At 35.9% G+C, this 57671-nt stretch carries 58 protein-coding genes, 1 other RNA gene and 1 riboswitch (1 of these 60 running past the window's edge); of the genes, 34 read left to right on the top strand and 25 right to left on the bottom strand.

From position 1 onward, the window contains the following. From RCJ95_RS20590 to RCJ95_RS20580, 3 genes are all read right to left on the bottom strand, one after another. A protein-coding gene (locus tag RCJ95_RS20590; RefSeq protein WP_232735603.1) for a hypothetical protein crosses the window boundary here: on the bottom strand, window positions 1-223 show its 5' portion. 242 nt of this gene lie to the left of the window's left edge; only the first 223 of its 465 coding nucleotides appear in the window; it begins with the start codon at window positions 221-223; its stop codon lies off the left edge, out of view. Between the two features lie 381 nt (window positions 224-604). Further along, window positions 605-1801, bottom strand: a complete 1197-nt coding sequence (locus tag RCJ95_RS20585) for a tyrosine-type recombinase/integrase (RefSeq protein ID WP_446722707.1) — start codon at window positions 1799-1801, stop codon at window positions 605-607. A 6-nt stretch (window positions 1802-1807) separates the two neighbouring features. Further along, complete coding sequence (locus RCJ95_RS20580) at window positions 1808-2287, bottom strand: helix-turn-helix domain-containing protein (RefSeq protein ID WP_271912168.1); 480 nt, start codon at window positions 2285-2287, stop codon at window positions 1808-1810. Window positions 2288-2462: 175 nt separating this feature from the next. Between RCJ95_RS20580 and RCJ95_RS20575 the strand changes: the two genes are divergently transcribed. From RCJ95_RS20575 to RCJ95_RS20505, 15 genes are all read left to right on the top strand, one after another. Further along, window positions 2463-2648: a helix-turn-helix domain-containing protein gene (locus RCJ95_RS20575; RefSeq protein WP_271912169.1), complete on the top strand. Its 186-nt coding sequence runs from the start codon at window positions 2463-2465 to the stop codon at window positions 2646-2648. A 43-nt stretch (window positions 2649-2691) separates the two neighbouring features. Then, window positions 2692-2973: a hypothetical protein gene (locus RCJ95_RS20570; RefSeq protein WP_446722706.1), complete on the top strand. Its 282-nt coding sequence runs from the start codon at window positions 2692-2694 to the stop codon at window positions 2971-2973. Window positions 2974-2994: 21 nt separating this feature from the next. Further along, a complete protein-coding gene (locus RCJ95_RS20565) occupies window positions 2995-3327 on the top strand; it encodes a hypothetical protein (protein ID WP_446722705.1) in 333 nt (110 codons plus the stop codon). A 183-nt stretch (window positions 3328-3510) separates the two neighbouring features. After that, window positions 3511-5964 (top strand): DNA primase family protein, encoded by a 2454-nt coding sequence (locus tag RCJ95_RS20560; protein WP_446722704.1) that lies wholly within the window; start codon window positions 3511-3513, stop codon window positions 5962-5964. A 422-nt stretch (window positions 5965-6386) separates the two neighbouring features. Continuing rightward, the gene (locus RCJ95_RS20555; protein ID WP_446722703.1) at window positions 6387-6731 is read left to right on the top strand and encodes a hypothetical protein; all 345 of its coding nucleotides are present in this window, start codon (window positions 6387-6389) and stop codon (window positions 6729-6731) included. A gap of 16 nt (window positions 6732-6747) precedes the next feature. Continuing rightward, the gene (locus RCJ95_RS20550; RefSeq protein ID WP_446722702.1) at window positions 6748-6921 is read left to right on the top strand and encodes a hypothetical protein; all 174 of its coding nucleotides are present in this window, start codon (window positions 6748-6750) and stop codon (window positions 6919-6921) included. Between the two features lie 85 nt (window positions 6922-7006). After that, the gene (locus RCJ95_RS20545; protein WP_446722701.1) at window positions 7007-7726 is read left to right on the top strand and encodes a hypothetical protein; all 720 of its coding nucleotides are present in this window, start codon (window positions 7007-7009) and stop codon (window positions 7724-7726) included. 106 nt (window positions 7727-7832) lie between these two features. Continuing rightward, window positions 7833-8030, top strand: a complete 198-nt coding sequence (locus RCJ95_RS20540; RefSeq protein ID WP_446722700.1) for a hypothetical protein — start codon at window positions 7833-7835, stop codon at window positions 8028-8030. 5 nt (window positions 8031-8035) lie between these two features. Then, the gene (locus tag RCJ95_RS20535) at window positions 8036-8302 is read left to right on the top strand and encodes a hypothetical protein (protein ID WP_446722699.1); all 267 of its coding nucleotides are present in this window, start codon (window positions 8036-8038) and stop codon (window positions 8300-8302) included. A gap of 171 nt (window positions 8303-8473) precedes the next feature. Beyond that, the gene (locus RCJ95_RS20530) at window positions 8474-8620 is read left to right on the top strand and encodes a hypothetical protein (RefSeq protein ID WP_446722698.1); all 147 of its coding nucleotides are present in this window, start codon (window positions 8474-8476) and stop codon (window positions 8618-8620) included. A 230-nt stretch (window positions 8621-8850) separates the two neighbouring features. Beyond that, window positions 8851-9291, top strand: a complete 441-nt coding sequence (locus RCJ95_RS20525) for a hypothetical protein (protein WP_446722697.1) — start codon at window positions 8851-8853, stop codon at window positions 9289-9291. 129 nt (window positions 9292-9420) lie between these two features. Further along, window positions 9421-9630 (top strand): hypothetical protein, encoded by a 210-nt coding sequence (locus RCJ95_RS20520; RefSeq protein ID WP_446722696.1) that lies wholly within the window; start codon window positions 9421-9423, stop codon window positions 9628-9630. Then, complete coding sequence (locus tag RCJ95_RS20515) at window positions 9623-9853, top strand: hypothetical protein (RefSeq protein WP_446722695.1); 231 nt, start codon at window positions 9623-9625, stop codon at window positions 9851-9853. The genes RCJ95_RS20520 and RCJ95_RS20515 overlap by 8 nt, the downstream gene beginning before the upstream one ends. A gap of 734 nt (window positions 9854-10587) precedes the next feature. Next, window positions 10588-11433 (top strand): hypothetical protein, encoded by an 846-nt coding sequence (locus RCJ95_RS20510; RefSeq protein ID WP_446722694.1) that lies wholly within the window; start codon window positions 10588-10590, stop codon window positions 11431-11433. Then, window positions 11423-11914 (top strand): hypothetical protein, encoded by a 492-nt coding sequence (locus RCJ95_RS20505; RefSeq protein WP_446722693.1) that lies wholly within the window; start codon window positions 11423-11425, stop codon window positions 11912-11914. The genes RCJ95_RS20510 and RCJ95_RS20505 overlap by 11 nt, the downstream gene beginning before the upstream one ends. Window positions 11915-12016: 102 nt before the next feature. On the opposite strand, the gene RCJ95_RS20500 is transcribed toward RCJ95_RS20505, so the two are convergent. The 3 genes from RCJ95_RS20500 to ssrS form a co-directional block, all read right to left on the bottom strand. Beyond that, a complete protein-coding gene (locus RCJ95_RS20500) occupies window positions 12017-14479 on the bottom strand; it encodes a S8 family peptidase (protein ID WP_446722692.1) in 2463 nt (820 codons plus the stop codon). Between the two features lie 2 nt (window positions 14480-14481). Beyond that, window positions 14482-15441: an AAA family ATPase gene (locus tag RCJ95_RS20495; protein WP_446722691.1), complete on the bottom strand. Its 960-nt coding sequence runs from the start codon at window positions 15439-15441 to the stop codon at window positions 14482-14484. Window positions 15442-15764: 323 nt separating this feature from the next. After that, a non-coding RNA gene (gene ssrS / locus RCJ95_RS20490) (6S RNA) lies at window positions 15765-15957 on the bottom strand. 247 nt (window positions 15958-16204) lie between these two features. Here ssrS and RCJ95_RS20485 point away from each other — a divergent pair. Beyond that, on the top strand, window positions 16205-16543 hold the full coding sequence (locus tag RCJ95_RS20485) for a zinc ribbon domain-containing protein YjdM (protein WP_048393229.1): 339 nt from the start codon (window positions 16205-16207) through the stop codon (window positions 16541-16543). Between the two features lie 51 nt (window positions 16544-16594). Here the strand turns inward: RCJ95_RS20485 and RCJ95_RS20480 are convergent, their stop codons facing one another. Both RCJ95_RS20480 and RCJ95_RS20475 read right to left on the bottom strand, forming a co-directional pair. After that, window positions 16595-17107 (bottom strand): zf-HC2 domain-containing protein, encoded by a 513-nt coding sequence (locus RCJ95_RS20480; RefSeq protein WP_257521027.1) that lies wholly within the window; start codon window positions 17105-17107, stop codon window positions 16595-16597. Between the two features lie 103 nt (window positions 17108-17210). Continuing rightward, window positions 17211-17849, bottom strand: a complete 639-nt coding sequence (locus RCJ95_RS20475) for a YfbR-like 5'-deoxynucleotidase (protein WP_004229813.1) — start codon at window positions 17847-17849, stop codon at window positions 17211-17213. A gap of 172 nt (window positions 17850-18021) precedes the next feature. Between RCJ95_RS20475 and RCJ95_RS20470 the strand changes: the two genes are divergently transcribed. Then, entirely contained in the window at window positions 18022-18462 is a 441-nt protein-coding gene (locus RCJ95_RS20470) for a hypothetical protein (RefSeq protein WP_004229811.1), read from the top strand. Between the two features lie 393 nt (window positions 18463-18855). On the opposite strand, the gene RCJ95_RS20465 is transcribed toward RCJ95_RS20470, so the two are convergent. From RCJ95_RS20465 to RCJ95_RS20445, 5 genes are all read right to left on the bottom strand, one after another. Further along, the gene (locus tag RCJ95_RS20465) at window positions 18856-20697 is read right to left on the bottom strand and encodes an FtsX-like permease family protein (protein WP_221679029.1); all 1842 of its coding nucleotides are present in this window, start codon (window positions 20695-20697) and stop codon (window positions 18856-18858) included. Further along, complete coding sequence (locus RCJ95_RS20460; protein ID WP_221679030.1) at window positions 20687-21448, bottom strand: ABC transporter ATP-binding protein; 762 nt, start codon at window positions 21446-21448, stop codon at window positions 20687-20689. Before RCJ95_RS20460 ends, RCJ95_RS20465 begins: the two co-directional genes overlap by 11 nt. A gap of 103 nt (window positions 21449-21551) precedes the next feature. After that, window positions 21552-22538 (bottom strand): sensor histidine kinase, encoded by a 987-nt coding sequence (locus RCJ95_RS20455; protein ID WP_221679032.1) that lies wholly within the window; start codon window positions 22536-22538, stop codon window positions 21552-21554. Next, complete coding sequence (locus tag RCJ95_RS20450) at window positions 22535-23224, bottom strand: response regulator transcription factor (protein ID WP_257521030.1); 690 nt, start codon at window positions 23222-23224, stop codon at window positions 22535-22537. The genes RCJ95_RS20455 and RCJ95_RS20450 overlap by 4 nt, the downstream gene beginning before the upstream one ends. Window positions 23225-23356: 132 nt before the next feature. Beyond that, window positions 23357-26398 (bottom strand): ATP-binding protein, encoded by a 3042-nt coding sequence (locus RCJ95_RS20445; RefSeq protein ID WP_446722690.1) that lies wholly within the window; start codon window positions 26396-26398, stop codon window positions 23357-23359. Between the two features lie 279 nt (window positions 26399-26677). Between RCJ95_RS20445 and RCJ95_RS20440 the strand changes: the two genes are divergently transcribed. Next, the gene (locus tag RCJ95_RS20440; protein WP_221679039.1) at window positions 26678-27694 is read left to right on the top strand and encodes a GGDEF domain-containing protein; all 1017 of its coding nucleotides are present in this window, start codon (window positions 26678-26680) and stop codon (window positions 27692-27694) included. A 56-nt stretch (window positions 27695-27750) separates the two neighbouring features. On the opposite strand, the gene RCJ95_RS20435 is transcribed toward RCJ95_RS20440, so the two are convergent. After that, window positions 27751-28911 carry a response regulator gene (locus tag RCJ95_RS20435; protein WP_221679041.1) on the bottom strand — a complete coding sequence of 387 codons (1161 nt, stop codon included), beginning with the start codon at window positions 28909-28911 and terminating at the stop codon, window positions 27751-27753. 36 nt (window positions 28912-28947) lie between these two features. Next, window positions 28948-29133: a putative motility protein gene (locus tag RCJ95_RS20430; RefSeq protein ID WP_004229797.1), complete on the bottom strand. Its 186-nt coding sequence runs from the start codon at window positions 29131-29133 to the stop codon at window positions 28948-28950. A 298-nt stretch (window positions 29134-29431) separates the two neighbouring features. Between RCJ95_RS20430 and RCJ95_RS20425 the strand changes: the two genes are divergently transcribed. From RCJ95_RS20425 to nhaC, 8 genes are all read left to right on the top strand, one after another. Then, entirely contained in the window at window positions 29432-30196 is a 765-nt protein-coding gene (locus RCJ95_RS20425; protein WP_446722689.1) for a 3D domain-containing protein, read from the top strand. 161 nt (window positions 30197-30357) lie between these two features. Next, a complete protein-coding gene (locus tag RCJ95_RS20420) occupies window positions 30358-30909 on the top strand; it encodes a superoxide dismutase family protein (protein WP_004229793.1) in 552 nt (183 codons plus the stop codon). Between the two features lie 290 nt (window positions 30910-31199). Next, complete coding sequence (locus tag RCJ95_RS20415) at window positions 31200-32189, top strand: TAXI family TRAP transporter solute-binding subunit (RefSeq protein ID WP_446722688.1); 990 nt, start codon at window positions 31200-31202, stop codon at window positions 32187-32189. A gap of 125 nt (window positions 32190-32314) precedes the next feature. Next, window positions 32315-32830 (top strand): DUF1850 domain-containing protein, encoded by a 516-nt coding sequence (locus RCJ95_RS20410; RefSeq protein WP_312128648.1) that lies wholly within the window; start codon window positions 32315-32317, stop codon window positions 32828-32830. After that, on the top strand, window positions 32827-34869 hold the full coding sequence (locus RCJ95_RS20405) for a TRAP transporter permease (protein ID WP_221679047.1): 2043 nt from the start codon (window positions 32827-32829) through the stop codon (window positions 34867-34869). The genes RCJ95_RS20410 and RCJ95_RS20405 overlap by 4 nt, the downstream gene beginning before the upstream one ends. 229 nt (window positions 34870-35098) lie before the next feature. After that, window positions 35099-35242, top strand: a complete 144-nt coding sequence (locus RCJ95_RS20400) for a hypothetical protein (protein ID WP_221679049.1) — start codon at window positions 35099-35101, stop codon at window positions 35240-35242. Between the two features lie 204 nt (window positions 35243-35446). Then, complete coding sequence (locus RCJ95_RS20395; RefSeq protein ID WP_221679051.1) at window positions 35447-36556, top strand: amidohydrolase; 1110 nt, start codon at window positions 35447-35449, stop codon at window positions 36554-36556. 279 nt (window positions 36557-36835) lie between these two features. Continuing rightward, window positions 36836-38284 (top strand): Na+/H+ antiporter NhaC, encoded by a 1449-nt coding sequence (gene nhaC, locus RCJ95_RS20390; RefSeq protein ID WP_112118021.1) that lies wholly within the window; start codon window positions 36836-36838, stop codon window positions 38282-38284. 56 nt (window positions 38285-38340) lie between these two features. Here the strand turns inward: nhaC and RCJ95_RS20385 are convergent, their stop codons facing one another. Continuing rightward, entirely contained in the window at window positions 38341-39582 is a 1242-nt protein-coding gene (locus tag RCJ95_RS20385) for a PadR family transcriptional regulator (protein WP_257521035.1), read from the bottom strand. 80 nt (window positions 39583-39662) lie between these two features. Here RCJ95_RS20385 and RCJ95_RS20380 point away from each other — a divergent pair, with 80 nt between their 5' ends. Then, the gene (locus RCJ95_RS20380; protein ID WP_369578745.1) at window positions 39663-40775 is read left to right on the top strand and encodes a mandelate racemase/muconate lactonizing enzyme family protein; all 1113 of its coding nucleotides are present in this window, start codon (window positions 39663-39665) and stop codon (window positions 40773-40775) included. 11 nt (window positions 40776-40786) lie between these two features. After that, on the top strand, window positions 40787-41470 hold the full coding sequence (locus RCJ95_RS20375) for a GNAT family N-acetyltransferase (RefSeq protein ID WP_446722687.1): 684 nt from the start codon (window positions 40787-40789) through the stop codon (window positions 41468-41470). A 57-nt stretch (window positions 41471-41527) separates the two neighbouring features. Here the strand turns inward: RCJ95_RS20375 and RCJ95_RS20370 are convergent, their stop codons facing one another. Beyond that, window positions 41528-42238 carry a Fe-S oxidoreductase gene (locus RCJ95_RS20370; RefSeq protein WP_446722686.1) on the bottom strand — a complete coding sequence of 237 codons (711 nt, stop codon included), beginning with the start codon at window positions 42236-42238 and terminating at the stop codon, window positions 41528-41530. 119 nt (window positions 42239-42357) lie between these two features. Here RCJ95_RS20370 and RCJ95_RS20365 point away from each other — a divergent pair, with 119 nt between their 5' ends. Then, window positions 42358-42789 carry a DUF4395 domain-containing protein gene (locus RCJ95_RS20365; protein ID WP_446722685.1) on the top strand — a complete coding sequence of 144 codons (432 nt, stop codon included), beginning with the start codon at window positions 42358-42360 and terminating at the stop codon, window positions 42787-42789. 259 nt (window positions 42790-43048) lie between these two features. On the opposite strand, the gene RCJ95_RS20360 is transcribed toward RCJ95_RS20365, so the two are convergent. The 3 genes from RCJ95_RS20360 to RCJ95_RS20350 all read right to left on the bottom strand — a co-directional run bounded on the left by RCJ95_RS20360 (window position 43049) and on the right by RCJ95_RS20350 (window position 46157). Beyond that, a complete protein-coding gene (locus tag RCJ95_RS20360) occupies window positions 43049-44011 on the bottom strand; it encodes a DMT family transporter (protein ID WP_446722684.1) in 963 nt (320 codons plus the stop codon). Window positions 44012-44186: 175 nt separating this feature from the next. Next, window positions 44187-45416, bottom strand: coding sequence for a peptidase T (gene pepT / locus RCJ95_RS20355; RefSeq protein ID WP_312128651.1), 1230 nt, complete (start codon window positions 45414-45416; stop codon window positions 44187-44189). Window positions 45417-45506: 90 nt separating this feature from the next. Further along, window positions 45507-46157 (bottom strand): lysoplasmalogenase, encoded by a 651-nt coding sequence (locus RCJ95_RS20350; protein ID WP_004229764.1) that lies wholly within the window; start codon window positions 46155-46157, stop codon window positions 45507-45509. Window positions 46158-46289: 132 nt separating this feature from the next. Between RCJ95_RS20350 and RCJ95_RS20345 the strand changes: the two genes are divergently transcribed. Then, a complete protein-coding gene (locus RCJ95_RS20345) occupies window positions 46290-47969 on the top strand; it encodes a hypothetical protein (RefSeq protein ID WP_009371800.1) in 1680 nt (559 codons plus the stop codon). 42 nt (window positions 47970-48011) lie between these two features. On the opposite strand, the gene RCJ95_RS20340 is transcribed toward RCJ95_RS20345, so the two are convergent. Continuing rightward, window positions 48012-48437 (bottom strand): hypothetical protein, encoded by a 426-nt coding sequence (locus tag RCJ95_RS20340; protein WP_320939646.1) that lies wholly within the window; start codon window positions 48435-48437, stop codon window positions 48012-48014. Between the two features lie 204 nt (window positions 48438-48641). After that, on the bottom strand, window positions 48642-49373 hold the full coding sequence (gene chrR / locus RCJ95_RS20335) for a class II chromate reductase ChrR (RefSeq protein ID WP_221679062.1): 732 nt from the start codon (window positions 49371-49373) through the stop codon (window positions 48642-48644). Window positions 49374-49741: 368 nt separating this feature from the next. Here chrR and RCJ95_RS20330 point away from each other — a divergent pair, with 368 nt between their 5' ends. Further along, window positions 49742-51265, top strand: a complete 1524-nt coding sequence (locus RCJ95_RS20330) for a succinate CoA transferase (protein ID WP_257521037.1) — start codon at window positions 49742-49744, stop codon at window positions 51263-51265. 74 nt (window positions 51266-51339) lie between these two features. Here RCJ95_RS20330 and RCJ95_RS20325 read toward each other — a convergent pair whose 3' ends face one another. Next, the gene (locus RCJ95_RS20325; RefSeq protein ID WP_221679066.1) at window positions 51340-52821 is read right to left on the bottom strand and encodes an SLC13 family permease; all 1482 of its coding nucleotides are present in this window, start codon (window positions 52819-52821) and stop codon (window positions 51340-51342) included. A gap of 195 nt (window positions 52822-53016) precedes the next feature. Continuing rightward, window positions 53017-53649: a glycerol-3-phosphate acyltransferase gene (locus tag RCJ95_RS20320; RefSeq protein ID WP_257521038.1), complete on the bottom strand. Its 633-nt coding sequence runs from the start codon at window positions 53647-53649 to the stop codon at window positions 53017-53019. Window positions 53650-53804: 155 nt separating this feature from the next. After that, a riboswitch (SAM riboswitch) is annotated at window positions 53805-53918 on the top strand. 116 nt (window positions 53919-54034) lie between these two features. Here RCJ95_RS20320 and RCJ95_RS20315 point away from each other — a divergent pair. From RCJ95_RS20315 to RCJ95_RS20305, 3 genes are all read left to right on the top strand, one after another. Then, entirely contained in the window at window positions 54035-55336 is a 1302-nt protein-coding gene (locus RCJ95_RS20315; RefSeq protein ID WP_312128653.1) for an O-acetylhomoserine aminocarboxypropyltransferase/cysteine synthase family protein, read from the top strand. Window positions 55337-55668: 332 nt separating this feature from the next. Next, window positions 55669-56052 (top strand): hypothetical protein, encoded by a 384-nt coding sequence (locus RCJ95_RS20310; RefSeq protein WP_446722683.1) that lies wholly within the window; start codon window positions 55669-55671, stop codon window positions 56050-56052. Window positions 56053-56515: 463 nt separating this feature from the next. Next, window positions 56516-57502: a homoserine dehydrogenase gene (locus tag RCJ95_RS20305; protein WP_221679072.1), complete on the top strand. Its 987-nt coding sequence runs from the start codon at window positions 56516-56518 to the stop codon at window positions 57500-57502. Window positions 57503-57581: 79 nt separating this feature from the next. Here RCJ95_RS20305 and RCJ95_RS20300 read toward each other — a convergent pair. Continuing rightward, on the bottom strand, window positions 57582-57671 hold a 90-nt coding region (locus tag RCJ95_RS20300), incomplete at its 5' end, for an IS3 family transposase (protein WP_446722715.1).

Here is a 57671-nt window from a genome sequence, read left to right as displayed (position 1 = left end):
GGCTTTTCGATCCTTCTGTTACATCTGTATCTTGAATGGAAATTGTGACAACACCGTCTTTCGATTCATCCACAGAGAATTCGTTTTTCACAATCGCGCCTACAATATCTTCAACATTCGTATTTTGATCGACTGCTACTTCCTTTGGTTCAGCACTCTTTCCACAAGCTACTAACAGTAGTGAAGTAAAAACCAATAGATAAATTATTTTCTTCAATGTCATAACCTCCCTTGTTACTCCATCTATGTGCAAAATGGGAGGGAATTATACAAAATACAAGAAGGTTATCCTTACTTTTTATGAATGGTTAGGAAGTGATTGAATAGAGAAGCGGAGAATAGCCTGAATATAAAAAAGCACCTTAACCAAAATAGCTAAGGTGCTGTATCAATCATGTATAAAAAGCCGCGTATGCCGTAGTTATTATAGAAAGTTTTAAACCACCACTCCTCAAATGTGGTGATAGCGTTAAAGTATAATTGAATGGATTGTGATGAATGTTGATGTATCAGTGTTTTTGCTGTTCTGTTTTTGTTCGTATATAATATTTTTAAATAGGTTTGAATGAATTTTTGCACACGATTTGCACACGTTTAGCACATGTTAGTTTGAATTGCTTTTCGAAAACAGCATTTCAAACTTATCAGCAGCTGCACGATCTGCTGATTTTAAAGCATGTCCATAAGTATTCATTGTAATTGAAATGTCTGAATGTCCTAAACGCTCAGATATAATTTTTGCGTGTACTCCTTGGGCAATTAAAAGACTTGCAGATGTATGGCGTAGATCATGCAGTCGGATATATCGAAATTCATGCTTCTTCACAAACTTACTCCACCAATTGGAAGGACTAGAAGGGTAGAGGTGCTGTCCATGTTCATTACAGAAAATCCATTCTCTTTCTTTCTCTGTCCATTTATCAGCCAGTCGCAATTTATCTTTTCTCCATTGAAGGTGATACTCTTTCAATTCCTTCATCATGCTCCCAGGTAAGGAAACAACACGTTCTGATGAATCTGATTTCGTACCTTTTATTAGAGGACCACTTCCTGTTAATACAATCGTTTGCTCAATTAGTATTTGTTGATTGTCAAAGTCCACATGTTTCCACTCAAGGCCAAGTAATTCTCCTCTACGTAAGCCGGCAGTTACCGCTAATGTGAATAGAAGTCTCCAGTGTGAAGGCTCACTTTGCACTAGTTGTAATAGTTGAGCTATTTCATCCTCATTATAAACCTGTAACTTCTCCTTTACCGCATCTTTAGGTGGTTTCGGCTTTTTAATGCCGTCCATGGGATTCTTTTCAATTACTTTCCATTCAGTTGCATACTTAAAAACACTTTGAAGCGTGCGGTATATATCTTGCTTCGAATGATAGGTAAGTTCACCTTCTTGACCATCTTTCCGTGTAAGGTTTTGCATTAGATTCAGCAGCATGAGCTGGTTTATTTTATCCATGTGCATGTGACCGATCACTGGCAATATATGATTTTTCAGTTTTAATCGATGGTTACTTATTGCTGTTTGTGACAGTTCAGTAAGAGCAAATTTATTCTCCCATTCTTTTGCGAAGTCGGAAAATATCATATTGGATGGCGCAATGTACTCTCCAGATAGTACCTCTTTTTTAAACTTCATGTACTCATTAAGGACATACTCTTCTTTTTGTTTAGGTGTGTATTTACCTTCTACATAAAAAACCTTTGTTGCTCGTTTGTAATTGCCTTGTGCATCTTTTCCTAGACTAACAGTGAATCTGTACTTATTATCATCGTTTTCGTACTTCTTTATATTAGCCATTTTGGTTTATTCCTCCTCATTTTGGTAATCAGGAAATAACACTTCCAGCATCGTTAATATCCGTTTGCGATCTTGTTCATTAAGTAAATGGCCTTTGTAGATGGGTTGTACAGATTCGGATAAAAGAAGATTGTTAATATCCGTTATTTCATCTATAACTCGAACTTTCTCATGTAAAACATTAATATCTATTTCAAAATCATCCAGTTCATCTTTGAAATCTTCATAAGCACTTCTGATCTTTTCGTTTTTAGCAAGCTCGTGATACCCCGCTATTTCTAATAACCCCCCGTATGATACGTCAGGTAAAGCGTCTGCAATTTTTCTAATCAACTCAGGTGCTGGTGGGTTACTTCGTTTGCCTGATTCTATTTGTGAAAGGTAAGGGTTTGAGTAACCTACTATCTTACCTAATTCTGAAAGCGTTAGTCCTGCTCGCTCCCTTGCTGCTTTTAAGTGAATACCAAAATTCTTTACATAATCCATAAGTTTAAATATCCCCCTGTGTGCGTAGTATATTTTATTATATTTTACTACCTGTAAAAATATTTTGCATCATTTTTGTTTACAGTTAGTAAGAAAGGTGTTATTGTTTACTCATAGTAAATATTCTATTCGAGAATACTTACTATGAGTAAATTTTATAGAGAGGTGAATTATTATGATAAAAATCACTTTGACGGTTAATGAAGTGGCGGAGATGCTAGGCACTTCTACAGCTACAATCTATTCAGCAGTAAGGAAGTCTGAAATCCCCCACTTTAAAGTACGTGGGAAAATCCTTTTCAATCGTGAAGTTGTTGAAGCCTGGACTAAAGGTGAAGTTAAGCAAATGCAACATATTTAGCTAAATCCCAAGCTTTGGTGGCATGCAGAGGGAGGTGAGTAAGATGAATATTGAAAATGTACAGTCATTAGCTGCGATCGTAAATTTGATTGACGCACAAGCAAAGTCAGGTGAGGAAGCTCAGTTTTTAACAGTAAGTATCAGTAGGTTTGATTCACCTTCAATCCTGTTAACACACAAGGTCTTTATAGAGCTTTTCGATGAGTATGAAATTCAAGAGACACACGATTCTTCGAAAGTTCTTGTTAGCACATTTGTGAATAGTGTTGAGTTTTGTGCTCTTATACCTAAGTCTGTGTGTAATGAATCAACACAGAAAAAATAATATTTGTAGGAGGAATTAGAAATGGTCAATTACGCGGAACGTATCGATTCAATGTCAACGGAGCAGTTGGTATATGAAGTAGAAAATACTGCAGTGGAATTGCAAGCAGTAACGAAAGATTTAAAAGGTTTGCTTGAAACTATTACGAATTTCGATACAGCTTATGAAGGTATTGAGAGCGATGAGGAAATTTCTCCAGAATCAGTTCTTGCTTTTATACGAATGGTTAGATCTGTTAAACAAGCACCAGTCTTAATATCTGAGTTAGAACGTATTAGCTCTGAAGCGAATGCAATAGTTAAAGTGATTGACAATCGGCAACTTAGAATATATCAGGCCGCTATCTCGCAGTGAGGGTATCTTATGGACTTAAATAGAATTTATAAATTTGGACTAAAAAAATCACTGTTACCAACTAAGGTAACAGCTTTACAAGTAAACATTATTTAAGCATTTATTACACGAAAATAAATGCAGGAATATTATAGCGAATATTTACTTAAAGTACAATATTTGAAAGTGAAGAGAAGTGAGTAGATGCAGGAAATTAAAACATCAAATGACTTCTATTTTTCCATAGCGATAGCTAAGCATCGTACTTCAATAAGATGGAAAAATGAACAAATGAGTTGGTCAGAGCTACTACAGCGTATCAGTAAGACGACTCGAACAAACGAAACATTTAACGAATATCTAAACATGTCTACTGATGAACAAGCATCTATAAAGGACGTAGGTGGATACCTCATAGGCGAACTTAAAGATGGTATTCGTCAAAATGACAATGTGTTAAATAGGCGGATAGTAACACTTGATGCTGATCATATTGGCAAACATGAGTTTTGGGAAGAATTACAACTTTTTCATGGCTTTGAGTGTGCGATATATAGCACACATAAGCATACTAGTGAAGCTAAACGTCTACGCTTACTTATTCCATTAGACAGAGTAATAAATGCTGAAGAATATGAACCCATAGCGAGAGCTTTAGCTAGTGATCTTGGAATAGATTACTTCGATGATACGACTTATCAAAAGTCTCGTATGATGTTTTGGCCGTCAACGAGTTCAGATGGTGAGTATGTATTCGAATATCAGGATGGCGATTTAGTGAGTGCTGACCTGATCCTTTCAAGATATAAAGACTTTAAGGATCCGAATGAATGGCCTTATAGCAGTCGGGTGAAAGAGCGAAGACAAATCGAACGAGACATTAAAAAAGCAGGAAATCCACTAGAAAAGCCAAATGTTATAGGGTTATTTTGTAGAACATATAGCATTCACGAAGCGATTGAAACCTTTCTATCCGATATATATGAGCAGACTACTGAAATAAATCGATACACATACATTAAAGGTACCACTTGGGGTGGCATGAGAACCTATGAAGATGTATTCTCATATTCCCATCACGGTACCGATCCAGTTTCTCAACAGCTGGTGAACGCTTTTGATTTAGTGCGTATTCATTTATTTGGTGATATTGATGACGAAGAGGATATGGCGAAAGACGTTACTAAAAGGCCCTCATACGTTCGTATGGTTGAATTAGTTCAAAAGGATATTAAGGCGCAGCAGCAGTTAATTGAGGATACTAAACAAAGTGCTATAGATGATTTTAGCGACTTAGAGGATGATGAAGAACAGACTAATAAAAACCTTGATATTGCTGATCACTTTTTCTCGAAGCATGGTTTTAATCCTACTAAGTTAGCTGACTGCTTAGTTCAGGCAAATCCCATTATTACAGTCGATGGCATTGTTTATGTATACGAGAATGGGGTTTATGTAGCTGATAACGAGCGCAAGGTTCGTAGGATGACTGCTAGGGTGCTAGGTGATAGATATCGTAGTACACATGGTAATGAGGTAGTGGAGATAATTAAAGACTTGCATACCGTGAAATCCATACATCTGGAGAAGCCAAGCACCAAAATAGTTAACCTCAAAAATGGGATACTTGATTGGCGAACAGGCGAGTTGATGGAGCACCGTAGTGACTTCATTTCCTTTAGTCAAATACCTGTTAGATACGATGAGACAGCTACATGCCCCCATATTGAAAAATTCATTAGCGAAGTAGTACCGGCAGATTCAATAAATATGGTGTACGAGCTGTTCGGTTTATGCCTCATTCCTAAGAATTTAGGAGTAGCATTTTTCCTCTTAGGTTCAGGATCAAACGGGAAGTCTGTATTTATCGATTTATTGAACGCATTTATTGGTGAGGAAAATATATCAAATGTGAGTCTACAAGATTTATCTTCTAATAGGTTTAAACTTGCTCAGCTGCAGAACAAGCTACTCAATACCCAAGCAGATTTACCTGGCAGTGCTTTAAGTGACACTGATATTTTTAAGGCAGTTGTAACATCAGACAAGCTAAATGCAGAACGAAAAAATGTAGATGCATTTAATTTTAGACCTTATGCACGGCTAGTATACGGAATGAACCGAGTGCCGACAGCGAGGGATTTCTCAAAAGGATTTATTCGCCGCCTTAAAATTATCACGTTTCCTAATAGTTTTGGAGGCAACAGCGCGAAAGGTAAGACAGCAGATGTGAATCTTCTTGAAAAATTAACCACAGAACAAGAGCTTTCTGGCTTGCTTAATAAGGCTATAGCTGGGTTGAGAACATTAATGGAGCGCGGTCGTTTTGAGGATACGGCTTCCTCGCGCGAAGCACTTAAAGACTATATAGCAGTTAGTGACCCTCTTCAAACATTTATTGACGACCTGTGTGATCTGGACGAAGAAAATAAAATAGTAGCAGAAGATTTGCATAATGCTTACATCGAATACTTACGAGAAAGTAACGTGTACAGCACACCTACTCGCAGTCAATTTGTAGGGGACATGCAATCTAAAGGCTTCGAATATAAGCGAACATTCGGCAGTACCAAAATGCAATTCTTAGGCATCGCTCTATTAAGTGGTAATAATTCAGTTGAGGGTGATTTCAAAGGGAAGGACGATTTACTAGCATAGTGCATACGCTTTTTGAACAAGATATAAGCCTTTTACCCATCCTATACGCCCTCTATACGCTTTTTAAAGAGTTAGGGCGTATGCCTTAAAGCTTAGAGCCATAAGGGTTTTTGGGGTCTTATCGATGCTTCATACGTCTTTTTTTTAACTCTTATAGAAAAATAGAAAGTAATAGTATAGCTAGAGTAACAGAACCGTTATGCACCGTGACTATGCACATTGCTATTAAAGATTAGCATAGGAGTTGATAGAAAAGCGTATAAGACGTATGAAGAATTTTCAAAAGAACCAAGAGCCTTACAGCCATAAGTGATGGGGCGATTTTTAGAATGTGAAAAGTAGACGTATGCAGTGCGTATATGACACGTATATGAGCAGTAAAAACCGTATGCGAATAAAAATATAGGATTGGAGTGAGTATCATGCGAATAAGAAACAACCGATTTGCACGAGGTTTAGATATTACAAAAGTACAAGTCGAAAAAGTAGAAACGAATCCAAAAGCCAAGGTGTTCCGATATGAGTTTTTTAATGTGTTCAATTGCCCTTATTGTGGAACTGAAATTAAAGAACGATGGGGGTTTGAATATCGGCCTAGATGTGCGCGTAAAACGCCTTGTTGTAAAAAGAACTATGCAATGTTCCCTAGAGCGGAAAATTACACACAAGAATCATATGAAAATGATCAATTACATCTTCAGATGAGGGAATTTATATCCTTATACGATCAAGCTGTAAAAAGCTTAAAAGCTTGGCGTAGGAAGTGATAGGAAGTGATAGCTGATGAAACGTAGGTCAGAGGCCATTAAACCCTTTGAAAGGCAGCTTCATGTACTAGAACGTGAGTTTAAGAAGCTGAGATCTGGTAGTCCATTCTATGAAGCTAAACTCTATGAAATCCAAGACTTAACTGCATTTATAAATAGAATCAAAAAACGAAATAACGTTGAATATTAAGGAGAGATTATAGATGAATTGGGTAGAAGAAGCGAAGAAAATCAGAAAATAATATGATGATGCAAAAGGCATTTATAACGAGAGCATGTTAAAGATAAAGCGTAAGGAGTACCAAAAGAAAGCGAGGAGTCTATTAGATCAATATAACAACAAAGCGAGTAAACGACAAGCAGAAGTGCAAGCGCGATTAAAGGAACTGGATGAATTAATCTCAGCAGCTAAACCATTACCGATTTTTAATTTTGAACACTACTTCAAAAATGAAGATATTAAAAGTGAATACGGTACAAAACTAGGAACGAAAAAGGTGATAGATGTTGAATACATCACAGGGATTAAGTATCTAAGTGAATATGTAGAAAATACCCTGTCACGTCTCAATAATTATGACGATTATTTACGTGCTATTACCGAAATTACTGAAAGCGATAATAAACAGGCTATTGAGGTCTTATACAGTATTACTGCAAATGGCTTCCAACCTTCATTCATAAAATCTGAAGCTTGGGACAGAGGCCAACTTAGCCTAGGTGCCCATATTTCTGATAACCATGGAGGAGATTCACCTGATTACACAGTACGAAATGTACGAGCGCTACACGATGTTGTCCATGAGCGATATAAAGATGTGACATATCCAGAAGGGCTACGCGATCTGGAAAAGGAGCAAAAAGCACTTATTAATGAAAACTTAATGTTGGCAGGTTCTACGCCAGATTCTGATCGAGAATTCTTATACGAAACAGTCACATATATAGACGGCAGTCAAATATTTAACGGACCTGCATCAAAATGGTGGCCTTAATAAACCACGTAAAGTGATGAAACGACACGTTGAGCGCTACAAAATGTAATCGTAAAATAGCGCTCAACCTATGGTATATAGCTATTTTTATACAGGGGGTAGGGGTATGAGTAATCTCGAAAAACGTATAGCCTGTATTGAACAAATGATGAAGGAGAAGCGAGAGCCTTCTACAGAAACAAAATTAAGAAAGTATTTTACGCATTTAACAGCTTATTTTCAAAATAACGCTTCAACAACAGACAAAGCGCTTCATATAGGTGAAATCTTTAAATGGAAAAAACGATTAGATGACAGGAAGTGATTTAGATGACGGAATTAGTAGAAGTGAAAAACAAAAGGCTAACTACACAATCCCATGTGCGTCAGCTTCTAACTGAAACGATTAATAATCTACGAAGAGTAGAAACAAGGGCGCCGAAAGATGAAATTGAAAAGGCACGTGTCCTTGGATATCTTGCCAGTCTTATGCAGATGAACCTACGCGACTGTGAGCTGGAGAAGCGTATTGAGAAAGCTGAAAAGTTCATGAAGTATTTGAGCGACAAGGGAATTGAGGTATTCGGAGATGACTAACATTGAAAAACGCCTCAATCGCCTGGAGGAGCTAATAGAAGCCGTAAGTGGAGTGAATACATTTCAAGTGGCTGTTTACCGCGGAAATACAGCGTATAACAATCGAAGCGATCGCATGAAACGAAATAAGCAATTACACGCCATCATCATAGTGCCGAAGGGGGCATAACCTTGAGCCGTAAAGTAAAGTCAATTGATATTGAAGTGGTTGAGCGTAAAGGCGAACAGGTGAATGTTATTGTGATAGCTAATGATGATCCAGCACCTACTAACTTGGACAAGGGCAGTAACCATGTGATTATACGAATTAAAGGGTGAACCACTGACAAGCCATACAGTAGTTGAATATCTAAAAGGTAATGATATCTACCTATACCCTCAAGGTGAGGGGATGTCAACTTGGTACCCACTCAACGTAGGGTACCGTCCTGCTACTTGTAAACTGCAAGTGCCAGAGTATTTACCGTTTTTGAAGAAGTAAATTGGTGGCCGATTAATCAGCCATGAGATTTAAATTATAAACTATACATGAAAAGAGGAAATTAACAATGACAGAAACTATGAATATCCACGAATATAGCGAAATTAGATTAGAGGCAGTTGATGTACAATTTACAGAATGGAAAGCTTTACAAACACATCCGTGTACTTATGATAAAGTAGCACAATACCTGGACAAAATCTTTTATGCAGAAGTGCAAGATGTTATGAAACGCTCTGAGCTAGAAGTGAAACAATTTGTAGAATACTTCAATCTTTATCGTAATGACTGTTTAGCTGATGTAGCTATAGAGATGGAGAAAATAGCTGTATGCTTCATTATCCGGGTAAGTGGTGAAATTCTATTCGATAATGATAGCGAGGAAATGATAATGTTTAAGACTGCAGCAGAAGCTTATGAGCACATCGAGGTTTTAAAGCGTAATGGGGCTTTAAAGGATTACTTCTTAACTGATGTTGAAGTCGATTATATGGTTTACGCTAATTAATAAATTTAGGGGACTCTCCAAATTCGGAGAGTCTTTTTGTTTGCCGTATTAGTCTACTCCAAATATGTCTGCCGTATAAATGTGCAATTAAAGAGCAAAATAAACAGAATAAAAAGAGGTGAGCCCATCATGTTACCTATTGATATGGAGATTGTAATGATAGTCTCAAATTTACCTAGTAAACTTAGTGAGCTGTCCAAAGTAGATCCTGATAAAGCAATTGAGTTAATGCAAGCTTGGGGGGATGGGAAAAAAGGTGTTAAGACAATATGGAATGACGCAAACAATCATTTAAACATATCTAACAATAATAGTAAGGGAGAAAATGGTCATGTTTAGTAAAGACTTAGCAAGAATGTATGCGTATCTACCAGTAGTATTGAGTCAACTTGCTAAGGTAAATCCAGATGCAGCGCTTGAGATAATTCAAGATTGGGGAGATGGAAGAAAAGACATCCGAAAACTATGGGATACGACAATTAATGCTTTGGAGGATGCTGGTACTGATTCTGATAGAGTGAGTGACTTAGATGTGAGAGTAAGGGGTCTGAAGGATGAATAGTGGCATAAACAATAGTAAAGGAGTAGGGCTATGCATAATAAAGAATTAATTCAAATGTATGCTTTTCTACCGGTAAAGTTAAGTGAGCTTTCTAAAGTAATTCCCGAAGCTGCAATAGAAATATTATAAGATTGGGGCGCAGGGAGAAAGAGTATACGTAAACTATGGGGTGCTACAATCGACGCTTTAGTTGAGTCTGATACAAAATCAAATAGTGGTCATGAATAAGGTAGAAATTAAAAGGAAGTATTTTAGTTAATCGAGGAAATTGAATAGAGGATGTGAGGAAGTTGCAATTTAAAGAATTAGTTAGAATATATGCTTACCTTCCTGTAAAGTTGAGTGAACTTTCCAAAGTAGATCCTGAAGCAGCAATTAAATTGTTACAGGATTGGGGGTGAAGGGAAAAAGACTATTCGTAAGCTTTGGAAGGAAACTAATAATACATTAAAGGAAAATGATAAAGAGAATAGCTAAAAAAATAAAGGACACCGATGACTATTCGGTCAAAGAAACTGTGGTGGATTATAGAAAGACATAAAGGGGGAGTTGAATAAACATCTTTCAAATAAAGATTAATATGATGGCTATAAGCTGTAAGGGGTTGCTCAACGAGACAACTTTTTTTGCATGGCATTGTTATCTATAAGTGTTCAAATTTTAGGTGAAGTTAATGCTTGAGAAAAAATATATTAATGGTTATATTTACTATTATGAAATATTGAAAATTGGGGATGATTAACATTTATAGAGCCTATCAATACGTTGATGATTTGAAAGCAAGTTTTGGGGATACAATAGATGATTATTTTGCAATTGGAGAGAAGCTTTATAATAATCAGAGGCAACAAATTGAAGATTCGCTAAAGGATTTTTATATGAGCGAGAATACGCTTAATGGCAGAGATATAAAGGAAAAGTGGTTTCCAAAGATAGATGCAGATGTGTTTCTCTCACATTCACATAAAGATGAGAAAACAATTATTGCTCTGGCTGGATACTTATATAAAGAATTTCATATAACAAGTTTTATAGATTCTACTGTATGGGGGTATGCAAATGATTTGTTGAAAATGATTGACAATGCCCACTGTAAACTAGAAGGTACAACTAGCTATGATTACGACAAGAGAAATTATTCGACTAGTCATGTACACTTAATGTTAAATACAGCCCTTTTGGAAGTGCTAGATGAAACTGAATGTGTAATATTTGTAGAAACACCAAATTCGATTCAATCCGTAAAGGAAACGGTTAATAAGGGTACTTATTCTCCTTGGATTTATTCAGAACTTAACCTAATTAACTTTTTACGCGTAAGAACACCTAAAAGAGTACTGGAGAATTTCCAAAAGCATGCTAATAGCAGAGAAGAAAGAGAAATATTAGCAGAAAGCTGGCAAATTTGGCATGATGTTTCAACACCGCTAGAAGCTTTAATTCCTTTACATGTCAACCATTTAAATGCACTGGCAGCTTGTCGCATGCATAATAGACAGCGAGAAAAGAAATTGATAGCACAAGAAAACTTAGATCGATTATATAAAATGGTAAAGCGGGAGAACGAAATTGCAAAATAATACTCAAGAAATAAGTTCAGAAGTAATTCATAAAGAATTAGATTTGATTCAAGCGTGCATTACAAGAATGGCACAAAACTCTTTTATTATAAAAGGTTGGTTTGTTTCACTTGTTGCAGTTTCGATAGCTTTGAAGATTAATAATACGTGGGTTTATGGCGGGTTATTATTGGCTTTAGGTTTTTGTTTTTATTTTGTGAATTTACAATTTTATGTTTACGAACGGCAATATAGAGATCTATATAGTGAAAGAATTAAATTAAGAGTAGAAGATCGGGTATTAACTGATTTATACAAACTCGCTATAGATGGTTTTAAATTAGAAAGTATACCGATGTATGCTCCTAGAAATAAAATGCTTATGCTATTTTACCTTACAGTACCATTAATTTTTTCTGTGATTAATTTTTTCATGAACCAAAGTGCAGATGGTGATAAATTGATTATAGAAATCCAAGGTTTAAAAGAGATACTAAAGTAAAAAGATTCCAACCACAAAAGCTACTCAATTTGAGGGCTTTTTTTTAAAATTCTAGTAAAAAAAACCGTTATGAATTTCATAACGGTTATCAATGATTGGGTGCTAAATAGTGATTTCACTTTGTATTTTAGTATAGATAGGTGTGTATAAGTCAACATCTGCTTCAGTGGATAACGATACAATTAAACTATATCGCATAGTGTTTTCAACTTTTCCTAACCACTTTCTTTCTCTCCACCAACCAACGGCAGGAAATATTCCTATTAGATTACTTGTAGCTAATTCAGCGGCAGTTCCTTCCCAGGTATCAGAGTGAATAGAACCCACATTTCTTTGTTGGCCTAATAACCAATTGACATTGCTGCTTGTTGATGTTTCTTCTTCATCTTCTGAAACTGCGGCTTTATTAATACTTTTTAAAAATTCTTCTCTATTTCTAGAACCATTTAACTCGAAACGTAAGAGACTAGAAGGATATCTATACTGATTCTTCCAACCCTTTTCACCAGGACCAGGTTCAATGAAATAAGATAAAGTCACCTTAAGCTTAACATTAGTTTCACCTAAATCTAATAGTTGCTGTTTTGGCCAAGGTAATTCATGAACATGCATTTCATTTGTTTTAGGTTGTTTCCCTTTAACAGTTTTATATGGTTGTAATTCAGATTCAATTATCAAATTCACACTATTGTCAACAGAATTTAAAGCTCGATTTAGATTCGGGACCCCATAACCGCAGCTTCTTAAAAGGTTTCTATAGTCTGTTTTATTACCTGTAGTTAAAAACTGACTCTTCATCGTGTTAGTCCACTCTGCAGAATGTACCATTAAAGCTCGTACAGTTTCTGGCCATAATTGAGGGTACTTATTGTATATTTTTGCAGCCATCCAAGAGGCGTGAGCTGTAGCTTCACTAGTCGCGTTTATATAATGAAATTGTCTAGTGAAAATATCATGATACGTTGTTAATGATGAAAAGTTTTCTTCTTCATAGAATTCAGTTGAATTAGTAATACCATTTCCACCTTCGAAAAGGATTTCAGGTTTAATAGGCCATTTTTTATCCCACATTAAAGAAGTTTTAGAAGTGGGGGAAATTCCACCGTAAGGTGCGATGGCATTCATACCTGATATACTTACTAATGCAGGGTCTGATTTAAGTGTATATGCTCCAATAGTGAGTGCATTCCAAGATTGCCCTGGATTTTCGACTGAAGAAGTTTTGTTCGAATCAATATAACCCTCCCAATCACTAGTAGGAATATTTCCAGCCGATATTAACATTAATTTTTTTATCCCATCTACAGCTCCAGATGTTATCTCATCTACAGCAGCAGACCAAGAAGATGGACTGCCATCATAAGTATCTATTTCTGGAGAAGTAACAGCCATACAATTCACTCTAATTCTATTAGGGTGGTTAATTATTTGTTCGCTGATAACTTTACTAGTAATAGCCCCATAAAGTTGTGGCTCATTTTCTCCTTCATCCGGAAGTATTTTAGAAGATTCTAAGGAATGTGTAACAGAGTGAACGTCTGAACTTTCTAATAACATTTTTACATCGTCATATAGTGCTATCCCAGCCATTAAAGTTCCATGACCCATTTGATTATTATCGAACTTATCCCATTCAGGATTGTAAGATATCATATCAGCTTCTTCGATAAAGTCAGAGAGTAGATTATGTGTTCTACGTATTCCTGTATCTAGAACGTTAATTACAACTTGAGATTCAGTATCTTTTTGGATACGCTCTTTAGCATCATCTACCCAATTTATTTGATCTGTATTTTCTAAATCGAGGAAGAATGTATTAGCTTCAGCTGCCCTTCTCATTTCAGCAATAGAAGGACTAAATGAAATTAAATTACTTAAATCGTTTTTATTAGCGTATACCAAGAGTATTGTTCGTTCAGGAAAACGCAAAATTTCTGGAGATACTTCAAGTTCTAATAAAGCAACAGTTTTTCTAAATTGCTTTTCGGTTTCTACACTATCGTCACTCAGCCATATTTCATACCATCTTTTTTCTGATTCACTTAGCCATTGGATATGATTCGCAGGAAAAAATGCTTCAACTAGTGCGACCTGTACATTTTCAATACTGTCAATTAAGTTTTGATTCACAGGATTATTAGATCTTGTTGAATTTTTTTCTAAGTAGTCGGTTGCTTTTTTTATAAAATAATGCTCTTTACCTTTTGGAACAAAAACCGTAGCATATTCTACTTCTTTTTCTGCTACAATTCGATTACGAACATTCAGTAATTTGACTCCTTGTTTTCTGTGTTCAAGACTTTTAATAGTTAGAGCAAAGTCTGGAGTGCTTTGAAATTCTAAATAGGTACCAGTATGTATTGAAAGTGATGCAGCTGTTCTATTACTTTCTCTTGAACTCTCCACCACTTTCCATATTTCATTTAATTTATTTGTGATATATTGGCCGTGGGCGATACGATCCCTAGAAGGCAGCTTCGGCTTCTTACCTCCGGAACTTTTAGAAGTGAAATTTAAATTGCTTTGAGTATTAAATAAAAATAAATTGTCGTGAGTTTGAACCATTCTTATTTCTCCCAAGAATATGTTTTAATTTTTTTCTCTATATTTTTGATTAATATATTTTCATTAACTATGTCTAAATCGTTTAAAATAGTTTCTTTAATTGAATCTTTACATACATTTACTAGTTCTGCATGATTTAAACTTTCAGATAGTTTTCCAACTCTAACTAAATCTATTTCTGGATTGAAAAATTGACCAAGCGTATTCTTAATCAGCTTTTTTCGTTGCGTTGCATCAGGTAGTTTATATACTATTACGTCATCAAACCTTCTAAAAATAGCTGAGTCGAGTAGTTGAGGGTTATTTGTCGCCCCGATAATAAATCCATTGTCATTAGATTCTATATACTGTAAAAAAGAGTTGATGATCCTTCTGATTTCCCCAACGTCATTTTCGAAGTTTCGTTCACTAGCTATTGAATCGAACTCATCGAATAAGTAAACCGCTTCGAAATTAGCCATATAATCAAAAATTTTACTTAATTTCTGACTTGTTTCCCCTAGATACTTTGTCATTATTTTATCTGTGTGAATAATGCACAAGGGGAGTTGTAACTCTGTAGCTAAAACTGATGCGGTCAAAGTTTTACCAGTACCTGGTTTCCCTGCTAAAAGAATTTTTCTTCGATTCATTAGTCCAAATTGAGCTAATTTAGATCTATTCTCGTATTCCTTGATAACATTTATTAAATTATCCTTAACTTCTTTAGATACAACTAAATCAGCCAATCTATAGGTACTATTACGAACTGTAATTAACCCTTCAAGTTCAGGATCTATATATTGAATTTTAGAGGAATTTTTCTTCCCTTTATCAATTAGACTTTTTAAATCACGTGCTAATGCTACATGTCCTTTTTGTGCCTCAGAAGCAGCTACTTGGATGAGTAGAGTGTCGAACCTTGCGTCATCATTTTCGTAATGTGCCTTTACTAGTAATTTAAGTTGTTCAGCAGTTGCCATACTTTTCACCTCCTAATCAAAGTTTGTTAGTTATATTTTACCATTTTAATAAGGGATTTACACCATGGGAGAATAAGATTTTTTGAAAAGATATTGGTTCCTTTTATTAACAATATGCTATCCTGATAACAATTGCCACTAGTATGCTACAAAAACATATCTTTATACTTAAAGTAGCATCACTACATTAAAAATAAACTTTACAACATTTAATTTTAAATTTTTGCACACGATTTGCACACGATGGGAAACTACATAAAAAAATCACCCTTCAATAATCGAAGGGTGACTTGCTTCAAAGCCTTGTGGCTGTAAGATCATATTAAAAAGCCGCGTATGCCGTAGTTATTATAGAAAGTTTTAAACCACCACTCCTCAAAGTGGGTGTTCGCAGAAGTTTTCCTGCTTATCCTCATGCACCGTAGTGTGAGGCCCGTCATTCCAACTCCAATAATAAAACTCCCTTTTACAGCTTAAAGGTTAAAACTTAATATTATACGAACAATGCAGCCTTTATGGATATAATAAAGCATGATCGATAAACATGCAAGTAAGATGATAATGGAAAATTAGTCAATGGGCAAGTGTTCCAAATCGCGTTATAAACATCTTGCACTACCTTCAAAAAGGTGCTGATGTTTCATATTTTTTTCACAAATGCGAACGTAAAATACGAACAACCTTTGCTAAATAAGGTCGACTATGTAAAGATAGGAGCATAAAGAGGATTTTCCTAGTAAAAATGTAAAAGGAGGAAGCAAAAATGGCAGCTTATCCGAATTGTCCAAAATGTCATTCTGAATATACATATGAGGATGGAGCAAACTATGTATGTCCAGAATGTGCGCATGAATGGAGTATGGACGCAACTGAACAAGAATCAGATGCACTTATTGTAAAAGATGCAAATGGTAATCTGTTAGCTGACGGCGATTCAGTTACTGTTATTAAGGATTTAAAGGTGAAGGGTAGTTCTTCCACTTTAAAAATTGGGACAAAGGTAAAAAGTATCCGTTTAGTGGAAGGCGATCATAACATTGACTGTAAAATTGATGGCTTTGGTGCCATGAAATTAAAATCAGAATTTGTGAAAAAGGCCTAACAAACAAAATGCACCTCAACTTTGGTAAAAAAGTTCGAGGTGCTTTTTTGTTTATTGAAAAACCCTACGTAATAGAATGGCAAAAGCTGCGCCAATTAAGGCGAAAATGGTATGTAAAAGTGCAATGTAGCCAGCTCCAATCACTAGCGTTCCTATTTCTGTTAAAGAAAAGGTTGTAATATAGAGCTCATTATTAAGATTATTAATGATAGCCCAAACGAATACAGGCACAGAGCTTATGATAAAAACAATCCAGATGTTTTTATAGAAAAGGTAAGAAAGACAGCCGAAAAGAGCATATGAGAGGACAAAGCCCTTTTGATTGCCGAGTAAGGACGAATTAATGGCAAACATAAAGGATAATACAATAAATATGATATGAAAAAAGGATACTGTTCTTTTCATGGGCAAGTATGCGTTCTGAGTTGATGAATTGACTACTAGCTGCTGACATTGCTGACAAGTTGTTAGATGCCGTTCGACAAATTCTATTGTTGATGCTTGAAGCAGTTGTTTTTTATAAAGAGGTATTAAATCTTCTATAATTGAGCATTCCTGTGACAATACTTTCCCTCCATTCAATCTCTCCTCATTATACGACTTTTTGCGGAAAATAAAAAAAGCCTTCCGTGAATTTTTCAATCGGAAAACTTGTACATGCACCCTATTAGTTTGATGTTAATACTTCATTTGTTAATGCTTGAATATCGATATGTGTTTTTTCCTTTACTGCGTCCTTTAAAATTTCTGTGCGGAAATAATGAACTGTCGCTTCAAGTGGAATGGCCAAAAGTTTTGAAAGGGCTGATTGGTACATATAGACAAATTCTTTGTCAGTATTACCACGCTTTAATTCTGCGAAAGCCTCGTAAAACTGGTCGAGTTTATCCGCAAATTCAAGTAGCCGACCCTCTAAAGTATGATCCTTTCCTTCTTTCATCCGTTCAAAGAAAACAGCCTGAAATTCTTGTGGGATTTCATTGATAATAAATTTTTCCATCATTTTTTCTTCCACGTGTGCGAGCATTTGCTTTAACTCTGGGCTAGCATGTTTTACTGGTGTCTTAATGTCACCAATAAACACTTCCGCAAAGTCATGATTGATTGTCTTTTCATATAAAGATTTCCAATCAACTGTTGCACCGTGCATTTCTTCTAACGTTGCGAAAAACATCGCATATTGTGACACTTTCCAAGAATGGGCTGCCACATTGTGCTCTTCAAATTTGAAGCGACCAGGGCAACGAATGATACGCTCTAAATCATTAAGACTTGTAAAAAATTGGTGAATTCCTATAAAAATCACTCCTTTTTGTTCTATAAGTGCATGTTACTATAAACAATACCCTCTTTATACGGTTTTCAAACAATTTAACAATGATTCAGGCTATGTTTACAAAGGATTCACAATTGCTGATAAAGTAAATTCAGCTTGAATGCTATAATGAAAGGGGCTGATGAAAAGGGGAGTACACAGCATGTTTTCCATTTATACACTTCTTCTTTATATACATATTTTAAGTGCTATTCTTTCGATTGGGCCTTTGTTCGTTGTGCTCACCATTGTAAAAAAAATGCGTACAGCTTCCATGGATGACATGCCACCATATATAGAAGCCTTTAAGGGGGCCATTACGCTCGTCAAACATTCGGGGCATGTACTAGTAGCCTCGGGTATTTTGTTAATGTGGCATGCGGGCTATTATTGGAATACCTCGTGGATTGTATTAACCTTCCTCGTGATGTTTGCATCCATCGTATTTCTAGCAAGAGCGTTTAAACCGACGTTGCGTACTTTTAACACACCAGCATTTAATCATCTACAATTTGTTTCACTGTTGCATCGTAAAACATGGATGTATATAGTATTATTGCTTATTATGCTATGGCTGATGGTAGCAAAGCCCGTTCTTTGGTAAAAAAGATAATGTCATCTGCAGAAAAAGCCCTTTTCACAAGGTGAGAGGCTGATTTCCGTTCCGCCAGCGTCGTCCTTTCCAGGGGGCGTCCGATGAGCCGCTAGATCCCTTAGGAGTGACGCTGGCTCCTCTTCAATCAACCATGCTGCAGAAGTGTCTTTTCCTTATCAGCAGTAGCAATCAAATAACCCATTATTTGAATTAGGGCTTTTATTTTCAATGGGGAGAAGTGATGAGTGACGATACTCCTCACTAAAATGAGTAGTTAATACCTTCACTTTATTTGAAAAACCTTGCTAAAAGGAAACATTTTCACCTTTCATAAAGATTCTATTAATTGGTTTGTTTTTCAACACTATGAAAAAATCGCACCCTTAAGGAGTGCGGTTTTTTTTAGCTTACTAAGCGTTTAAAATAACTTTTTCGAATGAATACATAGCTAATGAGGAAAAGTACAAAGAAACAACAAGAGCTAGCTATGGAAACTTGTAAAAATGCTGTAGAAACCATTGTTCGCATAGCCAAAAGGGTAATTAGCAAGAGTGTAATAGCTATAGTGAATGGTACAAAAATAAGAATCGCCAATTCTTTAGTGATAATGGTAGCTAATTCATTTCTAGAAAGTCCTAACTTACGGATACCAATATACTTTTCCTTCTCTTGTTGTAATGTTGTTTGTAAATAGAAATACAATATACTCATGGCTGCACTTAAGAAAATTAGACTTAACATGGAGCCGATAAAGAACATGACGCTTTTGACAAACATCTCTGTGTTATATAAATCAATTTTGGATGTTACATAACGTTCTCCAGGTAAAGAGGGTAAGTCACTGGTAATAGTTCTTGCCAAATCTGTATGGGCTGTCCAATCTTCCAGTTCATAGATATACGTTTTATAAACAGGGTAGTCAATGGTTTTGTAAATGTCATCAGGTACAATGAAATAACTTTGTTGGAAGCCAGTAGATAGCAGATTTTGCTCATGGGTGCTGGCTAGTTTGAAAGACTTTATAAACAGGTCGCTGGCAGTGTTTATTATTGGTGCTTCACCACGATTACCAGCGGCGGCAATAAACTCATCTTTACTTAGTTTGATTTCCTGATGCTGTATCAGATTAAAATTTGATAAAGGCATATAGCCAATACGTTGATCTTCGTTTGATTTAAATTCAATAAAATACTTGTGAGCTTCAACCGTTGATAAAGTATTTTCAAGATAATCAAGATCAGCCTTTACCATGTTGTCATCAGCTTTTGGATCAGCAATATATTGAAAGCTATATGGATAATTTTCTTCACTAGTCTTTTTTACATTGTAATAAGAGCTAAATAAAATACTTGTACATAGAAAGACACCGCTTAATAGGATAGTAATGAGAAACAGCATATTTGCATGTGATTTCATTTTTGCATTTAAATTGGACGCCAAAAGCATATTTGTTTTTTGAAGATAGGCAGGAGACTTTTCATATATTTTCAATAACAAACGAAATCCTTGTGTAATAACTAAATAAATCGTACTAAGAATGCTAATAAAAAATAACAGATAATAAAGGACACTTAACGTGTCTACAATGGAATGCTCGATTTTTAGCAAGCAAGCTAAAGTGGCAGACATCAAAATACTTAGTATTAATAACCCATAATGAGGCTTAATAGATTTCTCGATAACTGTATCACTTTTTAAGAGTTGGATAGACGCTTCTTTATTAATGAACCTCGTAACAACTGTCGATATCACAACAAATAAAATCAGAAATAATCCTATGGTTATACTAATTGCTTGAAGAGGCATGTACATACCAAATGTTTCTGCCTTTAAAATAACTTTTGCACCCATTAAGAAAAGAGGTGTAATGACAAGGCCGAGAACGATAGCTGCCAGAATAGCTAAAATGCCAATTAACAGATTTTCACGGAAGACCAGCTTACGAATCTGCTTCATGGAAGCCCCAGTAATCATAAATATTCCTAAGGTCTTGGTCTTCTTACGTAAAAATGCTGTGATTGAATAGGTAATGTAGATAAAAGAGAATAAATAAACGAGCATACTAGCTAGCATTAAAGAAATTCCAAGTGTAGAGTCTGGATCTAGGCTTTTCAGATTTGGATGAAAGACGATAACAGAAAATAGAAAGAAAATAATAATAGAAAACATACTACTCAAGAAGTAAGAAACATACGTCCATTTGTCACGTAAAATATTTTGAAGCACAATATGATTAAAGCTCATGCTGTCCACCACCCAGAAAAGCAAGCGTGTCCATAATTTCCTGATAAAATTGCTTACGGTTGTTGCCTCGATGTATTTCGTTATATAATTTCCCATCTTTAATAAAAATAATGCGATTGGCAAAGCTTGCTACATAAGGATCATGTGTCACCATGAGAATAGCCGTATCAAGCTCTTGATTAATTGAGGAAAATAAGTTCATGACATCATTGACAGCCTTTGAATCCAAGTTTCCTGTAGGCTCGTCTGCTAACAATAAACTTGGTCCATGTATAACGGCACGAGCGATGGCTACTCGTTGTTTTTGTCCACCTGAAATTTCATAAATACGTTTAGGCAATAGTTCCTCGATACCGAGAAATTGAGCGACATCCTTTAAACGTTGAAGCATTTTTGAAGCAGGTAGGCTATCTAATGTTAATGGCAATAAAATATTTTCTTTCACTGTTAATGTATGCACAAGATTAAAATCCTGAAATACAAAACCTAGTTCAGTGCGTCTAAATTTGGCGAGGTCCTCATCATTTAATGTGTAAGGATTATGATTGTTTATGAAGATATCGCCAGCGGTAGGACGATCAATAGTGGATACACTATTTAAAAATGTTGTTTTCCCACTACCTGAAGGTCCCATGACAGCTACAAATTCCTGTTGCTGTAGCTGAAAATCGATACCGTTTAACGCTTTATAGGTGATCTCACCGATATATTCCTTGTGCAAATTGGTTACTTGTAGTATGGCGTTACCCAAATTAAAACAACTCCTTTATGGTCATTAGATACCTTTAGTATAGAAAAGGAGCGGCACATAACCTATTTCTCTTGATGACGTGAAGATGACAAAGTTGTCATCTTCATTTTTTAAGACTGTTTGAAAAATTAATCGAAAAAATAGTGACATGCTCAGAAGATTGTAAAGTGAAGGGGTGCTCTAGTGTAGTTAATATTTTTTTCACTAGATATAAGCCTATACCTGTTGCTTCACCACTTGATCGCCCCTTCATACCTGTATAAAATAAATCAAAGACTCGTGCTATTTCGCTAGAAGGAATGGTCTCACCACGATTGGTTATGTGTAAAGCCTCATTTTCATAGTCGATATGAATGGTGCTTGCCATTTCACTATATTTAATGGCGTTATTTAATACTTGATAAAGTACAATTTTTAACCACTTTCGATCTGAATAAATGATTTGGTCTTCAGCAAACGTCAGCTTTGGAAAAACTTCTCTTATGATAAAAAAATCCTTCAAATCATTAATCACTTCTTGCACGAGCCCTTTTAAAACAATAGGTTCAATTTTTAAATCAGCTACTAAATGAGATGTGCGCTCATACGTTAATAACTGATTGAGGGTAAATGTCAATTTATTGCACTCTTTATTGATGGTATGCCATTGCTGCAATTCATCAGTGGTCTTGTTGGGTGTAGCTTGAACGATTAATTGAATAACAGATAAAGGTGTCTTCATTTGATGTGCAAAATGTGATAGAACAAGTTGCTTCTCATGTGCTTGTTCTTCCAATCTTTGCTGTTGGGTTAAAAATAAATACTGTATTTGCCTTAGTTTTTCACTATAGTATTGCTCAATAGCTGCACGTGGTTCAAATAAATGAAGATCATCCTGTGTGTTGATATTTTTTTGTAAATGATGATAAAACTTTCTTCTTCGATAATAACGACCGAGTAGCCACAGAATAAATAGAAAGCTGACAAGAAAAATAAAGTAGGCATAGTGTGCGGATAGGTCATCTAATACATGAATTATCCAAGGTAATAGGAGGAAGCTTATGCTATAGAGAATAATGAAACTAAGATGATCTCGAAAGAATAGTTTCATTTACTTTCCTCCACCAATTGATATCCAAGACCACGAATTGTTTTAATCTCAAGATGAGAGTGTACGGCTTCCAATTTTCTACGTAATCGACCAATATTCACAGACAAAGTATTTTCCTCAACAAAGGTTTCATCATCCCAAATAGCACTTAAAAGCTTTTGACGCGGCACTACATTAGGGTAAGCTTCGAATAATAACTTACTAAGCTGCATTTCTTTTAGCGTTAACAGGCTATCTTTGCCTTTTGTTTGTAGACGAACTGTATCTGGATTTAATGTAGTATTGGCTATAGTTATGGTTGTTGTCTCGGTTAAAGCATATTCACCATAGGTACGTCGAAGTAGTCCATTTACTTTTGCCATGAGGACATCCAATGAAAAGGGCTTTGTAATAAAGTCATCGGCACCATTTTCAATTCCATATACTTGATCAATATCATTTACTCTGGCAGAGACAATGACGATGGGACAGGTTGAGAGTTGACGGATTTTCCGTGACCAAAAATAGCCATCGTAAGTCGGGAGATTGATATCCATAATGACTAGGTGTGGTTGTATCGTATTAAATTCTTCAATAATGTGTGGAAATTGTTGTACAGTAAAGCATTCAAACTGATATTTAGCTAAATGCTCGACAATCAGTGAAGCTATATTTGCATCATCTTCTATTATGTATATTTTGTACATACCTATCGATCCTTCCTTTATTCTATATGTATAATGTACCCTCAATTCAAAAAATCTATAGAAAAATTGTTATTATAAACTTGAGAAAAGAGTCACTACAGATTCAAATTGGCACTGTAATGACTCCTGTTTTTAATCTTTAGGTATATGGAAAGTAACATTTGTACCTTGATTTATAGTACTTTGAATTTGTAATTGTTGGCCATAAATTCTTTTAAGTCGTAGATTTGTATTTCTTATTCCTATACCAGAGCTTGTCCCTTTGTAATCTTCTTGCAATTCCTCTAATAGAGTGGGGCTAATTCCCACACCATCATCAATTACACTAATGGATACATAAGTTGTGAAATCTTTAATACGAATACAAACAGTACCACCTTCTTCCTTCTTTAATATACCGTGTCGAATGGCATTTTCAACTAACGTTTGTAAAGAAATTGGAGGAATGTCAATTTGTATTGTTTCATCAATATCCCATTCAATCTGAATTAATTCTCCAAATCGCTGCTGTTTAATGTAAAGATACGAACGAACTAAATCGAGCTCATGCTGTAGTGGTACTACTCTTTGAAGATTTCGGACATCGAAGCTGGCATGTAAATATTCACCAAAGTGATGCATTAAATCAATCATTCTATCTGTATCAATAGTACTAAGTGAGGCAATGGTATTAAGTGTATTAAATAAGAAGTGTGGTTGGATTTGAGATTGCAGCCAAGCACTTTCTAGATGTAGACGTTGTTGAATACTATATTTTAAATCAATTAAAGCTCGACTTCTTACTTTTAGCTCTAATGCATTAATAGGTTTTGTTACATAATCATTAGCACCATAGGCAAAGCCTGTATAAACATCTTCAGGGTGCTTTCTTATCGTCAATAATAAGATGGGTAATTCCAGCAATGAGTATTGTTTTCGTATTTTTTGAATCACAGCATAGCCTGAAATATACGGAAGCATTGCATCAACAATTACTAAATCCCATGCTTCTTGCTGAATGAGGGCTAGAGCTTTCTCACTGCTTGTAACAGTAGTAATTTCGTATTCAGAGATCGAAAATATACTTTTCATCGTTGCTAAATTCATAGGGTCATCATCAATCATTAAAATCCTGAAATGCTTATCTGACACCATGGATAACTCTTGTTCATTTGTTGTGGATAGCTGAGTTTTAGCTTGTGCATTAAAGGTTGCGTATTCCTGATTTTGTGTGCTTTCATCTGCAAGAGGTAATGTAAAATAAATATTCGTTCCTTTGTTAGGAATAGATTGTATATTTAACGTACCACCATGCAATTCAATCAGTTTTTTTGAAATAAGTAGGCCAATACCAATGCCTTCATCATATTCCTGACCCTGTTCATAGGGAGAATACAAAAGACTTTGTACAAAATTGTCCATTCCTTGTCCAGTATCACGAATGTGGATAATAGCCATATGCTGTTTTTCACGAGCAATAATTTCTATAGAGCCTTCACCTGTATACTTTAGGGCATTATGCAAAATGTTAAATAGGATTTGAATAAGGCGATTTTCGTCGGCTAATACATTTGGGAAATTTGGTGGTACTAAAGACACCATATGTATTTGCTTACCATTTGCAATAAAGCGGAGGATATCAAAAACTCCATAAACAGCACCTTGAAGATTTACACTTTGTGTATGAAGATGTAAATCTCCTTCTTTTAAACGAGTAAAATCCTGTATGTTGTTTAACGTAAAGGACATACTTCTACCTATATCGATTAGGTGTTTAAGGTTTTTTTCATCTTCAGTAACAAGTTTGTTCTGTGGGTTGTCATAAATGGATTGACCTAGGGTAATCATCCTATTCATTGGACTCCAAAGTTTTTCTGCATTGCTTGTAAGGAATTCATCTTTTAAAGCATCCTCGTGTTGTAGCTTTGTCACTAAGTTTTGAATTTGCTGAGAGTTCTCATGAAAACGTTTGAACCAATAGCTAGAAAAACCAAGCATGATAAATAAATAATCGAATGGATAAACGGGAATATCGAATACGTATACAGATTTAATGAAGCCCCATATAATACCATTTGTTGTGCCGATAGCTGTTAGTGCAATAAAAGCAGAGCTTCTTTTTTGGTTTTCTAGATACTCTCTAAGAGCCAGTACCACTACGTAAAGAAAGGATACTAGATAAAGTACGAAGAAAATATTCTTCGTAGGTATCAGCCATGGCATTGGTAAAACAATCGTGAGTATTGCATTTAAAATATAACAAGCAAAAATCCATTGAAATGTTTTAGTGTTGTGATATTTGACTAAGAGGACTCTCATAAACTGAACAAAGAAAAAGGAGGCTCCTAGGAAAATAATGGAAGAAAGCTTATAGGACCATACATAATTCATGTGCAACCAATCCAGTAGGGAGCGATCAAACGTAATTAATTCATCTGCTAAGGGCAAAAGAAAGCCAAATGTGAAAAGTAAAACGATAGATTTTCGATAGATGAACAAATATACAAGTATGCTAAAAAGAGAGAATATGATTAGCATAACTACAATAGTTGAAAGAGATAGCCCTACAATTAATTGATGATGTGTCATTGCCAAAGCAGTGCCAAATAAAATCCTTTTATTAATAATAGGACTTGTAGGTGTATCAAAATTAGATACATGAAGTATGAGATTAATTTCAGATTGCGTATTAGTAAAATAAACAGTATAAGGTGCAGCCTGACCTTCATGGTCTTCCGCATTATCTGCTACTTTGCCTGATTTCCCTACTAGCTTTCCATTTATATATAAGTTTGAAGCAGTTGAGATAGCAGGGATACGAATGGCATATCGATCATTATCTGAAGTGTTAGGTAGCAGAATTCTTAACTGATAAGTGCCATAGGGTTGAGTTGTTCGCTCTTTTTTTAATGCAGGAATATTTTGTATATTATAGGTATTGCTATGACTCTCTTTGTTACCCCCCTTATTTTCAGCATTCACAAATTGTCCAGGATAATAGATCCATCCTCCATCCAAGGAAATAACTTCTTCTTCCGAAGTAGTCAAATTGTTTATGTTGACCACACCATCTTTGGCACTAGGCTGATGTGTAGAGGGGAGGAAATAGTTTAACCATAATAACCTTAGAAAAGTAAGGACTATAAAAATGGCAATTATAATAAGTAGATGTTGGGTAGAAGCTTTTCTCAACACAGCAATTTTCCCTCCTAATGAATCTCTATCTACCATGCCACGAAATTGGAAAAAAGAAAATATAATGGATAATAAAAGAATGCTTTAAGCCTATATAAATAGAACAATTTGGAGTTAGTAGTACTATCGATTTTTTCCTTTTAAATTGAAGAAGGAAAAAATCATTAGTGTTTAAGTTTTCTTTAAGAGGTTTGACGTATGATGATTGAATAAGTATATCGAAATTTAAACATAGATAAGATTAACGACAAAACATCTCAATGGGAGAAATGATCTATTGTGGGTAAATTCAAGTTAAAGTTATCGTTTCTTATTATTAGTGTGACAACTATTGTTGTCCTCGTGACATCTAGTATTAGTATTTGGATTAGCTATCGTAATTTCAATGAAATTTTGAAGGAACATAAAGCAAATGTACAAGAAACTTATGTAATGGAAGTCTCGACAATTACAGAAAGCTATTTACAAGATGCTAAGACAGATGACCATTCATTAGAGCCGTATACGCAACAAATAGTTGATACTTTACTTGGTGAAGGAATAGTGTCCTTCAATTTGTTTTTTAAAAAAGTCCTAGGCCCAATCATAATAGTTATAGCAACTATTATGGGGTTTGCTATTTGGTTTGCTATCAAAATTACACAGCCTCTTAAAGAGCTATCGAAAAGGATTGAAGTAGATGAAGGAGCACAAGGGATTGAGGAAATCGCTGATTGGTATGATGAGGTAAATTTATTGAAAAAGAATGTTCAAAATATGATGATCTGTTCGGAAAGTAAAATCAATGACTTAACAGAGCAGTTGAACTTAGATTCACTAACAGGGATTCTTAATCGCAGAAGAATGGATCAAATTTTACACAAATTAATTATTGATAAGGTTCCCCATGCCATTATCTTAATAGATTTAGATGATTTTAAAAGTATAAATGATACATATGGTCATACTGTAGGGGATGAAGTTTTAAAAGCCTTTGCGATGACTATGCAGAGCAGTGTCGGGGAAAAGGGTTTTTGCTTTAGATTTGGCGGCGAAGAATTTATGGTCATCTTACCTTCTATGAATATAGAGGATGCAGTTCAACTAGCGGAAAGTCTCCGAATTAAACAAGGTTTACAAGAAACTGTGTGTGGGAGACCTGTGACAATGTCTGCTGGAATTACGGCTTTTACCCCTAATGTCCAGAGTCCCAATCAATTGATAGAAATTGCAGATCATGCTTTATATAAGGCTAAACAATCTGGAAGAAACTGTTTATGTGTTGTAAGTAATATGAGACAAATGATTGTTAAATAATATTAAACTATACAAGCATGCTAGCACTTGACGCTAGCATGTTTTTTCATGTGTCCTTAGGGGTAAACGCTTGTTTCGTACTCTTTTTCATGTGCCTGTAAGACATTTTGAAAAAGTTCTGTGGTTTCCTGAGATGGTGACACATTTAATTCTGTTAATAGAAGGCTATTAAACGAATGATATATTTTTATAGCTTCTGCGCGATTTCCAATTTCAGTATAATGTTGGATTAATTGCTGCACGATTTTGTCGGAATACGGGTTAAACTCTAAAGCAAATAACAATGAACGCTCTCTGTTTTTAAGATTCTGATTTTTAGAGTAATAAAGTATCAATTCATCAAGTAGTTGACTAAATTGTTTATTCATCAAATTTGCTTTACTAGTAGTCCATGCATAGTCCATTGTTGCCATAAACTCACCATGGTAATTTTGGATGAGTTCCTCAGCTTTTTCAATATTTAATCTTCCTGTTTCAGCTTTGGTATTTAAGATATCCTCCAAATCAAAGGCATCACATTGAAAATCGTTTAGTTTCAGAATATAGCAGCCATTCGCATATTCAATGACATCCGTGTAGCCATAAGCTGAAAGTGTTGTACGTAAGTAGGAGACAGTAGTATGCAATTGTACTCTGGCTTTTTTTACATCCGTATCACTCCAAAGTGAATCTAAAATGTTATCACGAGGTACTGGCATATGAAGCTGTAAAAATAGAAAGGCAAACAACTCTTTTGTTTTAATTGTTCTCCAATGAATTACTTTTTCATCAAAAGAAACGACAAACTCTCCAAAGCATCTGATTTGAAGCATAGGCTTTTGATGCGTTCGAGTTTTCTCCGATGATAGTTCTTTTTGGAATAGCTTTTGTATTCTGTTAATTGTCATTTCTAAGCGAGATTTTGAAACTGGCTTTAATAAATAATCAAGAGATTGTACATCAAATGCCTGAACAGCATAGTCTCGATAGGCAGTTACAAATATGATACAGATATTTTTATCCCATGTTTTTAACAATTGTGCTACTTCTAATCCGCTCATACCGGGCATTTCAACGTCTAAAAATGCTACTTGAAAGTCTAAGGTAGGTCCTTCTTTCAGTACATCCTTTGCTGTAGTAAAGGTTCGAATGACCTCTATGTTATCAAATTCATTTAAATGTTTTTTCATACTAACCAGAGCTAATGGCTCATCGTCCACGACAATTACCCGAATCACATAAGGAACCTCCTTTTCATAAATATGGCTGTATGATCAGATTGAGATATCTATTATAGATCCTTTGTATGGGTGAGTGGGAGCTGTTTGTTGCTGAGGTAGTTCTTTCAGTAATTCAATTGCTGTAGTTGTGTTTAAATTAAGAGCATTTTGCATGACACTCATCTGTACTGTTTGTTGGAGCTCCATCAGCTGAGATGACATAAGTGAATTAACCTCCATTTTTATATTCCCTCCTTTTCTTTTTTTATCGGCTAAATATAGCAAATATCTAATATAAAAAAGTCCTAGACAGCCCTACTAAATTATAGTTTATACGCAATAAATTGATTAAATTACTAAAAAATTAATTGAAATTGTATATTTTTCCGTTTTTATAGTAATAATTCCTAATATCAGGCAGCTAGTCCTGAGTTATTAATTTGCAAACTTATTGTTGCTTACATAATAGAGCGTTCAACTCTAGTGTGCTAGCAACAGATTTGCAACAAATAATAAAATGATGGAGGTATTACTAAACATGAAGAAAAGAGCATTAGCTTTAGCGGTAGTATTGACTTTTGGTGTGAGTCTCTATACTAGTCCTTCCTTTGCTAAGGACAAAACGCCAGGTAATATACTATGGACACTCCCGCAAATTTATAATTTAACTGTAGGTGAGTTCCAGCAATTAAATGAAAAGGATTCATTATGGTTTTACCCAGAGCAAGACTTAGTAAAAGACACGTCAAAAGCAGAAGAACCGTTGGGGGATGAATATGTCATCAAGGGTGGCGATACTTTATTTTCAATAGCTCGTATTAATAATGTGACAGTAGACGATTTGAAAAAATGGAATCACCTTGCGTCAGACTTGATTTTAGCTGGTGAATCGCTAGCTATTAAAGCGTCAGCTGCAAAACCAAAGCCAAAAACTTCCGAGGGGATTGCAACAGCTACTAAGCCTGCTGCACCAGCCAAAACAAAACCAGCAAGTGCTCCAGCAACTGTTTCTGGTAAAACATTAACAATGCGTGCTACTGCCTATACAGCCTATTGTGAAGGCTGTTCAGGAATTACAGCCAATGGAACAGATATAAGATCGAATCCTAATTTAAAGGTAATAGCTGTAGATCCACGAGTTATTCCACTCGGTACGAAGGTTTGGGTGGAAGGTTATGGTGAAGCAATTGCTGCTGATACAGGGGGAGCTATTAAAGGAAATAAAATCGATGTATTTATTCCTACTGAAGGACAAGCACTTCAGTGGGGTGTCAAAACAGTAACGGTAAAAATCTTAAATTAATTATGGAAGGGGTTTCTCGAACTTTGGGAAATCCCTTTTATTTTGGTTGATTTTCCTATTTAAGCTCCAATGAAATAGGAGCCATTATAGAAGCATAAATGACTAATTGTGCATAAGTACTGAAGAAATTGGAAATCATCAGAAAGAGAGGAGGTATTTTTATGAAAAAAATAAGCTTAATGAGTCTTTCTTTACTAATTTTTGTTGCGGGTTGCAGTTTTTTTGATAAGAAAGAGGAAAAAGTAGCTGTCAATGCATCTTCCCCTTTAACAGCTACTGCAAAAGTGATTGGTGCTAACAATGAAAGCTATGGCAATGCATATCTTCAAGAGGAAGATAATGGCGTTATGATGACGCTTGCATTAACAGGCTTACCACCAGGCACACACGGTATCCATATTCATGAAGTAGGAAAGTGTGAGCCACCTAAATTTGAATCAGCAGGAGCCCATTTTAATCCAACAAACAAGGAACATGGTAAATTAAATCCTAATGGCTATCATTTAGGGGACCTACCAAATTTGGAAATTGGTGAAGATGGCAATGTGGATCTTAACTTTTTAGCTGAGGGGTTAACTTTACAAAAGGATCAACCTAATTCGCTATTAGATAGTGATGGAAGTGCTATTGTCATTCATGAATCAGCGGATGATTATAAAACAGATCCTGCTGGTAATTCTGGAGCAAGAATAGCTTGTGGAGCCATTCAATAGTATAGAATGTATGACTGTATCTGTTTGTTTTCAGATGCAGTTTTTTATATTCTATTCATTATTTATACAGTTAGAATAGTTATTTTATTTTATTAAAAAAAGAAAATATGAGTTTATTATAGATATAAAGGGGGTAATTAAATAAAGCTATAGCTCTGTAAATTAATGGGTGGTAAGTAGTTTTGTATAATTATAAAAGTCTGAATTTACTATAAATATATTGACATTATTATACTAAGTTTGTTAATTTTAAATAGATTCTTAAAAATAACCAAAGGGGGAAGGTTACTATGAAGAAGAAACAATTTAATCTAATAATGCTATTAAGTATCTTTGCGCTTATGATATTAGCCGCATGTGGATCAGATAGTGGGAGTGGTTCGAAGGACACTGGAGAAGACTCCGAATCAACCGAAAAACCTAAGTTTTTAAGTTTATTAACAGGTGGCACACAAGGTACTTACTATGCGCTTGGAGGTACGTTTGCTGATTTAATTACCACTGATACAGGCATTAAAACTACTGCAGAGGTATCTCAGGCATCTGCTGCCAATATGACTGCTTTACAAGAAGGAAAAGGTGAGATTGCATTTGTTCAAACGGATATTGCTTATTATGCTACTGAAGGTAAGATGATGTTTGATGGCAATAAAATTGATACAATTTCAGCTTTGGGTGCGCTTTATCCAGAAACAGTGCAACTTGTTACAACTGAAGCTTCAGGTATTAAAACATATGCAGATTTAAAAGGTAAAAAAGTATCAGTGGGTGCGCCAGGCTCAGGTACTTACGCAAATGCTGAACAATTACTTGAAATCAATGGATTAACAATGGATGATATCAAGGCACAAAACCTTGATTTTGGTGAATCAACAGATGGTCTTCAATCAGGTCAAATAGATGCTGCATTTATTACAGCAGGTACACCAACAGGTGCTGTTGAAGCGTTAAATGCTACAACGAAAGTGAATATTATCGGTTTAGATGCGGGTAAAGCTGATGAAATAATTGCTAAATACCCTTACTATGCAAAAGACACAGTAAAAGCTGGTACTTATGGTATTGCAAAAGATGTGGAGACAGTTTCAGTTCTGGCTATGCTAGCGGTGAAGAAGGATCTTCCGGAAGATGTTGTTTATTCAATGACAAAAGCTATTTATGATAATACAAATAAAATTTCTCACGATAAAGGAAGATTTATTAAGGCAGAAACAGGTTTAGATGGTATTAGTATTGACATTCATCCAGGCGCACAAAAATACTTTGATGAAAAGAAATAGTGTGAATAGTGCTTGAAACTTTCTAAAAAATACGAAGGGGCTCGTTGCATAAAGCTTCGAGTCTCTTTCTTACTTTTAGGATATAGGATTAGGCGAATAGCTTTTAAAGTGGGGGAATAGGTCGAATGCAACAGAGAAAATTCATCATAACAGTCCTATTAAGTATCTGTCTATGTATTGTCATATTTCTTCCTCTTCAAAAGGTGTTCACCTTTACAGAGACTCGTTTATCCCATCCTAAAGTGCACTACATACCCATTTTAGATGAGCAAACCTTTCAAATAAGATACACCCACTCCATACATAAGTCAGATGTATTGGAATCCTATCAATATATAAAAGGTAATCGTATTGAAATGCTTGAAATGGAATATGAAGACTTAGCTATTGGTATGCCAGGCTATGCAGAGGAAAATCAAACACTTATTCAACGGAACGGTAAATATGTTCTCCAATTTAACAATAGTGCCATACTTGATAATTTTACGATCTATATAGGTGATTTAGATTTAGATCTAATATTCAATTATGCAGAAAGAGAATATGATTTAAAAAAAGATTTACAGAGGGGTAAATCCTATTTATTTGAAATTAAGCGTTTGTCGCTTTACGAACAGTGGAAAGGAGTAAGGATGAAATGACAACACAAGAGAAATCAAAGAAAGAAAAAAAAGTAGAAGAATTTGAGCAAATTTCTGCTGAAGAGCAACAAGCCATACTTGAAAAATATGATATAGAGTCCAATGTAAGAACCATTTCAGGTGTAATGAAGCATGTTATTTTCTATGGCCTTTTAGCATTTTCGCTATTCCAACTTTACACAGCTATTTTTGGGCAATTTCCTGCTCAAATCCAACGTACCATCCACTTAGGCTTTGGTTTAACATTAATTTTCTTATTATTTCCAGCGAGAAAAAAAGCACCCAAGCATAAAATTGCCTGGTTCGATTATATTTTAGCATTACTAGCTATTGCAGTAGGTTCATATTGGTCTATGAACTATACAGAACTTGTAAATCGCAATGGCTCCATTACACAGGTAGACTTTATTGTTGGGCTAATAGCTGTTGTACTAGTTCTTGAGGCTGCTCGACGTGCTGTAGGGTTGCCAATTACAATTATTGCAATCGCTTTCTTGATTTATGCTTACTATGGCCCGTATTTCCCGGCATTTATGGCGCATAGAGGACAGGATTTGGAGAGTATCGTCAATCTTATGTACTTTACAACTGATGGGATATTCGGTACACCGATTAGTGTATCAGCCACATTTATTTTTGTATTTTTACTATTCGGGGCATTTCTTGTGAAAACAGGGGTTGGCCAGTATTTTAACGATCTAGCAGTTGCACTAGCTGGAAAATTAATTGGTGGTCCTGCGAAGGTAGCTGTATTCTCAAGTGCACTTCAAGGTACGATTTCTGGAAGCTCTGTAGCTAACGTAGTAACGTCAGGCTCCTATACAATTCCAATGATGAAAAAACTAGGCTATCGAAAAGAGTTTGCTGGTGCTGTGGAAGCAGCTGCATCGACAGGTGGCCAACTTATGCCGCCAATTATGGGGGCTGCTGCCTTCCTAATGGTTGAATTTATTGGTCGAGGGATTACGTATTGGGATATAGCAAAAGCGGCAGCTATTCCTGCTCTTTTATATTTTACAGGTATTTGGATTATGACACATTTCGAAGCAAAAAGAGTTGGTCTAAAAGGTCTGCGAGACGATCAAATGCCAAATCGTCAAGAGGTATTTAAAAAGATTTACCTTCTATTACCGATTGTGGCGATTATCATATTAATGCTAACGGGTACAGCAGTTATGCATGCTGCATTATATGGAATTATTATTTCGATTGGTGTGGCTATGTTTAATAAAGAAACGCGTCTTAAACCAAAAGATGTGATTGATGCGTTGGTGGAAGGTGCTCGAACTGCATTAGGTGTCGTTGCAGCTACTGCTTGTGCTGGGATTATTGTGGGTGTCGTTGTAAAAACAGGACTAGGTTTAAGTTTAGCAAATAGCTTAGTAGCTTTAGCTGGTGGGAGTATTATTTTGACACTTATTTTTGTCATGATTGCATCGCTTATTCTTGGGATGGGTGCACCAACAACAGCTAACTATGTGATAACATCGACAATTGCTGCACCAGCAATAGTGGCATTACTATCTCCAAATACACCACAAGAATTAGTGCCAGTAGTTGTATTACTATCTGCTCATTTCTTTGTGTTCTATTTTGGTATTATTGCAGATATTACACCACCTGTAGCCCTGGCTGCGTTTGCGGCATCAGGTATTTCTGGTGGTGACCCTATCAAAACGGGTGTAAATTCAGCGAAACTTGCGATTGCGGCATTTATTATACCGTATATGATTGTTTTCTCCCCAGCATTATTAATGATTGATACAACCATTCCGCAAATTTTATGGGTAGTATTTACTGCTATCACGGGAATGGTGGCGATTGGTGCAGGGGTGATCGGCTACTGGTATCGTAAACTTTTCTGGTTTGAAAGAATTATTTTGATTGCGGCAGGACTATTACTAATCTACCCAGAAAAATTCTCAGATTGGGTAGGTTTAGGAATATTTATTGTGATGTTTGTAATTCAATTTCTATCCCATAAAAAAGGAAATCATCCCGATAATATGAATGGCAAAACGGGAGTTTCAGTCTCGTAAATTTTTGGTTTGCATAAAAATCTGCTCATTTAATAACTATTAATGAGCAGATTTTTTTTAAAAAAGGTTAAATTCGTTTTAGAAATCATAAGAATCAGGGGCATTTTTAATCTAATTTTGTGATAGGTTTTATAGTTATAATGCATAATGTATATAATTTATTGCAATTTACTAAAAATCTATTGTATAATCCTTTTATCAGAAAATTCAATAAATAAGGAGTGGTACGATGGGAAAGTTGTTAAATTCAAAGTTTGAGACGTATTTAATGGATCAAGAATTCGATTTGCGTGAAGAGGAAGAGAAAAATGAGGAGCAAATGGTGAAGATTCAATATGAAGAGTATCCAGAAGGGTTTTTTACAAGTTTATAATAAAAATTTGATGGGCTATGTTGAAAGTATACTAACTTTTAGCATAGCCCATTCTATTTTATACCTCTATTGATAAATGGCTTTTTCAGTGCATATGAATGTAATATATGATTCAAATAAGTGAATTAGGTCTGAAGACATGTGTACTTTTCTGAAAAAGATTCATGTATAATGGGAAACAAAAATGCGTATAGAGGTGTAGTTATGTCGAAAGCTTTAACAGTAGAAGAAACGATTTATCAATGGTTTGATCATTTTCATCAATATCCCGAAGTAAGTTGGAAAGAGTTTGAGACTACTAAAAAAATTGCTTCCATACTGGATGAATTGCATGTTAGTTATCGTTTATTAGGTGATATACCAGGATTAATAGCTGAAATTGGGACTGGTAATGAAATTGTTGCAGTACGTGCTGATATTGATGCTTTATGGCAGGAAGTTGATGGGAAATGGCAAGCAAATCATTCGTGTGGACATGATGCGAATATCTCAATGGTTCTTGGTGCATTATTACTACTGAAAGATCGCACCTTACAGCATCGTGTTCGTTTCATTTTCCAACCTGCTGAAGAACTAGGAAATGGCGCGTGCGCAACGTTTGATAGAGGCGCAGTTGATGGAGTATCACATTTATTTGGTGTTCATTTAAGACCAATAGAAGAATTACCACTTGGCAAAGTTTCGCCTGCGATTCATCATGGTGCTGCTTATTTTTTAGAGGGATCTATTCAGGGTATAGATGCACATGGTGCTAGACCACATCAAGGTAAAAATGCTATAGATGTTATTATGGCCGTGCAACAAATGCTACACAGCATTCATTTATCACCATTTGAACCTCATTCTGCTAAATTAACAAAAATTATTGCAGATGGGGGTAGTACGAATATTATTCCTGGTAATGCTAGTTTCTCAATGGATGTTCGCGCACAACACAATCAACAACTTGAATTGCTGCGCAGTAAAATTGAATCTGGCTTGAAATCAATTCAGCAACAATTTGAAATAGATATGAGTTGGAAGTGGATAGATTTCACACCAGGTGCTGAAGTTTCCCCAACTGCTGCGAACATGGCGAAGAATGCCATCATTGAAGCTTTGGGGGAAGAGCATTTAGCAGATGAAATAACAACACCGGGCAGTGATGATTTCCATTTTTATACAGTTAAAAAGCCGGAATTAAAAGCGGCAATGATTGGAATTGGTGCAAATTTAACACCAGGATTACACCACCCTAAAATGACATTTGATCGTAGTGCCTTAATTGATGCTGCGGAAGTACTTGCATGTGTATTAGAAAAAAAACCTGAATAAAAAAATTATAAAAAGCTATATGAAAAAATGTAACTATTTTTTCGTATAGCTTTTTTGCATGAACATTTTTAATAATGCATGGATATTCAAGGGTTTGCATTGTTTTTTATTGCTACTTGAAAGCGTTTTATTACGCTAAAATAAAGGGATTTGCTAGGGAAGCATAAATTTTTTGCGTTGACTTTTAATTTTTTGAATATTAAGCTAAAAAACGTAAAAATTTATTTGCGTCTTGAAAAAACCGAAAAGGGATTTGGTGCAAAAAAAGGGGATGGAAAAATGAAAAAGGATATTAATGCGGGCTGGGCACTACTAACTTTTGCAATTATGATTATTACTATGTTAATTACAGTAGTTGTTTTAGAGCAAAGTCCTCACGTACCTCTTCTTGTTGGCACAACTGTAGCAGCAATTGTTGCCAAAATGCATGGATATAAATGGGCAGAAATTGAAGAGATGATGTATAAAGGGATTCGTCTGGCATTACCTGCCATTGTTATTATTATTTTAGTAGGTTTGACAATTGGAGCATGGATTGGCGGCGGTGTCGTAGCAACGATGATTTTCTACGGTCTAAAGTTAATTTCTCCAGCGTGGTTCCTAGTGACAATCATGCTGTTATGTTCAATTGTGTCATTAGCTATTGGTAGTTCATGGTCTACAATGGCGACTATTGGTGTCGCAGGGATGGGTATTGGTTTAAGTATGGGTATTCCAGCGGCTATGATTGCTGGTGCTGTTATTTCGGGTTCATACTTTGGAGATAAGATGTCACCCCTATCAGATACAACGAATCTAGCGGCAGGATTAACAGGTACTAATTTATTTGATCATATAAAGCATATGCTTTATACAACAATTCCAGCGTTGATTATTTCACTTGTTGTTTTTGGATTTTTGGGTAGAAAATTTGCAGAAGTTTCAATGCAATCTGAAGAAATTTTAACAACTTTAAAAGTGATGGAAGAAAGCTTTGTTATTTCTCCTTTACTATTACTAGTTCCAGTCGGAGTTATTGTATTAGTAGCTAAGAAAGTGCCAGCAATTCCAGCTTTAATTATAGGGATTGTTTCAGGTTTCTTACTACAAATTTTTGTACAAGGTGGTTCAGCAGCTAGTGCAGTACATGCATTACAGGCTGGCTTTGAAATCTCTACAGGTAATCAAATGGTAGACGAGCTATTTAACCGCGGTGGTTTAGATTCTATGATGAATACGGTTTCAATGACGATTGTAGCGATGACATTTGGTGGTATTTTAGAGTATTCAGGAATGTTAAAGGCATTAATGAATGTAATTGTGAAGTTTGCCAAATCTACAGGAAGTCTTATTGCTTCAACGATTGCAGCTTGTGTAACGACTAACGCAACATGTTCTGAGCAATATATCTCAATTGTTGTTCCTTCACGTATGTTTGCAGGTGTCTATCAACAACGTGGTTTACATTCTAAAAATCTATCTCGTGCATTAGAGGATGGAGGAACCCTAACATCTGTTTTCTTCCCTTGGAATACTTGTGGTGTGTTTATTTTAGCAACTTTAGGTGTAAGTGCAATGGAATATGCACCATATGCAATTCTTAACTTTGCTGTACCAATTATTTCTATTATTTATGGATATATTGGATTTGCTATTGTTAAATTAACGCCAGAAGAAATAGCAGAAGCTGAGAAGCGTAAAAAGGCGATAGAAGCAGAAAATGCGGATAATATGGTAATGGCTGACTAAAATAAAAAATTCTCGTAGATCCACGTGTATCTACGAGAATTCTTTTATAGAGCAGTTTAGTAAGTTGCAAAATTCAATTGGTAAATTTTGCGAGGACGTCCTTGCTGATGGGTCATTTCTTCACCAACAATATTTACATAACCATTATCAACTAATTTTTTAATAATACGCTCTGTAGTACGTCGTGTTACTTGGAGGTATTCAGAAAGATTTTGAGATGTAAATTGAGCTGACTGTCGTTCGTTACTGAAATTGATTATTTTAGAGATATTCAATGGACTTAAACTTGTAAGCTTAGCCATTTGTAAAACATAAGGATCATCGGTTTTTAAAGAAATTTTACCTTCTGTATTCGGGAAAGGCCCTAATAAGTTTTTATGTTCATCAAGAATATAAATCTCAAAAGGTTTAGTAAATGTTAAGGCATGCTGAGCATTTTGTGTGGCCTCCAAAATGGAATAGCCATAGCCAAATGCTAGTTTAAATGGTTGTGCAACTTGCTGTATGAGCTGTTCTAAGTTTTCCTTTTCTAGAGCATTTTGAAGATGTCCAGCAGTTGTATATAGCTCAAAGGAGTTCGTTGAAATTTGCTTAAAAGTTGAAAAGGTAGCTTTCGCAATTTGATTTAAAACAGTTGATTCAATGGAAGTATTTTTAGGGATTTCTAAGAGACCCACTACAGCCTTGAAAGCTTCTGATTTCGTTAATAGTGATTTTGATTTTGTTTCTTCAAGGCATTGAATAATTGACTTAGTAGCATCTAACATTCGCATTGAGGGTATTTGAAGTGCTTGTAGTTCATCAAATACACTATGAATACTTGTAATGACAAAATCAATACTTTTAGAATTCCACAGGGCGATATGGCGTTTTAAAATATTCTCAGTTGGTTCAGTAATCGAAATATGCTGAACATGTGGCTTTTGACCACGAAATTCTATTTCTGCTAAAACATTATCAACGAATGCAGGATTCATTACATCAATGGATATCCTGTCGATAGCTACAGCATGTTTGGCTACTAATGATAACAATGTTGTAGAAATGGTTGTTTCATCTTGCTTAATATAATTCCAAGGGATTGGAATATCTGAAAGTAATGATTGAGTGTGTAAATAGGGTAATGTTCCTCCGAATAATATTGCATCACATGGTTTTATTTGCTTCATCAAAGTAGGCGCTTCAGAGGGGTGGCTGTAAAGATAAAATTCTAATTGAATATCGGCTATGTTTTGTGCGATACTAATAATACGCTTCATAAATGCTTTTGAACATATAATCGCTATTTTGGTAGACATGGGCATCGATCCTTTTCTATTTTTTTAAACATTTAGCGACGTATTAGCGACAACTTAAACGACAGAGGAGACTGATTACGATGAAAATTAAACAAGTAGAAATTTTTGCTATACATTTACCGCTAATTGATCCATTCATCATTAGTTATGCTACATATGATACAATGCCTTCCATTATTTTAAAAGTAACTACCGATACAGGTGTGGTAGGGTATGGTGAAGCTGTTCCTGATGAACATGTAACAGGTGAATCATGGGAAAGTACATATGCTGTGCTAAAACATCAGCTTGTCCCAGCTATTATTGGGGAAAGTCCAACGGCCTTTGAAAAACTACATGATAAAATGAATAAAGTTGTGAAAGATGTACCAGCAGCAAAAGCAGCGATCGATATTGCTTGCTTCGATATTGCTGGGAAAGCCTTAGGGGTGCCTGTATACCAACTCTTAGGTGGACGTTATCATGAAAAATTCCCAATCACACATGTACTAAGTATTGGAACACCTGAAGCAATGGCAGAAGAGGCAGCTAACCGAGTAGAAATGGGCTATCGTTCTTTTAAAATGAAGGTAGGTACAGAGGTACTTCGTGATGTAGCTCGTATAAAAGCGGTACGTGAGCGAGTAGGCGAAGACATTGCTATTCGAGTGGATGTAAATCAAGGTTGGGGTAATGCAGCCACTACATTACAAGGTTTACGAGCTATGAAAGATTTAAATATTGATTGGTTAGAGCAACCTGTCGATAGCGAAGATATTGATGGAATGGTAGAAATTAAATCAAAGTCTGATGTGACATTAATGATTGATGAAGGACTACGAGGCGTACGTGAAATGCGTGATATTATAGCCAAGCGTGCAGCAGATAAAGTAAATATTAAATTAATGAAGTGTGGTGGCATTTATCCTGCTATGAAGCTTGCTGTGATGGCGGAAATGGCAGGAATTGAATGTCAAGTTGGTTCCATGGTAGAGTCGTCAGTGGGTTCTGCTGCAGGTTTCCATGTAGCATTTTCTAAAAAAATTATGACGAGTGTAGAACTAACGGGTCCATTAAAATTCTCAAAGGATGTTGGGAACTTACATTATGATGTACCATTTATTTGCCTAAATGAAAAACCAGGATTAGGTGTAGATGTAGATGAAGCTGTAATCCAGGAATTATGTAAGTTTTCAACGGTTGTCACAGCCTAAGGAGGCGTAATATGGAAATTATTTATGATGGTAAGCTTGGTGAGACACCGTTTTTTGTTATAAAATTAACGCTCCAGCATTTACAACAAATTGAAGAGCTACAAGTTGAGGTTTATGAGGCTTTAGCAGACCAAAGTATCCTACAACCCTTAAGCACAGAGGAATTTGAGTATATTTTAAATGGTCATGGAATGATGATAGGTGCGTATGTAGGGGAAGAATTGATCGCCTTTCGTGCACTGTTAAAACCGCCTATTGATGAAGAACACCTTGGCTATGATTGTGGAATTGCAGAAAACGAATTTCAACGTGTTTTATATCAGGAAATATCGAATGTTTCACCAAAATATCGAGGTTACGGATTACAGAAAACATTAGCTACAGTAGTGATGGAAAATATCGATTTAGAAAAATATGATTATGTTTGCTCCACTGTAAAGCCATATAATATTCCGAGCTTAAAGGATAAATTCTCGCAAGACCTCGTTATTAAAGGGTTGAAAATTAAATATGTAGATAAGCTTCGTTATATTTTTTATAAAGACCTAAGACAAGAGAAGTCCTCGAACTTTACAGAAAAACAAGTGATATCGATGGGAGATACGACTACGCAACAGCAACTTTTAAAACAAGGTTTCCTTGGCACGTCTATGTTTGAAGAAAACAACGATTGGTTTGTAGTATACGAAAAATAAAGCACCAAGCCTTACCTTTCACATTTGTGGAGGGTAAGGCTTTTTTAAAAGGCTCTTTTATTTTTTTATGGGGCAAAAACCACAAGCCATTAAACCTGGGATATCTTTAGAAAAACAGCATGATTTTCTTACAGGTACGTTGACTAAAGTAGTAGGGCTAAGACCACCTGTATATTGTGCCCACCAAGATTTATTGGAGAAGCGTGCCCATGTTTTCGGGTCCTCTAAAGCCTCAATATCCTCCATGGCTTGATCGGCTAAGCCAGGATTAGATAATAATATATGATAATGCCATAGCAAATAACCAAAGAAATTTTCCCAAATGGTAAGAGGGGAAATGGAGGTTACTTTACGAAGCTGTTGGACAATGACATGGCCATCGTAAAGAATTTTTTCAATAACAGCTTGGCGTTCATCTTCCTCAACGTAGCGCCAATCATTTGGATTAGCAAACATGGCAACAGTAAAGCTATTAAATTCCTTTGCAACATCAAAACGCAATTCAAGTGGCTTACCATCCCATACTTCGTCATAAGCGGCAAGCATATAAAATTGCATAGCAAAAAACATCCCATAGCGGCGTGCAAAGTGAGAAATAGCTGCTGTTTCTGTTGCTGCATCTGTTATACCCATCATAAGGTTTAAAAAATCAGGATGGTAAAAGTCTTTATGTATATCAGCTAAAGTAAATAAAGTCCGCTTAGGTTCAGTTGTATAAATACTGTACGAGTTTAATTGTTGAACTTGATCCATTGTTAAAGCTGGCATAGTTATCCTCTTTTCCTTTGAACATCTGTTAACTTCATTATAAAGTAATCATTTTTGCTTCACAAATGGAATATCATGTAGTAAAATACATTAAACATATAAGAAAGGTGGGTTTTAGAGTGTTGCAACTTCATACAATTCCAAGACCACTTGTTAGACTGAACCAGTGGACGATTCTTCTGAGTGTCATTTTATCATGGGTATCAGGAATTACCTGGATATTAGTAATTCCACTAGCTGCAAATTTACTAGGTATTTTATGCAACTATAACCCGATACTTCGTGTAGGGAAGCTCTTTTTAACAAAGGCCCCATCTACATATATACCAGAGGATGCTCGACAGCAAAAATTTAATTCCAGTATTGCTAGCCTTTGTTTAGCAGCTGGTTTATTCGGTTATCTGTTACATTGGCAGGTTGTTGGTCATATCTTTACTGGCCTGGTTGCAATTGCATCATCCATCGCAATAGCAGGCTTTTGTATAGGCTGTTTTTTACATTTTCAGTTGAAGCAATGGCAGTATCGACACTCACTAAAAAAATCTTTTTAAAAAAGTAAAAAAATGATTAGATTATGATTGACATTTTAATTGATAATGATTATCATTATCGTATAAAGATTATTCCTCGTCTACAATACAGTGTAGAGAGGATGAACTTTAGCTACTTTTCTCCAGAAGTTTGCTAGTTCATGATTACGCTCCTAAAACCCCCCTCATTTTTTGGGAACGTGAAAATCTCAGACGACTTATTCTAAATTTAGAATAGAGTCGTCTTTTTTTGTCAAAAAACAGCCCATATAATGGACTGCTAGGAAGTTGAGTTTTGTTGCAAAGCATTCTTTTTCCCGATAATCATTGTATAGTAACTATGTAATAGCATACCGACAATGATGACTCCGAGACCTGCAAGTGCAATAGGGCTAGGGAAGGCAATTCCTAATAGTAATAACTCACCAATAATAACAAAAAGAATTTCTGTTGACTGAGTTGCTTCCACAGCGGCTAGCTTGCCTTGATGGTCTCTTACGCGATCCGTTGCTATGAAAAATAAAACTGTTGCTATAACGCCTGAGCTTATTCCGACAAGCAATGATTGAAACATTTGACTTGCTGAGGGAAGTCCTATTGTAAGAATGGCATAAATAGCCATGATGATCCATGCTGGCATTGAAGCAATGGTCATTCCTAACACCCGTTGAAAAGTATCGATTCGTCCCCCGCAAACTTCCATCATTTTACGATTGCCAAGAGGGTAAGCAAAAGCTGCAACGATGACAGGTAAAATACCAAGCATTAAACTTCTAAACGATACTGATTGTGCATGAGGTATTTGTATAAGCAAAATACCTACTAAAATGACACATGAAATAAGCAAGGATACGAAAGGTATTTTTTGTCGCACTGTTTTACCAGCAATGATCGAAACAAAAAGAGGAGCTAATAATACACCAGCAACGATTGTAAACTGCCATGTACCTGAAACCAACCAACCTGGACCAAAGGCAGCAGCAAATGTTAATGGCGCATAAAATAAAACAAATCCAACAAAGCTCCAAAGTAGCCATGCTATAGGCTGTGCTTTTATTTCACCAGAAAGCTGTGAAAAGCCCTTACGATAAAAGACAATGATAAGCAAGAAAGGGAGCATAAAAAAATATCGTAATGATGCACTCCATAGCCAACTACCACCTTGCATTTCCATTGCATGATTTAAAATAAATGTCACGGCAAAGAAAAGGGAAGCTAAAATACCTAATGCAATTTCTTTCATAAACATCACCTCAATTTGAGCTTATAACCTCAAACCCTTTATGTAATTTGAAAATTCAGTAATTATAGCTGAAAAAATTACGAAGAGAGGACAAACCTCTCTTCGTAGCTATGAAAATTTTTCATGATTCTTTAGGTAAATGCGTTAGAAATAAGCTCACTCAAAATTAAAACTATTATTTTGCTTGCTGTTCAAAAAGCTGAACGATTTCTATGATAACTTGAGTTGCTTTTTCCATTGTTTCAGCGGAAACATATTCGAATTTACCATGCATGTTTTCGCCACCAGCGAAAATATTTGGTGTTGGAAGGCCCATATAGGATAATTGTGAGCCATCTGTACCACCACGAATCGGCAGGGTATTCGGTGTAATATCTAATTTTTCCATTGCAGTACGTGCAATGTCAACAATTTCTTTTACAGGCTCAATTTTTTCACCCATATTGAAGTATTGATCTTCAATGGTAATGCTCAGTGCATGCTCACCAAATTGTGCTTGAATTTTAGCTGCAGCATCACGCATTAATTGTTTTTTCTCCTCAAACTTTTGGCGATCATGGTCTCGCACGATATAAGAAAGCTCAGTATGCTCAAGAGCCCCTTTAAAGCTCATTAAATGGATGAAACCTTCATAACCTTCTGTCTTTTCAGGAACTGCGTCAGCAGGCATTTCATTTTGGAAGGCGATGGCCATTGTAATAGCATTCACCATTTTATTTTTTGCTGAACCAGGATGGACGCTAGTGCCTTTTGTAATTACTTTTACGCCAGCCGCATTGAAGCTCTCGAATTGTAGTTCGCCAAGTGGTCCACCATCCATAGTATAGGCATAGTCTGCACCGAAAGCAGCGACATCAAATTTATGTGGCCCACGACCAATTTCTTCATCTGGCGTGAAGGCTACACGGATTTTACCATGCTTAATAGTAGGATTTTTAATGAGGTACTCCATTGCTGTCATAATTTCAGCAATCCCTGCCTTATCGTCAGCGCCTAATAATGTAGTACCATCTGTTGTGATAAGTGTTTGACCAACATAGTTTTTAAGCTCTGGGAAGTCAGTCGGAGACATAACTAAGTTTTCGTTTAACTGAATATCTCCACCATCATAATTATCTAAACGCTGTGGCTTCACATTTGTGCCTGTATAGTCAGTAGCTGTATCAACATGGGCTAAAAAGCCGATAGTTGGTACTTCTTTATCTGTATTAGCTTCTAATGAGGCAAATAAATAGCCATTTTCATCTAATGTAATGTCTGTCAAACCAATTTCGGCAAGTTCGTCTTTTAAAACATGTAATAGGTCAAATTGTTTTTGTGTAGAAGGAGTTGTTTCGCTTGTGAAGTCTGATTGTGTATCAATTTTTGCATAGCGTATTAATCGCTCAATTACTTGTTCTTTCATAAGTAGGGCCTCCTAATGTATATATGTTAAAATTCTTTGTGCATTCACAAAGCCGATTCCAGACGCAATTATGCCTTGGCATAATTTATATTATTGTAACACTTTACTTCGGATTTCGGAATATTGAAGGATACTTAAAGCAATAAGTAGTTGGGCGCTATAATAAGTCAACATGATAATTTCATGAGAAAATGCTAGTGGCATGACAAATTTGTTAATAGCTAAATAAGAGTCAGATGCAATAAACAATAATGCACCACTTGTTGCCAGCGTAGAGCCAGTTTTTATAGCTGTCCAGCCCATTGTGAGTATCACAGAAATATAGGCGATTACTGCAATACCAAGAATGGTTTCGCCTGTTTTAAAGACGGATCCCGCAATCCATATAGCCATACTTGCTCCATAGAATAATAAAAGTATTTTTGCCCAAGTTGGTACTTGCCGTTCATTTGCAGTAGAGAAAGCGAAAATATAAAAGATATGCCCGATAAGAAAGCTAGTTAGACCGATTAAAAACCACTGCAATGTATAGTCTCCAATCATGCAGAATACAAGTCCAGCAATAATCAAAAGTTGGTACTTTTTAATATGTAACGGCTTCTGAATCGCAGCTAAAATAATGATGAGCAACATAGGAATCACTTTAAAGATGAGTTTTAAACTTTCAGCAATATGGGAAAAGAGAAAAATATAATAAAGACCCAATAAAATAATGACACCTATTAATAATTTTTTTAACAAATTTTTCAGCTCCTTTCCTTTTGAAATTCAATATTTATGGTAGAATTCCTTTCTGTACAACGTATGTATGAAACTTTTTTAGTATGTAACCGTAAAGTAAGTAGTGAGAAAGAAGAAGAGAGGATGAACCAAATGACTAAGCTACTAATAGCTTCAGCAGTCATTGCATTGATCGCAAGTGTGTTAGTGACACCGCTTATTACGAAGAAGAGAGAAGATGGACAATCGAAAAAAGTAATTGGATACTTTTTTATTGGAGTCTTTGTACTAGGGTTTTTAGCCACAGGGATTACGTTATATGTAACAAAAATTGATGTAAATTGGCTTGTTTTTTGGCCAGCTATTATTTTATTAACGTTAGCGGGTGCTCTGCTAGCAAGTGGTATCGAACGGAAAATAAAAGGTGTTTTATTTTTAGCAAGTTTAGGTGTAGCTGTGTATGTTTTATCAGCACCTTTATGGAATGCTAATGAAAAATTTAAATCATCTGAAATGAAGGAAGAAGTTGAAATAAAACCATTCGATGAGACACAAACACCTGCAAGTGTACCACCGAAATTTGCTCGCAATAAAATGAAAAAGGCTTTCGGACAAGTGCCAAATACGAGCTACTATGAATTAGGGCGCTTACAAATTCAAAAAGTGAAGGGCGAATATGTTTATATCGCACCAGTTGAATTTTCTGGATTCTTTAAATGGATGAACGGTGGTACAACACCTGGTTACTTCATAATGAGTGCTACAGATTCTGCGGATAATCCTAAATTTATAAAAGAGGAAATGAAATATGTACCTTCCGCATATTTAAATGCTAATTTAGAACGTCATATTCGTTTACAACATCCATTCCTTATTTTTTATGGTGACGTACAGTTGGAAGTAGATGATGAAGGAAAGCCATACTATATTCGCTCATATGGGGAATTTATTTCTGCGCGTAATGGCTTTGATGTAAAAGGAATTGTCTTGGTTGATGCGCTGACGGGGAAATCAGAGGTCATTAAACTGGATCAAATACCTGAATTCATTGATGGTGCTGTATCACCAGAGACAGTAAGTTTACAAAACAGTTATTTCGGTAATTATGTACATGGTTTTTGGAATAGTATGTTTGGTAAAAAGGATGTAAAGATTCCTTCTGATGAAGGAACAGAGTCGAATGTTAGCCCAATTTTCGATGAGAAGGGTGATATGTATTACTTTACAGATTTTACAAGCCCTAAAGAAGGTGTGGATTCAATGTTAGGCTATTCACTAACAAACGCACGAACAGGGAATGCAACATACTATACAGGGAATCAAGACTCAAGTTATATGGATTCACAAGGTAATTTACAAATAATAGAGAAGAAATTTATTGAGAAAAAGTGGAATGGCGAAATGCCAGTGTTATATAACTTTTATGGGGAAGCGAGCTGGCTGACAGCGGTGCTAGATTCCAATGGTTTCTTACAAAATTATTTTATTGTTTCTGCAGCCAATCCTGAAATTTCCGTTTACGCTACTACTCCTAAGGAGGCATTGAAACTATATAAAACAGCCTTAAGTCGAGGAGGAAATACTGTAGATGGTAGCTCAAGTGCTGAGGAAAAACAAATAAGTGGTAAGGTATTACGTGTATATAAAGAACGTCTAGGCGATTTTACAACTGTATCTTTCTTATTAAACAATGGTGAAAATTATTTAGTGAGTGCCGAAACAGAACCTTTAGCAATTTATTTACAAGAGGGCGATGAGGTAATACTCACTTATGGCGATACAGGAGAGCAGTTCCTACCAGTTCGCTCACTTATAATTAGAGGACTACAATAAAAAGAACAAAAGACGATCTTGTTATTACGAAGATCGTCTTTTTTATGTAGCTTGCTCTTGAACATAGGTAAGCATCTTTTCTCTATGGTTCATAAATAGTCTTTTAGCATGATCATTTAGTGTAAAGATTTCTTGTATATACCCCTGCAACAATTTATCTTCATATTCACAAGCATCGCCGTATGTGTTTTCTAAAATATAGGATAATAAAAGAGCATGCAAGACAACTACTTCTAAATTCTGTGTATTCGTGACGAATTTTAAATTGAGAATTGTAGTATGAGAAACGAACTGATTAACATAATCAATGGGTTTTTTATATACACTCAAATCAATATGTGGCTCGATTCTTTTTCTTAATTGGGTGCATTCATTATTTAAGTCTTCAATTTTTAAGAATAAACCTCTTACACTTCTCTTATGTTGTTGTTCCAAGGTGCGAGCAAGATGTTTATTGATATTGGACATTGTTTGTATAACTCCTTTCTTTAATAGGTATCATTTATTAATATGAATGGAATAGCTGGAAAAGGAAAGAGTCTTTTCGTTTAATTTATGGTTAGATTTATAGAAGGAATTGTGGCAATATCCCTAGATTGAATATATATCGGTAATAGTTTTATGTAAAAAATGGAATTATTATCATACGATAGTAACTCCATTTTCGTTCGTTTATTTCCAATTAAACCCTTTTGTTGCTAAAAACTCTTTGATATGCGGACGTCGTTGTTCGATTAAAAAATCAGCCATCTGCTTTGTCCAGTTATCAATTTTTCTGTTTGACGAACGGCTGTTATAGTATATTTCCATTTTCTCGTTGTAGGCAGGTAAAAGCTCTTCATATTTTTCAACATTGTATTCATTTTCATGTAATACAGCAGATACAGGTAAACGAGGTTTTACCTCATTGCGACGCGCAGGAACGCCAATTGTTAGCCCGAATAATGGGAAAACGTGATCAGGCAGATTAAATAATTCACTGATTTCAGAAGGTTTATTGCGTACACCTCCAATATAGCAAATGCCATAACCCATTGATTCTGCCGCAATAACAAAATTCTGTGCAAACAATGATACATCTGCTACCCCAACAAGGACATTTTCAGCAGAATCAGCTACAATATCCACTCCTTCTAGTTTCCCAGCCATTTGAAGTCGCTTGAAATCTACGCAAAAAACAAATGCCCCACCTGAAGTTTCATATTGACGTGGATTACCAGAGAGTAAGCCTAATTTTTCCTTTTTATCTGCATCTGTTACCCATATTACACTATAGGCTTGCACAAAATGTGATGTTGCAGCCATTTGTGCTGTTCCAATTAAATCTTCAATGATTTCTTTTGAAATCGGTTCTCCATCATAGATGCGTACCGAGGAATGGCTACGTAATAGTTCTTTAACCATTAAAAACTCTCTCCTTTGTGTCTGTTCTATACCTTGAGCATAGCACGCTTTTCTAGCAAAATCGAATAATGAGGAACAAAAAGTTATTTATAAATAATTTATAAATGTCGAAATTATCTCGTAAAGTAAAATATTTCATTTGATATAGATTAAATATTCTAAATAGTATAAAATTGTAGAAGCGACTGTTTATTTGGTTGTGCTACCAAAAATTACATGATCTTTATTCACAAATGTTTAGACAGCATTAGCTATTAGGTGATGAAATCCTCCTGGAATAAAGATACATTTCTCTGACGGATGTCACAGATTTACTGGAACCAAATATGCAAGTTGAACAAAAATAAAGTGGAATGGAGGAATAGGGAATGGAAGAAAAGTTAGCGAAAAAGCTTCGTCATGAACAATTACGAAGCAAGGTTGTAACAGCAGAAGAAGCAGCTTCTTGGATTAAGGATGGCATGGTATTAGGGATGAGCGGATTCACACGTGCTGGCGATGTAAAGGTTGTACCTCTTGCACTTGTAGAGAAAGCGAAAAAAGAGGATTTTCAAGTAGATGTCTTTACAGGTGCATCACTTGGACCTGAGGTAGACCAATATTTAGCAGAAGCAGGGGTCATTCGTAAGCGAGGTCCTTTCCAAGCAGATGCTGGCATTCGTAATAAAATCAATAGCGGTGGTATCACATTTGTCGATGCCCATCTTTCCCATAATGCTGAGCTTGTTCGTCAAGGTATTATTGGACCAATTGATTTTGCGATCATTGAAGCTGCTGCTATTACAGAAGAAGGCTTATTAATTCCTACAACTTCAGTTGGTAACTCTCCCATTTTTGTGCAAGAAGCAGACCAAGTCATCATTGAATTAAACGTAGCACAGCTTGATGCATTAGAAGGTATACATGATATTTACGTACCTGCACAACAAGGAAAACGTGATCCAATTCCTTTACAGAATGTTTCAGATCGTCTTGGTATAATTGGAATTCCACTAGATTTAGATAAAGTAAAAGGCATCGTCATTTCGGATATATTAGATGCGCCATCAACGATTGTCCCAGCTGATGAAGAGACAGATGTTATGGCTAATCACTTATTAAATTTCCTACGTGAAGAGATTAAAGTAGGTCGCTTAACAACAAGTTTACGACCAATTCAATCTGGGGTAGGCTCAGTAGCAAATGCTGTATTGCTAGGCTTTAAAGATTCTGAGTTTGAGAACTTAGAAGTTTATTCAGAAGTTCTCCAGGATGCAGTATTTGAATTAATTGATGCAGGGAAAGTAAAATTTGCATCTGCAACTTCTATTACCCTTTCTGAGCAAGTAGGAAACCGTGTTTATGGGAATTTTGAAAAATATGCTGATAAATTAGTGCTGCGCCCTCAAGAAATTTCAAATCAGCCTGAAATTATTCGTCGACTCGGTTTAATTTCAGTGAATACAGCATTGGAATTAGATATTTATGGCAATGTTAATTCCACACACGTTTCTGGTACAAAGATGATGAATGGTATCGGAGGGTCTGGTGACTTTGCTCGAAATGCACGTTTAGGAATTTTTGTGACAAAGTCTTATGCTAAGGGTGGAGATATTTCGAGTATTGTTCCAATGGTCTCGCATGTGGATCATACAGAGCATGATGTTGATGTCATTGTAACTGAACAGGGCGTAGCAGATTTACGAGGACTTGCCCCAAAAGAACGAGTGGGACTTATCATTGATAATTGTGCACATCCTGATTATAGGGAGCAGCTGTGGCAGTACTTTAATGATGCCAATGAGGCAACGGGTGGACATCATACACCACATGATCTAGAAAAAGCACTATCATGGCACGTTAATTATGCGAAAAACGGTACGATGAAGGACCCTGCTTTTACAAAACAATAGTATTATCTGAAAAGCCTTGAAGGACAGTTTAGTCTGTTTCTTCAAGGCTTTTACGTTTTAATTTAATGAAAGTCTTATAATAATCCAATCCATTTCCAATAAGTTGCAGAGAACAAAAGTACGAGAAGGAAACCGATAATGGTTAATGGAATCCCAGATTTCAAGAAATCCTTTGTTGTAAAGGAACCTGTACCATAGGCAAGCATGTTTTGTGGTGCACTAATTGGTAATAGGAAGCCAAAGCTTATGACGAATTGTTGCACAATAACAAAACCAACTTGATCAACATTAGCCGTTAATGTGGAGGCTAAAACGATAAACACAGGTATAAGTGCTGAGGCTAAGCTAGTTGCGCTTGCAAAGCCTAAATGAATCAAAATGTTAAATAAAGTTACGAGTGCGATGGTTGCTAGTAAAGGCATAGTATTTAGCCCGAGTGAACCAAAAACTTTATCTGATAACCATGCAGCACCTTGCGTATTTAGTAAAATGGTTCCTAACATAATGCCTACCGCAAAGACGATAATTGTCCCCCATGGAATATGAGGCTCAACTTCCTTCCACGAATACACACCGATTTTAGGCATTAATAGAATCGCGATAGCAATAATTGTGACTGTTGTCGTATCAAATGGATGTAGCTTTCCTTCAGTTGCCCAGAAAAATAGTAAAACTACGGATGTAATGATTAAACGAATTTCAGGAGCCTTTAATGGGCCAAGCTCTGCAAGCTGTTTTTTGATGACCTCTTTACCACCTTCGATATTGCTAGTCTCAGGTTTAATTAAAGCAATCATAATGAAAAATAAAAAGATAGACATAATAATTGAGAAGGGGGCGGCATAAAGTAGCCAAGCACCCCATGAAATATCCACATTAAATTGCTCTTGGATAAAGTTTAAAGCCACCATATTTTGAGCTGCTGCAGTCTTAATACCGATATTCCAAATGGAAACGGCTTGTACCGAAGTAATAACTAATAAGGCAGCGAGCCGACTATCACGTGGTAAACCAAAAGCTGCCACCATTCCAAGCAATATCGGTACTACTGCGCCAGCACGTGCTGTAGCAGAAGGTACAAAAAATGCGAGGACGATAGAGACTAAAATAGCGCCAAATACGATAGCTTTTGTTTTCGTTCCTACCAATGAAAGAATCCAAAGAGCAAGTCGTTTATGTAGATTAGTAATTTGCATTGCTGCCGCTAGAAAAAGAGCTGCTGCTACTAAAGCAACGGCAGAATTACTAAAGCCGCTTAAAGATAATTTTAATGCGCTAGCTGTTCCTAGCTCTGTAGTTGGATCCTCCATTGACGGAGCGAGTCCTAGTAAAACAGTTACTAGTGCAATGATCATGGCCGAGCTCACAGGATATGAAACGGCCTCTGTAACCCAAAGGATGACTGCAAAAGCTAAAATGGCTAAAGCTCGTTGCCCAGCTATAGGTAAATCACCATTATTAGGTAAAAAGGTAATAATGATTAGTAACGCGAATGCCAAGCCAATCCACAGTGGCTTTAAATTAAATTTTGTAGCTGCTTGCTTTGGGGAAGACATATTTTCTCATCCTTTCTACGATAAAAATGACGATCATTATCCATAACATCGGCCTGTATAATGTTTTATTAAGATAAGAATATGTCGATTTTATTGTAGAAAAAAATCTATGTGAAAATTGTGTTTTTTACAGCAATATGAGTAGATAAAGAGAAAATACATGGTCACAAAGAATACAAAAATATCCAAAAAATATTATTTCTTTTTCTTAAAGGCAGAAGTTACTTTAGGCTCTGTGCCAATGACTAATCGTTTAATATTTTCAAGGTGCAGGATAATGGCTATGCCAAAAAGAAGAAGAGCTATAATGGTTGGGCCAATGCCAGGAATCCATAAATAAGTTGCTGTACAAAATACGAGATAAAATTCTAGAACACCAACAATTAAATAATTTGTTGCAAAGGATAAAATAACAAATAAAATAAGTGCAAATAAACCAATCTTCCAATCAACAGCAAGTAAAATACCAATGATGGAGGCCGTTCCTTTCCCGCCGTTGAAGCCCATGTAGAATGGGAAATTATGACCTAAAATAACCCCAGCAGCCATTATATAAGTAAGCAGCCAAATTTGTTCTTCTGTTAAATGAATGGCGTCCGCTAGATAAAAATGCGCACCTATAATAGCCACAACACCTTTGCCTATATCGATGAGGGCAACTAAAACGCCATATTTCCAGCCAAGGGAAAGAGTAGCATTAGAGGCACCAGCATTACCGTGCCCAGCCTTTTTTAAATCAACCCCCGATAAAAATTGAGCCACTTTAGAGCCGTGAATACAGCCTATTAAATAGCCAATCATAAGAAAAATGATCACGGCCTTTACCATAAAAATACTCCTCTCAAAATTTTTTCTAAAATAGTGTATGCGTTCATATTACGTATAAGAGCAGACAGAAGTTTCGGAAAAAATAAAATTTACATGTTGACAGAAAAAAACTCTATGTTTATACTGTGTAACAACGATGGAAATTGAATCTCATACTCTTATCAAGAGCGGCGGAGGGATAGGCCCTATGATGCCCGGCAACCAGTAAGCAATGAGCTTACTAAGGTGCTAATTCCTACAGATTCTTACTTGGATCTGGCAGATAAGGGGAGGAAAACTTGCAACCGCAACCCTCTTCTTAGCTGAAGAGGGTTTTTGTTTTCTACAGAAAAATCCTCCTCATCTCCGGTACCATCGTAAAAAAATAACCATTTGGAGGTACACAATGACAAATTTTAAACCAGAAACATTGCTGTTGCATGGTGGTCAAGAGCCAGACCCAGTGACGGGTTCTCGCACAGTTCCAGTCTATCGCTCAACTGCTTTCGTATTTAAAGACACTGCTCATGCGCAACGTCTTTTTGCCTTAGAGGAAGCAGGGAACATTTACACACGAATTACCAATCCAACAGTTGATGTGTTTGAAAAACGTGTGGCTTTATTGGAAGGTGGAACAGCAGCAGTAGCACTTTCATCTGGTGCAGCAGCTATCGCATTTTCCATTTTAAATCTAGCTGGAGCTGGTGATGAGATAGTAGCAGCTAGTTCTTTATATGGTGGTACGTATAATTTATTTGCTAACACATTACCAAACTATGGTATTAAAACAATTTTTGTAGATGAAACAAACCCAGAGAATTTCAATGCGGCGATTACTGATAAAACAAAAGCTGTCTTTGCAGAAGTTTATGGTAATCCAAGCTTAAAGGTTTTAGATATTGAAGCAGTAGCTAAAATTGCACATGATAATGGTCTACCATTAATTATTGACAGCACGTTTGCTTCTCCTTACGGTTCTACACCTATTGAATACGGTGCAGATGTTGTGGTTCATTCAGCAACTAAATGGATAGGAGGTCATGGCACAACTTTAGGGGGCGTTGTTGTAGACGCTGGTAAATTTGATTGGACTAGCGGTCGATTCCCTGGTTTTACTGAACCAGATGCCTCTTACCATGGTCTACGTTATGGAATTGATACAGCTTCTGCTGCCTTTGCTACAAAGCTACGTGTACAATTATTACGTGATTTTGGTCCAACATTAAGTGCTGATGCTGCCTTTAATTTATTGCAAGGGTTAGAAACGCTTCATCTGCGTATCCCTAAACACAATGAAAATGCGTTGGCAGTGGCTGAGTATTTACAAAACCACCCATCTGTGGAGTATGTAAATTATAATGGCCTAGAAGATTTTCCGACACATGGGTTAGCAAAAAAATATTTAAGAAATGGCTTCGGTTCAGTGCTTACATTTGGCATCAAGGGTGGACGAGAAGCTGGGCGAAAGCTTATTGATAGCGTGAGATTATTTTCACATGTAGCAAATGTAGGTGATGCAAAGTCATTAATTATTCATCCAGCTTCCACTACACATCAGCAACTATCAGCAGACGAATTAGTTCAAGCTGGTGTAACCGAGTCGCTCATTCGCTTATCCATCGGTTTAGAGGCAGTAGAGGATATTATTGCTGATTTAGATCAGGCCATTACACAGGCAACAACAGCTGCACAAACAGTAGAAGCTTAAAGTTTAAAACAAATGGTAGAATGTTGTGGCGTTTACGTATTTTCTCATTCGATTAGCCTCATTTGGTAATGCGTTAAACGCTGCTACATCAACCTATTACTGCACCCGTTAATTATCAGCACCTTATAAAAAATAATACCAAGTAATTTTATATGTATTGTTGACTTAGTTAAATCCGTGTTATATACTAGGAAATAAGTTAACAGTACGAAAATTCTTTTTAAAAAAGGTAAATGCTTTCATAAGTGCTCCCCACTTTTGAATATATAGAAGAGTAGTTGCCTAGCCAGTGACTACTCTTCCCAAAACTGATGATAAAGGGGTGTTTTAAAATGGGTAACATCTATAATGCGCAAAACATTGTATCCTATCTAATATATGAGCTAAATGAAGGGCATGTATTTGTGAACAATAAATCCATTCAACACCTTCTTACATCAGTCGAAAGAAAATGGCAGGAAGTTTTTGGTCATACAGCATTTCAAGAACATGTTTTTATTGAAGAAGACTTTACTATTAAGGAAGTATTTGAGGCATATGAACAGTACGGTGTGAGCCATATCTCACTTCCTGCGACAGAGTTTTACTTGAAGTATGGTACATTTCAATTAGTGGAACGTACGTATGCAATACCAAATTTTACAGAAGAAGAGATTAGTCTTGTTCAACAAGCTTTAGCACAATATCGTTATCAATTGCTTTCAAAAGCAAGTTAAAACCCCCTCATATTTTTAAGCTCATTCTCTGCTGCTACAGGGAATGAGTTTTTTCTTTAAAGGGATTGTTATGAGTGTCTGAGCATACATATATATAATAGAAGAAAGACATTCATATATTGAAATGTAAATAGTCAATATTTGTTCAAATCTTATAGATTGATTAATAAAACGTATAATAAAGGGAATGAAACCGATTTCTTTTGCACATCTAGAGAAAACAAATGTCCTTCCTAGAAAGATTTTTCTTGTGCAAAGTGTGTATTTGCGATACAATTTTCTTTAAGTTAAATTTTGAATTATTTGAATTTGTATGTGTCCTAACACATATAAAAATAGCGAAACTCATACAAAGAGAGTTGTTGGCTAAAGACTGCGGTGGGTGTCTAATTGTCATGACACAACCCCATGGAGAATTAGCTTTAATGAAACTGCGGAATGTAAGTTGGAGGGAATAACAAGAATGGCAACTATAAAGGCAGCGATTTTAGGATTTGGAACGGTAGGTCAGGGGATTTACCATATTTTAAATGAAAAACGAGAAGAGCTAAAAAATAAATTAGGTATTGAATTAGAGGTAGCGAAGATTTTAGTGACAGATGCTAGTCGTGAACGTGTACCAGGCACAGCACATTTAATGACAACAAGTATGGATGAAGTCTTAGCAGAGCCAGGAATGCAGGTAGTGTTTGAAGCAATTGTGAACGAAGAACCTGCATACAGTTATTTAAAGCGAGCGGTGGAACATAAGTGTCATGTTATTACTGCCAATAAAGTGATGTTTGCCAAACGAGGTTTGGAGTTGCAGGATCTTGCAAAAGCTAATGGTGTTTTTGTAGGCTATGAGGCTACTACTGCTGGTGGCGTACCTGTTATAAAAACAATGAAAAATATCTTACTTGTAAATGATGTAAGTCGTATACAAGGTGTCTTAAATGGCACATGTAATTATATTTTAACAAAAATGCGTGCACAGGGCTGGTCGTTCGAAACAGCTTTAAAAGAGGCACAAGGCTTAGGTTATGCCGAAGCAGATCCATATAATGATATATCTGGGCAGGATGCATTTAAAAAATTAATGATATTAAGTGCCTTAGCTTTTGGTGAGCAGCCTGACTGGTCTGATGTAGAGGTAATTGGGATCGATAGTATCTCTGCTGAACAAGTTCATGGAGCATGTGAAAAGGGTCTACGTTACCGCCATGTAGCTGAAGTGGAAAAACTAGCTGACGGTAAGATTGTTGCAAAAGTAGGTCCTCAACTAGTTGATAAAGAGCACCCACTTTATCCAGTCGACGATGTGTTCAATGCGGTGGCATTAGAGACTAACTATATTGGTACATTAACATTAATCGGTCCTGGAGCAGGGATGTATCCAACAGCGAGTGTCATGGTAGAAGATTATGCTGAAATCATTGGGAAAAGAGCAGGATTTGTTGTGACAATCTAATAAAAGCTTTAAAAAAGGCCCGCCATTCAACAATGTTCAATTTGAAGTGACCCCTAAAAGTTAGACACGGTTATTTGATTTAGGCTGCTTGGGTAAACTGAGTTCGGTATTGTACCGGACTCAGTTTTAATTTTGCCTTAATTCGTTTCGTGTTGTAATACGTTATATA

Source organism: Lysinibacillus sp. BSL11, assembly GCF_052928325.1.
Note: the sequence above shows the minus strand (reverse complement) of the source record. Positions and strands in the feature narration are given on the sequence as shown.

Bases quoted from the DNA above. Each gene is read 5' to 3' on its own strand.
- RCJ95_RS20585 (WP_446722707.1), bottom strand. From the start codon at position 1,801: ATGGCTAATATAAAGAAGTACGAAAACGATGATAATAAGTACAGATTC.
- RCJ95_RS20580 (WP_271912168.1), bottom strand. From the start codon at position 2,287: ATGGATTATGTAAAGAATTTTGGTATTCACTTAAAAGCAGCAAGGGAG.
- RCJ95_RS20575 (WP_271912169.1), top strand. From the start codon at position 2,463: ATGATAAAAATCACTTTGACGGTTAATGAAGTGGCGGAGATGCTAGGC.
- RCJ95_RS20570 (WP_446722706.1), top strand. From the start codon at position 2,692: ATGAATATTGAAAATGTACAGTCATTAGCTGCGATCGTAAATTTGATT.
- RCJ95_RS20565 (WP_446722705.1), top strand. From the start codon at position 2,995: ATGGTCAATTACGCGGAACGTATCGATTCAATGTCAACGGAGCAGTTG.
- RCJ95_RS20560 (WP_446722704.1), top strand. From the start codon at position 3,511: ATGCAGGAAATTAAAACATCAAATGACTTCTATTTTTCCATAGCGATA.
- RCJ95_RS20555 (WP_446722703.1), top strand. From the start codon at position 6,387: ATGCGAATAAGAAACAACCGATTTGCACGAGGTTTAGATATTACAAAA.
- RCJ95_RS20550 (WP_446722702.1), top strand. From the start codon at position 6,748: ATGAAACGTAGGTCAGAGGCCATTAAACCCTTTGAAAGGCAGCTTCAT.
- RCJ95_RS20545 (WP_446722701.1), top strand. From the start codon at position 7,007: ATGTTAAAGATAAAGCGTAAGGAGTACCAAAAGAAAGCGAGGAGTCTA.
- RCJ95_RS20540 (WP_446722700.1), top strand. From the start codon at position 7,833: ATGAGTAATCTCGAAAAACGTATAGCCTGTATTGAACAAATGATGAAG.
- RCJ95_RS20535 (WP_446722699.1), top strand. From the start codon at position 8,036: ATGACGGAATTAGTAGAAGTGAAAAACAAAAGGCTAACTACACAATCC.
- RCJ95_RS20525 (WP_446722697.1), top strand. From the start codon at position 8,851: ATGACAGAAACTATGAATATCCACGAATATAGCGAAATTAGATTAGAG.
- RCJ95_RS20520 (WP_446722696.1), top strand. From the start codon at position 9,421: ATGTTACCTATTGATATGGAGATTGTAATGATAGTCTCAAATTTACCT.
- RCJ95_RS20515 (WP_446722695.1), top strand. From the start codon at position 9,623: ATGTTTAGTAAAGACTTAGCAAGAATGTATGCGTATCTACCAGTAGTA.
- RCJ95_RS20510 (WP_446722694.1), top strand. From the start codon at position 10,588: ATGATTAACATTTATAGAGCCTATCAATACGTTGATGATTTGAAAGCA.
- RCJ95_RS20500 (WP_446722692.1), bottom strand. From the start codon at position 14,479: ATGGTTCAAACTCACGACAATTTATTTTTATTTAATACTCAAAGCAAT.
- RCJ95_RS20495 (WP_446722691.1), bottom strand. From the start codon at position 15,441: ATGGCAACTGCTGAACAACTTAAATTACTAGTAAAGGCACATTACGAA.
- RCJ95_RS20485 (WP_048393229.1), top strand. From the start codon at position 16,205: ATGGCAGCTTATCCGAATTGTCCAAAATGTCATTCTGAATATACATAT.
- RCJ95_RS20470 (WP_004229811.1), top strand. From the start codon at position 18,022: ATGTTTTCCATTTATACACTTCTTCTTTATATACATATTTTAAGTGCT.
- RCJ95_RS20465 (WP_221679029.1), bottom strand. From the start codon at position 20,697: ATGAGCTTTAATCATATTGTGCTTCAAAATATTTTACGTGACAAATGG.
- RCJ95_RS20455 (WP_221679032.1), bottom strand. From the start codon at position 22,538: ATGAAACTATTCTTTCGAGATCATCTTAGTTTCATTATTCTCTATAGC.
- RCJ95_RS20450 (WP_257521030.1), bottom strand. From the start codon at position 23,224: ATGTACAAAATATACATAATAGAAGATGATGCAAATATAGCTTCACTG.
- RCJ95_RS20430 (WP_004229797.1), bottom strand. From the start codon at position 29,133: ATGGAGGTTAATTCACTTATGTCATCTCAGCTGATGGAGCTCCAACAA.
- RCJ95_RS20425 (WP_446722689.1), top strand. From the start codon at position 29,432: ATGAAGAAAAGAGCATTAGCTTTAGCGGTAGTATTGACTTTTGGTGTG.
- RCJ95_RS20420 (WP_004229793.1), top strand. From the start codon at position 30,358: ATGAAAAAAATAAGCTTAATGAGTCTTTCTTTACTAATTTTTGTTGCG.
- RCJ95_RS20415 (WP_446722688.1), top strand. From the start codon at position 31,200: ATGAAGAAGAAACAATTTAATCTAATAATGCTATTAAGTATCTTTGCG.
- RCJ95_RS20410 (WP_312128648.1), top strand. From the start codon at position 32,315: ATGCAACAGAGAAAATTCATCATAACAGTCCTATTAAGTATCTGTCTA.
- RCJ95_RS20405 (WP_221679047.1), top strand. From the start codon at position 32,827: ATGACAACACAAGAGAAATCAAAGAAAGAAAAAAAAGTAGAAGAATTT.
- RCJ95_RS20400 (WP_221679049.1), top strand. From the start codon at position 35,099: ATGGGAAAGTTGTTAAATTCAAAGTTTGAGACGTATTTAATGGATCAA.
- RCJ95_RS20395 (WP_221679051.1), top strand. From the start codon at position 35,447: ATGTCGAAAGCTTTAACAGTAGAAGAAACGATTTATCAATGGTTTGAT.
- nhaC (WP_112118021.1), top strand. From the start codon at position 36,836: ATGAAAAAGGATATTAATGCGGGCTGGGCACTACTAACTTTTGCAATT.
- RCJ95_RS20385 (WP_257521035.1), bottom strand. From the start codon at position 39,582: ATGTCTACCAAAATAGCGATTATATGTTCAAAAGCATTTATGAAGCGT.
- RCJ95_RS20380 (WP_369578745.1), top strand. From the start codon at position 39,663: ATGAAAATTAAACAAGTAGAAATTTTTGCTATACATTTACCGCTAATT.
- RCJ95_RS20375 (WP_446722687.1), top strand. From the start codon at position 40,787: ATGGAAATTATTTATGATGGTAAGCTTGGTGAGACACCGTTTTTTGTT.
- RCJ95_RS20370 (WP_446722686.1), bottom strand. From the start codon at position 42,238: ATGCCAGCTTTAACAATGGATCAAGTTCAACAATTAAACTCGTACAGT.
- RCJ95_RS20360 (WP_446722684.1), bottom strand. From the start codon at position 44,011: ATGAAAGAAATTGCATTAGGTATTTTAGCTTCCCTTTTCTTTGCCGTG.
- pepT (WP_312128651.1), bottom strand. From the start codon at position 45,416: ATGAAAGAACAAGTAATTGAGCGATTAATACGCTATGCAAAAATTGAT.
- RCJ95_RS20345 (WP_009371800.1), top strand. From the start codon at position 46,290: ATGACTAAGCTACTAATAGCTTCAGCAGTCATTGCATTGATCGCAAGT.
- RCJ95_RS20340 (WP_320939646.1), bottom strand. From the start codon at position 48,437: ATGTCCAATATCAATAAACATCTTGCTCGCACCTTGGAACAACAACAT.
- chrR (WP_221679062.1), bottom strand. From the start codon at position 49,373: ATGGTTAAAGAACTATTACGTAGCCATTCCTCGGTACGCATCTATGAT.
- RCJ95_RS20330 (WP_257521037.1), top strand. From the start codon at position 49,742: ATGGAAGAAAAGTTAGCGAAAAAGCTTCGTCATGAACAATTACGAAGC.
- RCJ95_RS20325 (WP_221679066.1), bottom strand. From the start codon at position 52,821: ATGTCTTCCCCAAAGCAAGCAGCTACAAAATTTAATTTAAAGCCACTG.
- RCJ95_RS20320 (WP_257521038.1), bottom strand. From the start codon at position 53,649: ATGGTAAAGGCCGTGATCATTTTTCTTATGATTGGCTATTTAATAGGC.
- RCJ95_RS20315 (WP_312128653.1), top strand. From the start codon at position 54,035: ATGACAAATTTTAAACCAGAAACATTGCTGTTGCATGGTGGTCAAGAG.
- RCJ95_RS20310 (WP_446722683.1), top strand. From the start codon at position 55,669: ATGGGTAACATCTATAATGCGCAAAACATTGTATCCTATCTAATATAT.
- RCJ95_RS20305 (WP_221679072.1), top strand. From the start codon at position 56,516: ATGGCAACTATAAAGGCAGCGATTTTAGGATTTGGAACGGTAGGTCAG.